This window comes from Saccharopolyspora sp. NPDC050642 (genome assembly GCF_040654735.1).
Lineage (GTDB): Bacteria > Actinomycetota > Actinomycetes > Mycobacteriales > Pseudonocardiaceae > Saccharopolyspora > Saccharopolyspora elongata.
Map to the genome: position 1 here is coordinate 1 of NZ_JBFAIN010000026.1, position 48,491 is coordinate 48,491.

The 48,491-nt window shown below is 70.5% G+C and carries 41 protein-coding genes, 2 tRNA genes and 1 other RNA gene; 34 read left to right on the top strand and 10 right to left on the bottom strand.

Features of this window, described 5'->3' with window-relative positions; genetic code table 11:
- Positions 1-103 precede the first annotated feature (103 nt).
- Complete coding sequence (locus AB0H93_RS30315) at positions 104-724, bottom strand: TetR/AcrR family transcriptional regulator (protein ID WP_358576947.1); 621 nt, start codon at positions 722-724, stop codon at positions 104-106.
- A 127-nt stretch (positions 725-851) separates the two neighbouring features.
- Here AB0H93_RS30315 and AB0H93_RS30320 point away from each other — a divergent pair, with 127 nt between their 5' ends.
- From AB0H93_RS30320 to AB0H93_RS30340, 5 genes are all read left to right on the top strand, one after another.
- On the top strand, positions 852-1,874 hold the full coding sequence (locus AB0H93_RS30320) for an alpha/beta fold hydrolase (RefSeq protein ID WP_358576949.1): 1,023 nt from the start codon (positions 852-854) through the stop codon (positions 1,872-1,874).
- Positions 1,875-1,971: 97 nt separating this feature from the next.
- Positions 1,972-3,024: a DUF3152 domain-containing protein gene (locus tag AB0H93_RS30325; RefSeq protein WP_358576951.1), complete on the top strand. Its 1,053-nt coding sequence runs from the start codon at positions 1,972-1,974 to the stop codon at positions 3,022-3,024.
- A gap of 181 nt (positions 3,025-3,205) precedes the next feature.
- Positions 3,206-4,378 (top strand): adenylyltransferase/sulfurtransferase MoeZ, encoded by a 1,173-nt coding sequence (moeZ, locus tag AB0H93_RS30330; RefSeq protein ID WP_358576953.1) that lies wholly within the window; start codon positions 3,206-3,208, stop codon positions 4,376-4,378.
- Positions 4,379-4,525: 147 nt separating this feature from the next.
- Positions 4,526-5,323, top strand: coding sequence for a TIGR02569 family protein (locus AB0H93_RS30335; protein ID WP_358576956.1), 798 nt, complete (start codon positions 4,526-4,528; stop codon positions 5,321-5,323).
- Between the two features lie 43 nt (positions 5,324-5,366).
- The gene (locus tag AB0H93_RS30340; protein ID WP_358576959.1) at positions 5,367-6,188 is read left to right on the top strand and encodes a uroporphyrinogen-III synthase; all 822 of its coding nucleotides are present in this window, start codon (positions 5,367-5,369) and stop codon (positions 6,186-6,188) included.
- Positions 6,189-6,258: 70 nt separating this feature from the next.
- Here the strand turns inward: AB0H93_RS30340 and AB0H93_RS30345 are convergent, their stop codons facing one another.
- The gene (locus tag AB0H93_RS30345) at positions 6,259-6,546 is read right to left on the bottom strand and encodes an MGMT family protein (RefSeq protein ID WP_132483254.1); all 288 of its coding nucleotides are present in this window, start codon (positions 6,544-6,546) and stop codon (positions 6,259-6,261) included.
- 162 nt (positions 6,547-6,708) lie between these two features.
- Entirely contained in the window at positions 6,709-7,695 is a 987-nt protein-coding gene (locus AB0H93_RS30350) for a chitinase (RefSeq protein WP_358576962.1), read from the bottom strand.
- Positions 7,696-7,894: 199 nt separating this feature from the next.
- On the opposite strand from AB0H93_RS30350, the gene AB0H93_RS30355 reads away from it, so the two are divergent.
- From AB0H93_RS30355 to AB0H93_RS30365, 3 genes are all read left to right on the top strand, one after another.
- On the top strand, positions 7,895-11,065 hold the full coding sequence (locus AB0H93_RS30355) for an ATP-dependent DNA helicase (RefSeq protein ID WP_358576964.1): 3,171 nt from the start codon (positions 7,895-7,897) through the stop codon (positions 11,063-11,065).
- A gap of 49 nt (positions 11,066-11,114) precedes the next feature.
- Positions 11,115-14,396: an ATP-dependent DNA helicase gene (locus AB0H93_RS30360; RefSeq protein WP_358576966.1), complete on the top strand. Its 3,282-nt coding sequence runs from the start codon at positions 11,115-11,117 to the stop codon at positions 14,394-14,396.
- A gap of 178 nt (positions 14,397-14,574) precedes the next feature.
- Positions 14,575-15,183: a hypothetical protein gene (locus tag AB0H93_RS30365; RefSeq protein ID WP_358576968.1), complete on the top strand. Its 609-nt coding sequence runs from the start codon at positions 14,575-14,577 to the stop codon at positions 15,181-15,183.
- Positions 15,184-15,273: 90 nt separating this feature from the next.
- Here the strand turns inward: AB0H93_RS30365 and AB0H93_RS30370 are convergent, their stop codons facing one another.
- Complete coding sequence (locus tag AB0H93_RS30370) at positions 15,274-15,801, bottom strand: hypothetical protein (RefSeq protein WP_358576971.1); 528 nt, start codon at positions 15,799-15,801, stop codon at positions 15,274-15,276.
- A gap of 290 nt (positions 15,802-16,091) precedes the next feature.
- Between AB0H93_RS30370 and AB0H93_RS30375 the strand changes: the two genes are divergently transcribed.
- Together AB0H93_RS30375 and AB0H93_RS30380 are read left to right on the top strand one after the other, a co-directional pair.
- Positions 16,092-17,084, top strand: a complete 993-nt coding sequence (locus tag AB0H93_RS30375; protein WP_358577155.1) for a potassium channel family protein — start codon at positions 16,092-16,094, stop codon at positions 17,082-17,084.
- A gap of 126 nt (positions 17,085-17,210) precedes the next feature.
- On the top strand, positions 17,211-17,630 hold the full coding sequence (locus AB0H93_RS30380; protein WP_358576973.1) for a hypothetical protein: 420 nt from the start codon (positions 17,211-17,213) through the stop codon (positions 17,628-17,630).
- A 7-nt stretch (positions 17,631-17,637) separates the two neighbouring features.
- Here the strand turns inward: AB0H93_RS30380 and AB0H93_RS30385 are convergent, their stop codons facing one another.
- Positions 17,638-18,642, bottom strand: coding sequence for a neutral zinc metallopeptidase (locus AB0H93_RS30385; RefSeq protein ID WP_358576975.1), 1,005 nt, complete (start codon positions 18,640-18,642; stop codon positions 17,638-17,640).
- Between the two features lie 491 nt (positions 18,643-19,133).
- Here AB0H93_RS30385 and AB0H93_RS30390 point away from each other — a divergent pair, with 491 nt between their 5' ends.
- The 12 genes from AB0H93_RS30390 (at position 19,134) to AB0H93_RS30445 (ending at position 32,606) form a co-directional block, all read left to right on the top strand.
- Complete coding sequence (locus tag AB0H93_RS30390; RefSeq protein ID WP_358576977.1) at positions 19,134-20,756, top strand: DUF2207 domain-containing protein; 1,623 nt, start codon at positions 19,134-19,136, stop codon at positions 20,754-20,756.
- Positions 20,757-21,124: 368 nt separating this feature from the next.
- Complete coding sequence (locus AB0H93_RS30395) at positions 21,125-21,538, top strand: hypothetical protein (protein ID WP_358576979.1); 414 nt, start codon at positions 21,125-21,127, stop codon at positions 21,536-21,538.
- Positions 21,535-22,083: a DUF3558 family protein gene (locus AB0H93_RS30400; RefSeq protein ID WP_358576982.1), complete on the top strand. Its 549-nt coding sequence runs from the start codon at positions 21,535-21,537 to the stop codon at positions 22,081-22,083. The genes AB0H93_RS30395 and AB0H93_RS30400 overlap by 4 nt, the downstream gene beginning before the upstream one ends.
- Positions 22,084-22,097: 14 nt before the next feature.
- Entirely contained in the window at positions 22,098-23,453 is a 1,356-nt protein-coding gene (locus tag AB0H93_RS30405; protein WP_358576984.1) for a hypothetical protein, read from the top strand.
- 117 nt (positions 23,454-23,570) lie between these two features.
- On the top strand, positions 23,571-24,356 hold the full coding sequence (locus tag AB0H93_RS30410) for an ESX secretion-associated protein EspG (RefSeq protein ID WP_358576986.1): 786 nt from the start codon (positions 23,571-23,573) through the stop codon (positions 24,354-24,356).
- Positions 24,357-24,501: 145 nt separating this feature from the next.
- Positions 24,502-25,830, top strand: a complete 1,329-nt coding sequence (locus AB0H93_RS30415; protein ID WP_358576988.1) for a pitrilysin family protein — start codon at positions 24,502-24,504, stop codon at positions 25,828-25,830.
- On the top strand, positions 25,827-27,194 hold the full coding sequence (locus AB0H93_RS30420; protein ID WP_358576991.1) for a pitrilysin family protein: 1,368 nt from the start codon (positions 25,827-25,829) through the stop codon (positions 27,192-27,194). The genes AB0H93_RS30415 and AB0H93_RS30420 overlap by 4 nt, the downstream gene beginning before the upstream one ends.
- A 25-nt stretch (positions 27,195-27,219) precedes the next feature.
- Complete coding sequence (gene nudC, locus AB0H93_RS30425; protein ID WP_358576994.1) at positions 27,220-28,146, top strand: NAD(+) diphosphatase; 927 nt, start codon at positions 27,220-27,222, stop codon at positions 28,144-28,146.
- Between the two features lie 177 nt (positions 28,147-28,323).
- Entirely contained in the window at positions 28,324-30,411 is a 2,088-nt protein-coding gene (locus AB0H93_RS30430; RefSeq protein ID WP_358576997.1) for an ATP-dependent DNA helicase UvrD2, read from the top strand.
- A gap of 479 nt (positions 30,412-30,890) precedes the next feature.
- Positions 30,891-31,274 carry a WhiB family transcriptional regulator gene (locus AB0H93_RS30435; RefSeq protein ID WP_132483284.1) on the top strand — a complete coding sequence of 128 codons (384 nt, stop codon included), beginning with the start codon at positions 30,891-30,893 and terminating at the stop codon, positions 31,272-31,274.
- On the top strand, positions 31,271-31,489 hold the full coding sequence (locus AB0H93_RS30440) for a hypothetical protein (protein WP_093262267.1): 219 nt from the start codon (positions 31,271-31,273) through the stop codon (positions 31,487-31,489). Before AB0H93_RS30435 ends, AB0H93_RS30440 begins: the two co-directional genes overlap by 4 nt.
- A gap of 232 nt (positions 31,490-31,721) precedes the next feature.
- On the top strand, positions 31,722-32,606 hold the full coding sequence (locus AB0H93_RS30445) for a methyltransferase (protein WP_358576999.1): 885 nt from the start codon (positions 31,722-31,724) through the stop codon (positions 32,604-32,606).
- A 33-nt stretch (positions 32,607-32,639) separates the two neighbouring features.
- Here the strand turns inward: AB0H93_RS30445 and AB0H93_RS30450 are convergent, their stop codons facing one another.
- The gene (locus AB0H93_RS30450; protein WP_358577002.1) at positions 32,640-33,950 is read right to left on the bottom strand and encodes an AarF/ABC1/UbiB kinase family protein; all 1,311 of its coding nucleotides are present in this window, start codon (positions 33,948-33,950) and stop codon (positions 32,640-32,642) included.
- Positions 33,951-34,273: 323 nt separating this feature from the next.
- Positions 34,274-34,423 (bottom strand): DUF5679 domain-containing protein, encoded by a 150-nt coding sequence (locus tag AB0H93_RS30455; protein WP_010693945.1) that lies wholly within the window; start codon positions 34,421-34,423, stop codon positions 34,274-34,276.
- Positions 34,424-34,647: 224 nt separating this feature from the next.
- Between AB0H93_RS30455 and AB0H93_RS30460 the strand changes: the two genes are divergently transcribed.
- Complete coding sequence (locus AB0H93_RS30460; protein ID WP_358577004.1) at positions 34,648-35,205, top strand: M48 family metallopeptidase; 558 nt, start codon at positions 34,648-34,650, stop codon at positions 35,203-35,205.
- Between the two features lie 46 nt (positions 35,206-35,251).
- On the opposite strand, the gene AB0H93_RS30465 is transcribed toward AB0H93_RS30460, so the two are convergent.
- Positions 35,252-36,661 carry a zinc-dependent metalloprotease gene (locus tag AB0H93_RS30465; RefSeq protein WP_358577007.1) on the bottom strand — a complete coding sequence of 470 codons (1,410 nt, stop codon included), beginning with the start codon at positions 36,659-36,661 and terminating at the stop codon, positions 35,252-35,254.
- 80 nt (positions 36,662-36,741) lie between these two features.
- On the opposite strand from AB0H93_RS30465, the gene AB0H93_RS30470 reads away from it, so the two are divergent.
- Complete coding sequence (locus AB0H93_RS30470) at positions 36,742-37,767, top strand: PDZ domain-containing protein (RefSeq protein WP_358577009.1); 1,026 nt, start codon at positions 36,742-36,744, stop codon at positions 37,765-37,767.
- Positions 37,768-37,821: 54 nt separating this feature from the next.
- Here AB0H93_RS30470 and AB0H93_RS30475 read toward each other — a convergent pair whose 3' ends face one another.
- Positions 37,822-38,352: a PPA1309 family protein gene (locus tag AB0H93_RS30475; protein ID WP_358577011.1), complete on the bottom strand. Its 531-nt coding sequence runs from the start codon at positions 38,350-38,352 to the stop codon at positions 37,822-37,824.
- Positions 38,353-38,552: 200 nt separating this feature from the next.
- Here AB0H93_RS30475 and AB0H93_RS30480 point away from each other — a divergent pair, with 200 nt between their 5' ends.
- The 3 genes from AB0H93_RS30480 to AB0H93_RS30490 all read left to right on the top strand — a co-directional run bounded on the left by AB0H93_RS30480 (position 38,553) and on the right by AB0H93_RS30490 (position 42,137).
- Positions 38,553-41,447 (top strand): UPF0182 family protein, encoded by a 2,895-nt coding sequence (locus AB0H93_RS30480; protein ID WP_358577013.1) that lies wholly within the window; start codon positions 38,553-38,555, stop codon positions 41,445-41,447.
- Positions 41,448-41,599: 152 nt separating this feature from the next.
- A tRNA-Met gene (locus tag AB0H93_RS30485) sits at positions 41,600-41,676 on the top strand.
- Between the two features lie 387 nt (positions 41,677-42,063).
- Positions 42,064-42,137, top strand: a tRNA-Met gene (locus tag AB0H93_RS30490).
- A gap of 61 nt (positions 42,138-42,198) precedes the next feature.
- On the opposite strand, the gene AB0H93_RS30495 is transcribed toward AB0H93_RS30490, so the two are convergent.
- Positions 42,199-42,498 (bottom strand): hypothetical protein, encoded by a 300-nt coding sequence (locus tag AB0H93_RS30495; protein WP_358577015.1) that lies wholly within the window; start codon positions 42,496-42,498, stop codon positions 42,199-42,201.
- A gap of 276 nt (positions 42,499-42,774) precedes the next feature.
- Between AB0H93_RS30495 and AB0H93_RS30500 the strand changes: the two genes are divergently transcribed.
- The 7 genes from AB0H93_RS30500 (at position 42,775) to ssrA (ending at position 48,170) form a co-directional block, all read left to right on the top strand.
- Positions 42,775-43,272 carry a PadR family transcriptional regulator gene (locus AB0H93_RS30500; protein ID WP_165968011.1) on the top strand — a complete coding sequence of 166 codons (498 nt, stop codon included), beginning with the start codon at positions 42,775-42,777 and terminating at the stop codon, positions 43,270-43,272.
- A gap of 119 nt (positions 43,273-43,391) precedes the next feature.
- Positions 43,392-44,498 carry a peptide chain release factor 2 gene (gene prfB, locus AB0H93_RS30505; RefSeq protein ID WP_358577017.1) on the top strand — a complete coding sequence of 369 codons (1,107 nt, stop codon included), beginning with the start codon at positions 43,392-43,394 and terminating at the stop codon, positions 44,496-44,498.
- Between the two features lie 114 nt (positions 44,499-44,612).
- A complete protein-coding gene (gene ftsE, locus AB0H93_RS30510; protein ID WP_093262250.1) occupies positions 44,613-45,302 on the top strand; it encodes a cell division ATP-binding protein FtsE in 690 nt (229 codons plus the stop codon).
- Positions 45,303-45,359: 57 nt separating this feature from the next.
- Positions 45,360-46,262: a permease-like cell division protein FtsX gene (gene ftsX, locus AB0H93_RS30515; protein ID WP_358577019.1), complete on the top strand. Its 903-nt coding sequence runs from the start codon at positions 45,360-45,362 to the stop codon at positions 46,260-46,262.
- A gap of 78 nt (positions 46,263-46,340) precedes the next feature.
- A complete protein-coding gene (gene smpB, locus AB0H93_RS30520) occupies positions 46,341-46,817 on the top strand; it encodes an SsrA-binding protein SmpB (RefSeq protein ID WP_132482298.1) in 477 nt (158 codons plus the stop codon).
- Positions 46,817-47,716: an amidohydrolase family protein gene (locus AB0H93_RS30525; protein WP_358577021.1), complete on the top strand. Its 900-nt coding sequence runs from the start codon at positions 46,817-46,819 to the stop codon at positions 47,714-47,716. Before smpB ends, AB0H93_RS30525 begins: the two co-directional genes overlap by 1 nt.
- 83 nt (positions 47,717-47,799) lie before the next feature.
- Positions 47,800-48,170, top strand: a transfer-messenger RNA (tmRNA) gene (gene ssrA, locus AB0H93_RS30530).
- The last annotated feature ends 321 nt before the right edge of the window (positions 48,171-48,491 follow it).

A 48,491-nucleotide genomic window follows, 5' to 3' on the forward strand; every position in this document is an offset into this window, starting at 1 on the left:
TCAGGAGGGGCACCCACAGTCCAGGGAGCCTCTGAGGTTCCGCTACCCGCACCGCCACGCAAATCGAGGTTGGAAAAACCTCATTGAAATTGCGGGTTGACGGTCAGGGGTTCTGGAGGGGGAAGCCCGCGAGGCCCTTCCAGGCCAGGGTGGACATCAGGCTCACCGCTTCGTCGCGGGAGATCGTCTCCCGGGAGTCCAGCCAGTAGCGCGCCGTCACCTGGCTCAGGCCGACCAGTCCCACCGCCAGCAGCCGCGCGCGCTCCGCGTCCAGCCCGGCGTCCGCCGTCACCGCCTCGGTGATCGCGTCGATGCACCCGGACAGGGCGCCCTCCACGGCCTTCTCCACGGCCGGCTCGCCGCGCAGGTCCGATTCGAAGACCAGCCGGAACGCCTGTCCCTCGCCGGCCACGAACTCGTACAGCGCGCCGATCGCGGCCCGCACCCGCTGCTTGTTGTCCGACGTGGACGCGATGGCCTCGCGCACCCGGCGCACCAGCTCGTTGCCGTGCGTCTCCAGCAGCGCCAGGTAGAGCTCCAGCTTGCCCGGGAAGTGCTGGTAGAGGACCGGCTTGCTGACTCCCGCTCGCTCCGCGATGTCGTCCATCGCCGCCGCGTGGTAGCCGTTGTGCACGAAAACGTGCTGAGCCGCCTCGAGCAGCTGTGCCCGGCGTGCGTCGCGGGGCAACCGGACACCTCGGCTCGGCTGCGCGGTCTCGGTCATCCTCGCCTCCACCCGATTCCTTCCACTCGCGCTCGGCGGCCCTCCGGCCCCCAGTGGGGCATGACTCTACTCGCCGGTAGAGGCAGGTAGCGAAATCCGGGCTCAGGCGGGCAGCCATGCTGTGGGTGTGACCACGACTACGTCCGCCGCTCCGCCGCACCGGCGTTCCCGGCTAGGCCGATCCGACCTGACGTGGGTACCGCTGGTGGCCGATGGCGTCCCGCCGATCGACCTCTCGGCGAAGCCGCCGCCGGGGCGGCACTCCGAACTGACCACCCGCTCGGGCCCGCTGCGGCTGCACCTGCGGGAGACGCCGGGGCCGTCGTCGCTGGCGCCGACGGCGGTGCACCTGCACGGGCTGGCCGGCTCGTCGACGAACTGGACCGATCTGGCCGGCCTGCTCGCCGGGCGGATGCGCAGCATCGCGCTGGACCTGCCCGGTTTCGGGCATTCCGAGCCGCCGCCGGGGTTCGCCTTCACCCGCCAGGCGAACGCGGACGTGGTGATCCGGTTCCTGGAGCAGCTCGACGCCGGGCCGGTGCACCTGTCCGGGAACTCCTTCGGCGCCGCGGTGGCCATCGAGGTGGCGGCGCTGCGGCCGGACCTGGTCGCGTCGCTGGTGCTGATCTCGCCGGCCATGCCCGACCTGCGGCTGGATCCGCGGCGGCTCTCCGATCCGCGGATCGCGGTGGCGATGGTGCCGGTCCTCGGCAACCGCACGCGTCGCGAGCTGGCGATGGTGCCGCCGAGGGCCCGGGCCGAGCAGCTGCTGCGGCTGTGCTTCGCCGAGCCGGACGCGGTGCCGCCGCACCGGCTCGCCGAGGCGGCCGCGGAGTTCGAGGAACGCAGCCGGCTGTCGTGGTCCGGCCCGGCGCTGGGCCGGACCACCGTGGAGCTGCTGCGTTCCTGGCTCGTCCCGCCCGCGCGGTCGCTGTGGCGACGGCTGCCCGAGGTCGTCGCTCCGTCGCTGGTCGTGTGGGGTAGCGCCGACCGGGTCGTGACCGTCCGCAAGGCGCCGCGCACCGCGATGCTGCTGCCGCGCGGCCGGCTCCTCGTGCTGCCACGAACGGGCCATGTTGCCCAGATGGAGCGGCCACGCGTGGTCGCCCGCGCGTTCCTCGGGTTGGTGCAGGCCGGCTCCCGGTGGTGACCGGTTCGCGTTGCTCCGAGTGGCCCCAGATGTTGCGGTCACTCGGAGTGGCCGGTGGTTGCTCAAGGTGCCGGAGGGCCTGTGGCACGCTTAGAGCGTGAATCGTCCGCCGCAGCGATCTCGTGCCTCCGCGTCCGACCGCCGACCGGCGGGGCGGACGACTCGCACGGGTTCTGGGGAACGTCGCCGCGGCGAGCCGCTGGCCGCCTCCTGGAATCCCGTCTCCGAGCCGGAGCCCGAGCACTTCGACGACGCGGACGAGCACGACGATGACGTGCGGCCCCGCCGGCGCCGCCGGGGAGTCCACGCGCGCTACGGCTGGCGGATCTACGCGCTGCCGCTGCTGATCGTGGTCAGCGCGCTCGTCGTGTTCCAGACCGTCCGGCCCTCCGGGGACGGTTCGGCCACCGAACTGCTCGACCCGATCGCCTCGGACGCACCGGCCGAGCCGATCGTCACCGAGGCGCCACCGGGGCAGACCTTCAACCCCGCGCTGTTCTCCGCCGACCTGCCGCCCGGCGGACCGATCCCGGAGACCGGCGCGCGCACCTTCCAGGTGCTGCCCGGGAGGTCCGAGGTGATCGGGGCGGGCCAGCTCTACCGGTACAGCGTCGAGATCGAGGTCGGCGTCCAGATCGGCAACCCGAACGTCGAGTTCGGCAACCTGGTGCAGGCCACGCTGTCCGATCCGCGCAGCTGGACCAACCCCCAGGGCGGCGGGATCTCGCTGCAGCGCGTGGACGCCGGCGGCCCGCGGCCGGACTTCCGGGTCATCCTGGTCAGCCAGCAGACCGCGCGCGAGGCCTGCGACTACAGCAACGGCGTGCCGTACGACAGCTCCTGCCGCAAGGGCGACATGGTCTACCTCAACGCCGCCCGCTGGGTGCGCGGCGCGGTGTCGTTCGAGGGCGACATCGGCAACTACCAGCGCTACGCGATCAACCACGAGGTCGGGCACGTCTTCGGCAACAAGCACGTCGGCTGCCCGGTGCAGGGCGGGCTGGCGCCGGTGATGATGCAGCAGTCGTTCAGCGTGTCCAACAACGAGCTGCACGAGCTGAACAAGATCGCCGACCAGGGCACCGACATCCCCGCCGACGGCTTCGTCTGCAAGTACAACGCCTGGCCGTTCCCGACCGCCGGCGCCTGAGCCGATCTTCGCGGGTCTTTTCGTCCCGGATCGTGGGAGTAGTTTGGGTTGCGGAAGCCCATCGGGGAGTCTTGCGTTGCAGATTCCGTGAGGCCCTGTTCGGGTGCCCTTCGGGGACGCTTGAGGTGCCGCTGCCAAGCTCCGAGAGCAGCAGGTACCGACCATTGAGGAGGAGCTGGGAATGTCCGGCGCATCGTCGCTGCCGCCGCTGGTCGAACCGGCGTCGGAGCTGACCAAGGAAGAGGTCGCGCGCTACAGCCGCCACCTGATCATCCCGGACGTCGGGATGGACGGGCAGAAGCGGCTGAAGAACGCCAAGGTGCTGGTGGTCGGCGCCGGCGGACTCGGCAGCCCGGCGCTGCTGTACCTGGCCGCGGCCGGGGTCGGCACGCTCGGCATCGTGGAGTTCGACGAGGTCGACGAGTCGAACCTGCACCGCCAGGTCATCCACGGGCAGTCCGACCTCGGGCGGCCCAAGGCGGAATCGGCCCGCGACTCGATCGCCGAGATCAACCCGTTCGTCAAGGTGAACCTGCACCAGACGCACCTGACGTCGGAGAACGCGCTCGACATCTTCCGCGACTACGACCTGATCCTGGACGGCACGGACAACTTCGCCACCCGCTACCTGGTGAACGACGCCGCGGTGCTGCTGGGCAAGCCGTACGTGTGGGGGTCGATCTTCCGCTTCGAGGGCCAGGCCAGTGTCTTCTGGGCGGAGCACGGCCCGAACTACCGCGACCTGTACCCCGAGCCGCCGCCGCCCGGCATGGTGCCGTCCTGCTCCGAGGGCGGCGTGCTGGGCGTGCTGTGCGCGTCGATCGGCTCGATCATGGTCAACGAGGCCATCAAGCTGATCACCGGCATCGGCGAGACCCTGCTGGGCCGCCTGATGATCTACGACGCGCTGGAGATGAGCTACCGCACGGTCAAGATCCGCAAGGACCCGAACGCCACGCCGATCACCGAGCTGATCGACTACGAGGCGTTCTGCGGCGTGCTCTCCGGCGACGCCCAGCAGGCGGCGGTGAACAGCACGATCACCCCGCGCGAGCTCAAGGACATGTTCGACCGGGGCGAGAAGTTCGAGCTGATCGACGTCCGCGAGCCGCACGAGTACGAGATCGTCAAGATCGAGGGCTCGAAGCTGATCCCGAAGGACCGCATCCTCTCCGGTGAGGCGCTGGCCGAGCTGCCGCAGGACCGCAAGATCGTCCTGCACTGCAAGTCCGGCGGGCGTTCGGCGGAGGCGCTGGCGGCGCTGCACAAGGCGGGATTCTCCGACGCGGTGCACGTCGGCGGCGGTGTGCTCGGCTGGGCCAACCAGGTCGACCCGAGCCTGCCGACGTACTAGATCGGACCCCGAACCCGCTCCGCACCGAGGTGCGGGGCGGGTTCGTCGTCCGAAAAGACACCACGGTAGTCGCGAAATCGCGGGATCGGCTGCGGCGCGCGGAGTGCCTGCTACGGAAATCGCGATCATTTAGGTAGCGTCTCGCCCGTGACCCATACGCCGGAGCCGCCACCGCCGCACGTGCGCGCGGCATTCGGCGCGCGCGTCGAAGAACCCGAGCCGCTGGACGGCGCGGTCGCCTGGCGGTGCGGCGAGATCGTGCTCAAGCCGGCCGCCAACACCGCCGAGGCCGCTTGGGTGGCGCAGACGCTGGACCTGCTGGAACCCGACGACGTGCGGGTGTCCCGCCCGGTGCGCTCCACCGACGGTCGCTGGGTGGTGTCCGGCTGGTCGGCCAGCCGGAACCTCGACGGCCAGGCCGAGCCGCGGCACGACGACGTGGTGGCCATGTCGCTGCGGCTGCACTCGGCGAGCCGGTTCCTGGCCCGGCCGCGGTTCTTGCAGGCGCGGCAGGACATCTACGCGCTGGCCGACCGGATGGCCTGGGGCGAAGAGGAGTACGTGCTGCCGCAGGAGAAGGGCGGTCGGCTCTACGACGTGCTCGCCGGGTCGCGGCGGGAGGTCGACCTCCGCCCGCAGGTGGTGCACGGGGACCTGTTCGGCAACGTGCTGTTCGCCGAGGACGTGGCGCCCGGCATCATCGACTTCAACCCGTACTGGCGGCCCGCCGAGTGGGCCGCGGCGGTGGCGGTGATCGACGCCCTGGCGTGGGGCGGGGCCGATCCGGCCATCGTGGAGCGCTGGTCGCACCTTTCGGAATGGCCGCAAGCCCTGCTGCGGGCTCTGCTGTTCCGGCTCTCGGTGCACGCGCTGCACCCGCGCTCGTCGTCGCAGACCCTGACGGGCCTGGAACGCGCTTCCCAGATGGTCCTCGAAGTCCTCTGACCGGTTGCCCTGTCCGGCGCCGGGGTTGTGTGACGATTGGACGGTGCAGGGAGTGTTGAGCGGCTTCACCGTCGGTGTGACGGCGGAGCGCAAGGCCGCCGAGATCGGGTCGTTGTTCAGCCGTCGCGGTGCTCGCGTGCTCTTCGGGGCGGCGATGCACACGGTGCCGCTGCCCGAGGACGGCGAGCTGGCCGCGGCGACCGAGGAAGTCCTCGCGGCGCCGGTCGACTACGCGGTGGCGGTCACCGGTGTCGGGTTCCGGGGCTGGATCGAGGCGGCGCAGCACACCGGCGTCGGTGACCGGCTGCTTGCGCACCTGCGTTCGGCCGAGGTCCTGGCGCGGGGTGCGAAGGCTCGCGGCGCTGTGCGCGGTGCCGGGTTGGTCGAGTCCTGGACCTCGCCGTCGGAGGAGTCCGCGGAGGTCTTGGAGCACCTGTTGGCGCGCGATCTCGCCGGGAAGCGGGTTGTGCTCCAGGTGCACGGCGATCCGATGCTGCGGTTCCGCGAGGCGTTGCGGGCGGCGGGGGCCGAGGTGGTGCCGGTGACCGTCTACCGGTGGACGGATCCGGTGGACCTGCCCGCATTGGATCGGTTGATCGACGCGGTGCTACGGGGCGAGGTGGATGCGCTGCCGTTCACCAGCGCGCCGGCCGCGACCAACCTGCTTGCCCGCGCGGACCGCACCGGGCGCGGCGAGGAGTTCCGGGAAGCGTTGCGCGACAAGGTGTTCATCGCCTGCGTCGGGCCGGTCACGGCGGTGCCGATCGACGCGGCGGGCCTGCCGTACGCGATGCCGGACCGCGCCCGCACCGCATCGCTGGTGCGCCTCGTCGCGGACGAACTCCCGAAGCGCACCGCGCGCTGACCGTCCACAGTGGCCGGTTCGGTGGCGGTCGGTTGCCGGCCCCGGAATCGCGAGAGGTCGGCTGGATTAGTCAGGCGCCCCAGCGGTATCGGCGCATGTCGATGCGGGCTCCGTCGGCGAGGACGCCTTCTGCCCGCAGGAGTTCCAGCTGCCGGCGGCGCAGGTGGTCGGCGACCGTGCCGTTGGAGCGCAGGACCCGGTGCCACGGCAGGTCGCCGCCGTCCTCGGCGAGGATGCGGCCCACCAGGCGCGCCGAGCGGAGGCCGGCGAGTTCGGCGACGTCTCCGTAGGACAGCACCGATCCGGGCGGGATCGACGCCACCACGGCTCGCACCTGCTCCACGGTCTCCTCGTCCACGAGCCCGAAGGTACTCCAAGCGCACTGCCGCGGAGCACCCGCACGCCGAATGCGCTGAGGCACCGTTTCCGCTGGTAGATGCTCGTGAGTGTGTTGGAGCGCTAGAGCACTCCAACACGCTCACGAGACCTGATCAGCGGGAACGGTGCCTCGGCTTCGGTATCAGCCCTGGAAGCCGGCGACGATCTTGGTGAAGTCCCACGGCTGCTGGTCGATGCCGCCGCAGGAGTCCGAGGGCCCGCCGCCGTTGCACGGGCGGTCCCGGTTGAGCGCCCAGAAGGTGAAGCGGCCGAGGCCCTTCTCCTTGGCGTAGTCGGCCATCTTCTGGAACGCGGCTTGGTCGACGGTCTCGCCGACGTCGGTCTTGCCGTTCATCGACGAGATGCCCGTGTGCGCGTAGGCCTCCGCGTCGCTGTAGCCGAAGGTGCTCTTGAGCACCTCCTTCAGGCCCTCGGTGGACTGGATCGTGTCGGCCGCCATGTCCGAACCGCCGAAGTTGAACGGCATCTGCGTCCACACGTCGACGTTCGCGCCGATCTCGTTGGCCTTGCCGATCATCCGCTTGCCCACGTCGTTCGGGCCGCTGGCCAGCGTCGGGAAGGTGACCACCGTCTGCACGCCGGGGTTGGCCTCCTTGACGATCTTCAGCGCCTCCAGCACCCGGTCCTGCACGGCCGGGGTCTCGAACTCGCTGGCCTCGATGTCGACGTCGATGGCCTTGAGCCCGAAGGCGTCGATCACCTTCTGGTAGGCGCCGGCCAGCGACTGGGCGTCCTGGCAGAACTCGCCGAGCTTGTTCCCGGCCCAGCCGCCGATGGACGGGACGACGTCGCCGCCGGCGGCGCGGATCTCGTCGATGACGGCCTTGTCGGCGTCGAGCGGGCGGTTGCCGTCCCAGGCCGGGTTGCAGCCGCCGTCGGAGAGGATGAAGGCCAGCGTGAAGTCCTTGATCCCGGTAGCGCTCATCACCTCGCTGGGCTTGGGCGGGTTGCCCCAGCCCATGTAGAGATAGGGCGATGCGGCGACCGGTGCCGCTGCGCTGGTCGAGGCCGGGGCCGAGGTCTCCGCGCTGAGTGCGGGCGCCGCGCCGATGGTCAGAGCACCGGCGACCGCGGCGCAGCCGAGCAGGGCTTTGCGGACTTTGCTCACGGTTCCTCCTTCGGGGGAGTTGATCGCGCTCGGGGCGCGCTTTCGCAGGTCACAGCCGGGGAGGCGCTGTGACGACCAGCACACTGCCAGAGAGTGAAATTGGTTCATACCACCAAAAGGTTCTGTTAATTCCTCGTTGAGCTGCGCCTACCAGCGAGCCCTGCGCGACCTTGTCGTTGGCGCGTGATTCCATCGATGCGTGCCATCCCCGACCGCGCCCGTGCTCGTGCGCCGAGCCGAACCCGCTCGGCGGCGGACGGTCTGGGACACCGCCGGGCAGCGGGCACTGGCGCACCGCGACGGCCTCCTGCGGATCCTGGGCGGGCCCGGGACCGGCAAGAGCACGCTGATCGCGCAGCTGGCCGCCGAGCGCATCCGCGACCGCGGGGTATCGCCGGAGAACGTCCTGGTGCTGACCGGCAGCCGGCGCGCGGCGGCCTGGATGCGCACCGAGATCACCCGGCTGCTGACCGGTTCCACCGACGACCTGCGGACCGCGCCCGAACCGCTGGTGCGGACCGTCCACTCGTACGCCTTCGCGGTGCTGCGGCTGCAGGCCGTGCGCGAGCAGCTACCGCCCCCGCAGCTGCTCAACGGCCCGGACCAGGACGCGCTGGTGCGCGACCTGCTGGCCGGGGATGTCGAGGGCGGCGCCCGGGACTGGCCCGAGACGCTGCGCCCGGCGCTGACCGTGCCCGGCTTCGCCGAGGAACTGCGCGATCTGCTGCTGCGGGCCGCCGAGCGCGGCGTGGGACCCGAGCGACTGGTGAACCTCGGCCGGCAGCACAACCGTCCCGAGTGGATCGCCGCCGGCCGGTTCGCCCGGCAGTACGAGCAGGTCACGCTGCTGCGCGGAGCCGGCGGCGCGCAGGCCCCCGCGCTGGACGCGGCGGAGCTGGTCGGCTCGGCGCTGCTGGCGTTCGACACCGATCCCGGGCTGCTGGCGGCCGAGCAGGACCGCGTGCGCTACGTCCTCGTCGACGACGCGCAGCACCTCGACCCGCAGCAGTACTGGCTGACCCGGCGGCTCGGCGACACGGCCGTCGAGTTCGTGCTGGCCGGCGACCCGGACCAAGCTGTGTACTCCTTCCGCGGCGCCGATCCGCGCTGCCTGCTGGACGCCGACCCGGACGGCACGAACACCGAGGTGCTCACCGTCGACCACCGGATGTCCAAGGCCGTCCGGGAGGCCGTGCAGCGGCTGGCCGCGCGGCTGCCCGGCGCGGGCCCGCAGCGCGAACTCGTGGAGCCCGAGAACGGGCGCAGCGGTTCGGTCCAGGTGCGGTTGCTGGCCACGGAGGCCCAGGAGGCCGCGTGGGTGGCCGACCAGCTCCGCCGGGCGCACCTGCTCGACGAGATCGCCTGGTCGGACATGGCCGTCGTGGTCCGCTCGACCGGCCTGTCGCTCCCGGTGCTGCGCCGCGCCTTGCTGGCGGCCGGCGTGCCGATCGCGCTGCCCATCGACGACCTGCCGCTGGCGCAGCGCACCGCGGTCCGCCCGCTGCTGACGCTGCTGCGCTGCGCTGCGCGCCCGCAGGCGCTCGACCCGGACGCTGCCGCTGAGCTGCTCGCCTCGCCGCTCGGCGGCGCCGACCCGCTCGCGCTGCGGCGGCTGCGTCGCGGGCTCCGCCGCCTGGAGCTCGCCGCCGGAGGTAGCCGGGCCAGCGGTGAGCTGCTGGTGGAGGTGCTGCAGGACGGCGACCGGCTCGCCGCGCTCGAAGACTCCGCCGCCGCACCGGCCCGCCGCCTCGCAGGGCTGCTGCGCACCGCGGCCGACTCCGTCGCCGCCGGGCACACCGTCGAGGACACGTTGTGGCGGGTGTGGAAGGCCAGCGGCCTGGAGAAGCGGTGGGTGGCGCAGGCCGAGCGGCACGGCGCGGCCGGTGCGCAGGCCGATCGCGACCTCGATGCCGTGGTGTCGTTGTTCGACGCTGCTGCCCAGTTCGTCGACCGGCTGCCGGGCGCGGACGTCGCCGGTTTCGCGGATTACCTGACCAGCCAGCAGATCGCGGGCAGTTCGCTGGCGCCGACCGCGCCCCGGGACAACGCGGTGTCGGTGCTGACCGCGCACGCCGCGAGCGGCCGGGAATGGGAGGTCGTGGCGATTCCTGGTGTGCAGGAAGGGATTTGGCCCGACCTGCGGCTGCGGGGCTCGCTGCTCGGCGTGGAGCGGCTGGTCGACGTGCTGTCCGGAGTGGACGCCGAGCGGGTGTCGGCGACCGCCCCGCTGCTGGCCGAGGAACGGCGGCTGCTGCTGGTGGCGGCGAGCCGGGCGCGGCGGAACCTGCTGGTCAGCGCCGTGCGCGGGGAGGACGAACAGCCGTCGCGGTTCCTCGACGAGCTGGAGGGCGTGGTCAGCGACCCGGACGCGGTGGAGCGGCCGATCGCCCGCCCGGAGCGCGGCTTGGCGCTCGGCGACCTCGTCGGCGAGCTGCGCCGGGTGGTGTGCGACGCGGAGGCGGAGCCGGGGCGGCGGCAGCGGGCGGCGGCGCAGCTCGCGCGGCTGGCCAACGCCGGGGTGCCGGGCGCCAGCCCTGAGGCCTGGTACGGGCTGCCGGAGAGCTCCACCGCGGCGCCGCTGGTGACCGGCGACGATCCGGTCAAGGTGTCACCGTCCACTGTGGAAATCCTGGCCAAGTGCCCGCTGCGCTGGCTGGTCGAGCGGCACGGCGGCCAGGACACCGCAGAGCTCGCCGCCGTCACCGGAACCCTCGTGCACGCGCTCGTGCAGGCCGCGGCGGACGGTGCGGACACCGCTCAGCTGCACAAAGCCCTGGACGACGCCTGGGAATCCGTGGACGCCGGCGCACCGTGGTTCTCGCGCAAGGAGCGCACGCGCGTGGAGAAGATGCTCGACGCGTTCGTGACGTGGCTGGTGGAATCGCGGGCCGAGCTCACCCAGATCGGCGTGGAGAAGGACCTGGACGTCACGGTCCCGGGCCGGGAGGGCGGGCCGTGGCTGCGGCTGCGCGGCCGCGTGGACCGGCTGGAGGTCGATGCCGGCGGCCGACCCGTGGTGGTCGACGTCAAGACCGGGAAGACGCCGGTCAGCAAGGGCGACGCCGAGGAACACCCGCAGCTGGCGGTGTACCAGCTGGCCGCCGCGCTGGGCGCGTTCGGCGACAACGACGGGCCCGGCGGGGCGCGGCTGCTGTACGTCGCGAAGGCCGACCGGAAGGGCGCGGCCACCGAACGCGCCCAGCCGGCCCTGGACGCCGAGCGGATCGAGGTGTGGCTCGACGTGGTGCACACCGCCGCCGCATCCAGCCTGGGCCCGGCCTACGTGGCCAGCGAGAACTCCGACTGCGCGCGGTGCCCGGCGCGCACCTGCTGCCCCGTCCACCCGGCGGGAAGACAGGTCGCGCAGTGATCGGGTACTGCTTCGACGCCCGCCGCGGAGCTCGGCCCGGGGGCCGCGCATGAACGGCCGGCCACCCGAGAACCAGCCGGGGCCCGCGGCCATCAGTCCACATCGGATCGCGCAGGCGCTCGGGCTGCACCCGCCGACCCCGGAGCAGGCCGCGGTGATCGCCGCGCCCGCCGAACCGGCGCTGGTCGTGGCGGGTGCGGGCGCGGGGAAGACCGAGACGATGGCCGCCCGCGTGGTGTGGCTGGTCGCCAACCGGCTGGTGACGCCGGAACGCGTCCTCGGCCTGACGTTCACCCGCAAGGCCGCGCGGCAGCTCGCCGACCGGGTGCGTGCCCGGCTGCGCCGGCTCGCCGGATCGGGCCTGCTCGACGAGGTCGATCCGAGCGGGCAGCTGCGCTCCGCGGTGCTCACCGAAGAGCCCACGGTGCTGACCTACCACGCCTACGCGGGGCGGCTCGTCGGCGAGCACGGCCTGCGGGTGCCGGTCGAGCCGGGCGCGCGGCTGCTGACCGAGACCGCGTCCTGGCAGCTCGCGCACAGCGTGGTCGCGACCTGGACCGAGGACATCGACACCGACAAGGTCCCGTCCACGGTCACCGGCTACCTGCTTTCGCTGGCCGGTGAGCTCGCCGAGCACCTGGTGCGCCCGGACAACCTGCGGGCGCACGCCGAGAAGGTCTGCCACGCGGTCGAGAACGCGCCGCGCGCCAAGGGCCAGCGCGCGAACCTGCCGCAGGACCTGGTGAAAGTCGTTGCCGCGCAACGCTTGCGGGTGGCGATGCTGCCGCTGGTCGAGGAGTACGCGCAGCGCAAGCGGCGCGAAGGCGCGATGGACTTCGCCGACCAGATGTCGCTGGCCGCACTGCTCGCCGCCGAGCATCCCGCGGTCGTCGACGGGGAACGCGCCCGCTACGGCGCCGTCCTGCTGGACGAGTACCAGGACACCGGCCACGCGCAACGGGTGCTGCTGCGGTCGCTGTTCGGCCGTGACCGCCCGCTGCCGGTCACGGCCGTCGGAGACCCGGCACAGGCCATCTACGGATGGCGCGGCGCGAGCGCGGCGAACCTCCCGCGCTTCACCACCGACTTCCCGCGCATCGACGACGGCCGCAAGGCCCCGGCGCACCGGTACGGGCTGCTGACGAGCTTCCGCAACCCGGCGGAGGTCCTGCACGTCGCCAACGCGGTCTCGGAACCGCTGCGCAAGACCGGGCTGGAAGTCGACGAACTGCGCGCCAGGGACGGCGCCGAACCCGGCGACATCCGGTTGGCGCTGAGCGAACACGTGCGGGCCGAACGCGACTGGGTCGCCGACCAGGTCACCGCGCAATGGCAGGCTGCGCTGGACGCAACGGGCCGGCCGCCGACCGCGGCGGTGCTGGTGCGACGCCGCGCCGACATGTCCGACATCGCGGCGGCGCTGCGGGAACGCGGCCTGCCGGTGGAGGTCGTCGGGCTCGGCGGGCTGCTCGACGAGCCCGAGGTCCGCGACCTCGTGAGCGCGCTGCGGCTGCTGGTCGACCCGCTCGCCGGAACGGCCGCGATGCGGCTGCTCACCGGCTCGCGCTGGCGCCTGGGAGCGGCCGACATCGCCGCGCTGTGGGACCGCGCGAGGGAGCTCGGGACGCAGGCGTTCGGAGAGCCCGAATCCTCCGATCCGTCCGCAGTGGTCACCGCGGCGTTGCCGGGTGAGAACGCCGAGCAGGCCGGCCTCGTCGACGCGCTCGACGATCCCGGTGACGCGAAGCGCTACTCCGACGACGGCTACCGGCGCATCCGGCGCCTGGGTGGCGAACTCGCCTCGTTGCGGCGCCGCCTGGACCAGCCGTTGCCGGAGCTCGTCGCCGACGTCGAGCGGACGTTGCTGCTGGACATCGAGAGCATGGCGCGACCGGTGGGTGCGGGCCGCATCCACCTCGACGCGTTCGCCGACGCCGTCACCGATTTCGCGACAGCGAGCCCGTCGGCCACGCTGCACGCGCTGCTGGACTACCTGGAAGCGGCCGAACGAGCTGAGGACGGCCTGGAACCCGGCGAGGTCGAAGTCGCCGAGGACCGGGTCCAGGTGCTCACCGTGCACGCCGCCAAGGGCCTGGAGTGGCAGGTCGTCGCCGTGCCGCACCTGGTCAACGACGTCTTCCCCGGCAAGCGGAAGTCCTCGTCGTGGCTGCGGTCGGCCACCGAACTGCCCGCCGAACTCCGCGGCGACGCCCAGGACCTGCCCCGGCTGGACGTCGAGCGGCTGTTCGGGCTGGACCGCAAGGAGGTCACCGAGGCGCTGGGCATCCACGACGAGGAGTTCGAGGAGCGCCGGCTCGCCGAGGAGCGGCGGCTGCTCTACGTCGCGGTGACGCGTTCCGAGCGGACGTTGCTGCTGTCCGGGCACTGGTGGGGCGAGAACGGCGACCGGCCGAAGGGGCCGTCGGACTTCCTGCGGCAGCTGGCCGAGGTGCTGGGCGAGGCCGGGGCCGGGGTCGTCGACCTGTGGACGCCGGAACCCGATGAGGACGTGACGAACCCGCTCGCCGACGCCGTGCGCTGCGCGGAGTGGCCGGTCGATCCGCTGGGGTCGCGCCGCGCCGCGGTGGCCGAAGGCGCGGAGCTCGTGCGGGCCGCGATGTCCACTGTGGATGATTCGGAGCCGGAGGACGACGAGGACGGCTGGGCGCGGGACGTCGACGTGCTGCTGGCCGAGCGCGCCGCGGCCGCGCAGCGGCGGGAGCAGGTGCGGCTGCCGGACCACCTGTCGGTGAGCCAACTCGTCGAACTCGCCAAGGATTCCGACACCCTCGCCCGGCGGCTGCGCCGCCCGCTGCCGTTCCCGCCGAACCCGATGACCCGCCGGGGCACCGCGTTCCACGCCTGGCTGGAGCACCGGTTCACCTCGACCGCGCTGCTGGACTTCGACGAACTGCCCGGCGCCGCCGACGAATCCGCGCCGGTGCACGAGGAGCTCGCCGATCTGCAGCAGGCGTTCCTGGCAGGTTCCTGGGCCGACCGCACGCCGCACCGCGTCGAGGTGCCGTTCGAGACCCAGGTCGAGGGCGTGGTGCTGCGCGGCCGGATGGACGCGGTGTTCGCCGACGCCGACGGCGGCTGGACGGTGCTGGACTGGAAGACCGGCGCGGTGCCGGGCGGCGACCAGATCCCGGCGCTGTCGGTGCAGCTCGCGGCGTACCGGCTGGCCTGGGCGGAGCTCTCCGGCACGCCGCTGTCGAAGGTCCGCGCGGCGTTCCACTACGTCCGCCACGACTACACGCTCCGCCCCGCCGACCTCCTCGACGCCGACGGCCTCCGGAACCTCATCACCTCGGTGCCCTCGGCGCAGTGACCGTTCGGCCTGGTCAGGCCTCGTGAGCACTTTTTGCCGCTATAGCGGTCCACCGTGCTCACGACCAATGACCTGCGGAGATGTCGGCGTCAGCGGGATCACGCCCGGCGCCCGGATCAGTACACGTTCGGGTGGCGGAGCTTGAGATCGCGGTTCGCGGCGGATGACTATGCCCGCGATGAACACGGACTGGAAGCTCAACACGCCACCGGAATCCGAAGTGAACGTCGACGCCGACGTCCTGGCGATGCGCGCCCCGCTGGTGCGGGTGCACCGGAACGACGAAGGCACCTGGTCCTTCGACGGCCCGGGCCGCAACCCGCGACCGTCGAAGAAGACGGCGCTCAGCGCCGTCGTCGGGGCCTGGCCGCACGTCGCCGCACTGTCCGATTTGGACACCGGCGGTGCCGCGGTGTGGTCGTGGAAGCAGCACGGCTGGGCCAGCGAGTTCAAGTGCGAGTGCGGCAGCTGCGACCAGCCCGTCGCCGCCGACATCGACCGCAACAGCTGGCCGAGCGAACTGCAGCCGCACAGCATCCTCAGCGTCGAGCAGGCCGCCCTGTCCGGCCAGGCGCCGCTGACCGACATCATCTCCACGCCCGGCGGTATCGCGCTGCTGGGCCCGGGCGACCACCGGCGCTCGGCCGACCTGATGACGCCGGTCGCGCTGGCGAACGTGATCCGCCGCTGGCCGCACACGATGCAGGCCCTGCGCGCCCTGAAGGAAGGCCGCGGCATGCGCTGGAACCCGCAGCAGCTCAACTGGCACGAATACGTCCTTGCGTAGGTCAGGACGGGTTCGCGGCGGCCTCCAGCGGAGTCTCGGACGCCTTCTCGCTGTGGATTCGTCCTCGCGAGAAGACGTCTGAGAACCCGCTCAGGCGTTCTCGGTGAGCTGGGGGAGTTCGAGGAGCCGCGAGTAGAGGACCTCAAGCAGCCAGCGGCCGAACATCGACGAACCGAACTCCGCGGTCCGGTCCTCCGGCGTGACCACCAGCTCGGCCGGGCCCTCGAAACCGGCATTGACCACGCCCACGCCGTAGTAGTCCAGCTCCAGCATCCGCAACGGCTTGTACTTGGAGCCCTGGGGCAGCACGACCGCGCACGGCGCCAACGTCAGCAACGTCCCGCACGCCCGCAGCGCGTGGCGGGCGCGGGACACCGGCACCAGCAGCCCGAGCAGATCGACCGCGGCCACCGGCACCTGGTCGTGCGTGCAGGGCTCGGACCAGGACCGGAACCAGGCCGGGTTGAGCTCCGGCTCCCAGCCGTGAAGACTGCGCCACTCGTGGACGTCGCGCCTGATCCGCGCCACGGCGGCGAACCGCGCACCGAGGACCTCGACGTCCGTGATCAGCTGGCCGTCCCATCCCAGGGCGCGCGCCGCGTGCTGAAGCTGCTGCACCGCTGCATGGTAAGCCGCTGCACCGCCATGTCCAGACCAGGTCTTCCGGCCTGCAGGAGAACTCGTCGCCGAACTGCCGGTGCCGCATCGCACCCGGCGCGCGGTCAGGGGTTACTGTTCTGCGCCGTGAGTGGTGAGAACGCGCTTCCGAGTCGCGCGGCAGGAGCCGGAGGGCACGGGTCATGATGCGGCGCAGTCCCAAGCGGCTGGCGCACCCCTTCATCGGTGGCCGCACCGACGAGGAGGAGCTGACCAGCCGGCCCGACCACGCGCTGGTGGGTGTGATCCGGATGCCGGGCAGCACGATCAGCCCGGTGCGCTCCATCATCCGCCGGATCATCGGCGCGATGCTCGCGCTGGCCGCCACGGTGCTCATCGTGTACTTCGGCCGGGACGGCTACCGGGACTCCGCGGGCGGCGAGCTGGACCTGCTGGACGCCGTCTATTACGCGACGGTGTCGCTGTCCACCACCGGCTACGGCGACATCACCCCGGTCACCCCGCAGGCCCGGCTGGTGAACGTGCTGGTTATCACGCCGCTGCGGGTGCTGTTCCTGATCGTGCTGGTCGGTACCACACTGGAAGTGCTCACCGAGCGCTCTCGACAGGCTTTCAAGATCCAACGCTGGAGGTCCAGGGTGCGCGACCACGTGGTCGTCATCGGATACGGAACCAAGGGCCGTTCGGCGGTCACCGCACTGCTCGGCGACGGCGCGGAGCCCGGGCGCATCGTGGTCGTCGACACCGACCAGCGATCGCTGGAAACCGCGTCCGCGCAAGGCCTGGTCACCGTCAACGGCTCGGGCACCCGCTCGGACGTGCTGCGCGTGGCGGGCGTGCCGCGGGCGCGGGCCATCGTGGTCGCCCCGGCCCGCGACGACACGGCCGTGCTGGTCACCCTGACCGCGCGGGAGCTCGCGCCGAAGGCGCAGATAGTCGCGGCGGTGCGGGAGGCCGAGAACGTGCACCTGCTGCGCCAGTCCGGCGCGGACTCGGTGGTGGTGTCCAGCGAGACGGCGGGCCGCCTGCTGGGCATGGCGACCTCGACGCCGTCGGTGGTGGAGATGTTCGAGGACCTGCTGACGCCGGACGTGGGCCTGGCGATCGCCGAGCGGGAGGTCGAACCGCAGGAGGTCGGCGGCTCGCCGCGGCACCTCTCGGACATCGTGCTCGGCGTGGTGCGCAACGGACAGCTCTACCGGGTGGACGCCCCGGAAGCCGACGCGATCGAGGCCGGTGACCGGCTGCTCTACGTCAAGAAGGTGACACCCGCGGACGCCTAGCCGGCAGGCGATTTCGCGCGAAATCGCCTGCCCTGACGCGGCACCGGCCCCGGCGCACCGGGCGTGATCCCGCAATTGCCCCGAGTGACGGTCGGCACCGTTCGGCTTTCTGCCAATATCGGTGTCGTGGGAAGGCAACGAGGTTCGGCGTCGGTGGCGCCGATCCTGCTTGTCCTCGGAACGCTCGGGGTCGCGGTGGCGGCGGTGACGCTGTGGCCGCTGGTGACGGAGGCCGGGCAGGCGATGCGGCCGGCGACGGCGACGGTCATCGAGTCGCGCCCGTGCGGCGCCGCCTCGGCGCGGGACCTCGTCGAGGTCCGGATCGACGGCGTGGTGCGGCGAGCGCCGTTCGACGGCTGCGGCCACGCCCCCGGCCAGCAGCTGCCGGTGCAGGTGCCCGCCGACCCGGGCGAGGACTTCGTGGTCAGCCCGGCGCGATCGACCGACTCCGAGCTGAAAGGCCAGGTGCAGCGCGCCAACTGGGTCCTGCTGACCCTCGCCGCGGTCGCCGGCGGTGGCTACGGGCTGATGCTCCGCCGGTCCTGAGCCTCCGTCAGTCGACGTCGGAGGCCGCCGCCAGCCAGGTGTTGCACTCCGTGATCCGGTTCTTCCGGAACCCCTGCTCCACCCAAGCGGCGTTGGTCGACGTGCTGCCGTGGTCGCGCACGTTGGTGTGCTCGTCGCCGCGATCGGAGGAGTCCTCCAGCGCGGGGAAGATGAAGTCGTTGCTGACGCCGCCGTTCTGCAACGCGGCTAGCGTCATGCCCTCGAAGCACGTCGCCTGCAGCTCGGAGCGCCGGGTCAGCTCCAGCCCCGCCGACGTGGAGCTGCCGCCCGCGTCGTAGGACGCATCGCCGTAGGCGCTGTTGATCCCGGTCATGCCCTGCAGCGCGTGGCCGAACTCGTGCGCGAACTGGCCGAGGTACACGCCGGCCTCGGTGCGCTGCTCGACCTGGGCGTAGTAGCGCGCGGTCATGTAGATCGTGTGGTTGCCGGGGCAGTACATCGCGGTCTGGTTCCACCGCCGCGTCCCGCAGGGCGTTTCGATGTTGTCCCCGGTGGTGATCACGGTGGGCGTCCGGACCGGCAGGTCGGCGTTCTCCAGCGCCGGGGCCCACGCCTCCATCAGGCAAGGCAGCGCGGCCTGGTAGAAGCGGTCCTGCGAGGTGACGTCGGTGTTGAAGCGGGGCAGGTTGCACGAGGTGTTCATCGCGCCGTTGCCCGGGACGTTGAACGGGTGGTCGCCCAGCGCCGAAACCGGTCTGACCTCGTCGTCGTTGCCGTTGGTCGACGTGGACGTCTCGGATTCCTCGCTGCTGCTGGTCGTCGTGTCGGTGGAAGTCTCGGTCTCGCTGGAATTCGTCGACGTCGAGCGGCTGCTGGTGCTGCTGTAGTCCGAAGCCCGGCTCGAGGTGATCGACGCGGCCATCGCGCCGACGGTGCCGACGCCGAGCAGCGCCATGCCGACCAGCACCAACGCGACGATGACGCCGGTGTTGCTCTTGCGCTGCGGCGGCCGCATGTGCGGCATCGGCTGCGGCGGGCGTTGCGGTGCCAATCGCACGGTCGTCTGCAGCGGCAGCGGGCGCGCGGCCGGCGGTGGTGCGATCCGGCGGGTCGGCTGGTCGAAGATCGGCGCTCCCTGCTGCGGGCGCAGGGGTTGCGTGCCGGGCGGAGGTAACGGAGGACGGCGGTGCGGCGGCTGTGGCCGGGGGACCGGACCTTGTGGCGGACGGGGAGCCTGACCTTGCGGCGGCCGGGGGACCGGACCTTGCGGCGGCTGGGGACCCGGACCTTGCGGCGGCTGGGGACCCGGACGCTGTTGCCCGCCGCGCTGGCCCTGCGGTGGCCAGGGCTGGCGGGGTGGCTGCGGGCCGCGCGGTGGCGGGGGCGGCTGCGTCATGCGGTCTTCCTCGCGGAGTGTCGAATGTGGACTGTTGGTCCAGGTTCGGCTGGCCGCGACCGAGCAGTCATTTCCCCCCGACTTCCTCACCATCAATCCCACCGTTGCGGACCAGAGCTTAGCCACGGGCGGCTATCGTTCGGGCCGTGTTGACCAAACGGGGGCTGGTGGTCGCCCTGACCGGACTGCTGTTGGGCGCACCGAGCACGGCCGCGGCGCAGGAGCAACCGGTCGATGCGCTGCCCGGCACGGTTTCCAGCAGCGTGAACCTCAAGCTGCAGCGCGACGGCCTGGTCTCGGTCACCGAGCGGATCAACGTTCCCGCAGGTCAACAAGTCGAACGCACGATGCCGCTGCGGCAGTCCGCGGGGCCTGGGGCGGACCGGGTCTTCACGGTCTCCGACGCCGTGCTCGACGGTGGCGGCGCGATCCAGGCCGAGGCCGACAAGCTGCATCTGACGCTGCAGCCCGGGGTTTCGACGCTGACGTACTCGGTTCGCGGTGCCGTGGCGGACGCCGGTGATCGGCAGGACGTCCGCTGGCAGGTGTCCGGTGGCTGGAACGTGCCGGTGGACCGCGTCGAGGTGTCGCTGCTGTCGCCGAAGGTGCCGCAGGAGATCATGTGCCTGGCGGGCCCGCTGGGCAGCGCGAACCGCTGCGCCCAGTTCGAGATCACCCACACCCAGTCGATGCACGCGGTGACCTACGGCCTGCAGCCCGGTGACCGGATGGACCTCACGTTCAAGGTCCCGGCGGGCACGGTGCCGGCGAACGCCGTGACCGAGCAGTACTTCAGCCTGGCGCGGGCGTTCTCGCTGACGCCGGCGACGGCGGCCGGCCTGGCCGCGATCGGCCTGCTGCTGATCGGCGGCCTCGGCCTCGTCTGGTACGCCCGCGGCCGGGACGTGCGCGCGTTCGCGGAGGACGTGGGCCAGGTCGAGGTCCTGATGACCGATTCCCAGGGCGCGGTCGCGTTCGCGTCCCCGGACGGCGTGCTGCCCGGCCAGATCGGCACGGTCATCGACGAGCGGGTGGACCCGGTCGACGTGACGGCGACGATCATCGACCTGGCGGTCCGCAACTACCTGTGGATCGAGGAACTCCCCGGCCAGGACTGGCGAATCGTCCGGCTGAACCCGGCCGACGACTCGCTGCGGCCGTTCGAGCGAGCGGTCTACGACCTGCTCGTGGGGCAGGCGCAAGAGGTGCGGCTGTCCCAACTGCGAGACCTCGACGCGAGCCAGGTCCGCGCGGCGCTGTACGCGGAGGTCGTGGAGAAGGAGTGGTTCGCGCGACGCCCGGACGTCGACCGAAACCGCTTCTGGTGGACGGGTCTCGGCGTGATCATCGGCGGAGCGGCGCTGACGGCGGTACTGGCGCTGACGACGTCAGCGGCACTGCTGGGGATCGCCGTGCTGATCGGCGGCATCGCGATGATGTTCAGCGCACGCCTGATGCCGGCGCGAACGCGGCGAGGCAGCGCGCTCGTGGTGCAGGTGAGAGGTCTGCGCGGCTACCTGCACGAGGCCGCGGCGGAGTCGCTGCCGGCGCAGGACCGCGAGACGGTGTTCTCCCGATCGCTGCCGTACGCGGTGGTCCTGGAAGAAACGGACCGCTGGCTAGCGGAGTTCGCGGAACTGAACCCGGGAGTGGACGGAACGTCGGGCCTCTACTGGTACGGAACCCCGAACGAAACCCCGAACCTCCAGAACTTCCACCAAACCTTCCCAACCCTCGTAGAAACCCTGAACAAAAAAATCAACCGCTGACACCGGCCGGCTTCTGCCGACATGTCCGGGACGGATGCGCCGGGTTGACGCTGGCAGGGGGAGCAGATGTCGCTCACCTTCCAGAAGAACGTGGACGAGACCGTCGCGTCCTGCGAAACGGCTTCGCGGCTGCCGGAATGATCAACAGGTCGAGCAGTCGCGTCAGGTTTCCGGACTCGGCCTGAACGTCTCGCGCGATCGCTGTCCGCAATCGATCAGTGTCGGACCGTGACAACGCCGTGACCTGCGGTTGAACGGGTGATGCCAGAGCTGCGTCAGGTTTGTCGGGAACCGTTACGGACGCCCCTGCGTCAGGTTAAAGTGTTCACCGTTACCTGGGGAGATCGCAGAGTCCAGAGGGGTCTGGGATGACAAGCGCAGACGCAAGTGGGTTCGCCGCAGCCAAAGAAGGGCTGAAGGCGATCAGCGGCCGCACGCAGTGGATCAACCAGCAGGTCGGCGCGGGCAAGCTGTCGCTTGACCCAGACGCAGCGGACAAGGCTGCCAAGCGCTGCGACGAGGAGGTCGAGGCGCTTGGCACGCTCCTCCGGAATGCCAACGCCCTGGGGACTGTCAAGGGGCTTGGCGACTATCCCGACGGCCAGCAGTTGGCGCAGCGATTCCAGGAAAAGGCGACAGACGGTCAAGCCGGTGCTCTCCAGCTGATCCGCGACATGCAGGAAGAGCTGAGGAAGCAGGCGGAGGCGTTCCGCGGTGCAGCTAAGGACTACCGTGCCACCGACGAGCAGAACGCCGACGACCTGAGGCGAGGTATTCAGTGAGTACGTTTTCCCGGTCCCTGATCGCAACGGCCGCTGGCCTGGCCCTGTTCGGGCTTGCCGCATGCACAGGTGGCGGTAAGAGTCCTGGAGGCAGTGAGGAGACGTCGTCCGCACCGACCTCGGCATCTTCGGGGGCCGGACTGGCGAACTTCGATCCGTGCACGTTCTTCAAACCTGACGAGTTGACCTCGTTCGGTGTTTCGACGAAGGCCGAGGAGTTCACGCAGGTTAGCTTCCAGCCTGGCTGTGAGTGGCGGGGCGAGAAGTTGACTGTCGGCCTTCAGAAGAACGCGGACGAGACCGTGCAGAGCCTCGGCAAGGGTGGCGGCTTCGACAAGTACGCACCCACAACGGTTGCCGGTCGTGACGCGGCAGAGATGCTCGTCGCTGGGGCGACAGGGCAGGGCGTCTGCAACTACGTCGTTTCCGCAGGTGGAGGAATCGCTATTTACCAGCTCACCGGCGCGATGCGCGATTCTGTGGCCGATCCGTGCGGCGAACTGAAGAAGATCGTCGATCAAACGGCTTCGCGGTTGCCGGAATGAATTGAGGGGGAGTGATGGGACTTCTCAGTACCCTCGACAACGCGGGTTCTCGGGTCTTCGGCTGGGAGAGCGCTGCGGAAGAGGAGCGCAAGAAGCACGGCGAAGAGGCGAACCGCGTTGCCCAGCAGCAGCAGAGCCAGCTGGCGCAGCAGAACTCCGGCCTCAACGTCAGCAGCTACGACTCGCCGGCGATCACGCAGTGCCTCAACTGGTCGGGCTTCAGCCACGGGCAGATCTACAAGACCAACCAGGAGTCGATCGACCAGGGCAAGGTCGGTGAGGTCGCCGAGGCGTGGAAGAAGCTCGCCACGGGCCTGCGCGAGCGCGGGAACAACTACGCCACGGACCTCGCCAAGATCGTCGACGGGGGCTGGGAAGGTGAGGCCGCGAACAACGCTCGTGAGGTCGGCAAGCCTGCTTCCGACTGGATGAAGGCCAGCGCCGATGCCTTCGAGATGACCGGGAACAACCTGCACGCCGCGGGTGAGGCCGCCGGTCAGGCCAGCAAGATGGTCGAGAAGCCCCAGGGCTTCAGCTGGGGTGAGGCCGCTTCCGCTTCGATCCCGTTCGGGGTCGCCGGCGGTGGCATCAACGCGCTCAGCCAAATGGAGGAGCAGGAGCAGGCGGAGAAGGCCGCGCAGGAGACGATGGCGCGCGTCTACAGCCCCACGCTCACCCAGGTCGACGCCAAGATGCCGCAATACAAGGGACCGGACGGCAACACCAAGGAGCCGCCGCCGGTGCCGCCGCCGCCCCCCACGGAGTGGGGCGGTGGAGGTCCCGGCAATCCCGGTGGTGGACCCGGCGGCGGAATGCCGGGTGGCGGGACCGGAAAGCTTCCCGGCGGTGGCATCGGCACCGGTATCCCCGGTGGTGGCATTCCCGGCGACGGGCGCCCCGTCGGTGCATACGACCCCAATAATCTCGGTAGCGGCATCCCCGGTGGCGGCTACACCACGCCTTCCGGAACCGGCAGCCAGTGGGCTGATCAGCCCGGGCTTCCCGGCGGTGGCGGAACCGGGCTGCCCGGCGGTGGCGCCGGTGGTGGTCTCCCGGGCGGCGGCGCGGGCGGTGTCGGCATGGTCGGTGGCATGGGTGCCGGTGGTGCAGGCGCCGGTGGCATGGCCGCCGGTGGCCGGGCCGGGGTCGGTGGACTCGGCGCCGGGGCTGGTGCCGGCGCGGGTGCCGGCGGAGCAGGTGCTCGAGGTGCCGGTGCCGGACGAGGCGCGATGGGCGGCATGGGTGGTGCCGGTCAGCGCGGCCAGGGCACCGAGGACCAGGAGCACGAGCGCCCGTCCTGGCTCGAGGAGCAGGACGACATCTGGATGAACGACATGCCGAAGACCGCCCCGCCGGTGCTCGGCGAATGATCCGGTGCTGACCGGTGGTGCCGGCTTCGGCACCACCGGTCGGTCACGCTTGCAGCGGGCGAATTCACAAGGGGAGAAACGACAGTGGGCGTGTTGGGGCGGTGGCAGCTTCAGCCGGTGCACTTGGACATCGTGCTCAAGTACCTGAAGATCGACGGTTTGACCCTGCCGTTGAGCAGCCGTTCTTTCGGGTACACCGCCGATCAGTTCAGCCAGATCGCGATCGGTGAGCTGGACCGGATGGCCGCCGCGGGCGTCGTGATCAACGACGAGGTCGCGCCGCCGCTGGTCACCGCGCTCAAGACGCTGGCCAACCCGTTCTTGTGGGTCGACTCGCTGTGGTTCCCGCAGGTCGGCTCCGATCACTGCTGGCGGGCGCTGGCGGTGTTCACCGAAGGCAACCGGGTCGTGCTCGGCGTGCAGACGCCGAGCGAAGATCCGCAGCGCGGCGGCATGTTGACCGTCGAGGTCCACGAGAAGGCCCCGCTGCCGCAGGTCCTGCTGGCCACGTTGCCGCCCACCAAGCCGGGCGGCCAGGGGCCGGTGCGCGTCCCGCAGAGCTCGCTGGTGCAGCAGCCGCAGTCCGACGACTACGACCAGATGAGCATGATGCAGTCGGCCACCCCGAACCGCGGCAGCAGCGGCGACCAGCAGGTCTCGCTCTACGAGGCGATCGGGAAGGCGCCGCACGCGCGCATCGGTCAGATCTCGGCGAGCACGCGCGACCAGTACGGCCGTCGGAAGCGCTCCCAGGTGGTGTCCTGGTTCGACAACGAGCCGGACGGCCGCTACCTGAACCGGGTCGAGCGCGGCAGCTCCGGCGAGCAGGTCTTCGCGATCCTGCCGGCCGACGCGCGCACGATCGGCGCCGAGATCGATTCCCTCATCGCCCAGGTCCGCTGACCGCGCCCGAACAGGCGGGTACCGCTCGACCGCGGCTGGATGCTGCGCGCCCGGATTTCGCCACCTACGCCGGGTGATCACGACACGCCGAAGAGTGGCGAAGGGGGCGCCCACGGCTTGACAGTCCGCACGTAGGCTGCATGGCATGGTCGAACCCCAGCTGCATCGCGTTACTTTGCCCAATGGGCTGCGCGTGGTGTTGGCACCGGACTCGGCGGCGGGCCAAGCGTCGTCGGGCCAGGCCCCTGTGGTCGGTGTCAGCGTGCACTACGACGTGGGCTTCCGCTCGGAACCGGAAGGGCGCACCGGTTTCGCCCACCTCTTCGAGCATTTGATGTTCCAAGGCAGCGAGAGCTTGGAGAAGCTCGCGCACTTCCGGCACGTGCAGGGCTCCGGCGGCACCTTCAACGGTTCGACGCACCAGGACTACACCGACTACTACCAGGTGCTGCCGTCGGCGGCGCTGGAGCGGGCGTTGTTCCTCGAAGCGGACCGGATGCGGGCGCCGAAGATCACCGAGGAGAACCTGCGCAACCAGGTGGACGTGGTCAAGGAGGAGATCCGCCTCAACGTCCTCAACCGCCCCTACGGCGGCTTCCCGTGGATCTTGCTGCCGCCGGTGCTGTACTCGACCTTCGCCAACGCCCACAACGGCTACGGCGACTTCACCGACCTGGAACAGGCGACCGTCGACGACTGCGCCGCGTTCTTCGACACCTACTACGCGCCGGGCAACGCGGTGCTGACCGTCAGCGGTGACCTCGACGTCGAGCGCACCATCGATCTGATCAACAAGCACTTCGGCGACGTGCCGGCGCGCGACGTCGCGCCGCGGCCGTCGTTCGGTGAGCCGTTCCCGTCGGGTGAGCTGCGTGGCAAGCACATCGATCCGCACGCGCCGCTGCCCGCCGTCGCGCTGGGCTACCGCCTGCCCGACCCGGTCGGCGAGCTCGACGCCTACCTGGCGAACGTGGTGCTCGCGGCGATCTTGTCCGACGGCGACGCCGCCCGCCTGCAGCAGCGCCTGGTCTACCAGGACTCGCTGGTGGTGGACGTGCACGCCGGCTGCGGTCTGATGGGCTCCCCGCTGGACGCCCGCGACCCGGACACCTTCACCGTGACCGCGATCCACACGCCGGAGGTCGGCCTCGACCGGGTGATCGGAGCGGTCGACGAGGAGCTGGAGAAGCTGGCCGCCGATGGCCCCACCGAGGACGAGCTGTCCCGCGTCACGGCGCGCTGGGCCGCCAGCCTGTACCGGGGGCACGACCGGGTGGTCACCCGGACCCTCGACCTGGGCAGCGCCGAGTTGCTGCACGGCCGCGCGGAGCTGATCTCCGAGCTGCCGAAGCGGATCGGCGAGGTCCGCGCGGAGGACGTCGCGGCGGCCGCGAAGTCGTTGCGGTCGGACGCGCGAGCGGTGCTGGAGATCGAACCCGCAGGTGACGAGAACGCGACAGGAGGTGCGGCATGACCCGCGCAACGCACCGCAGCGCCGAGGAGATCGGCCGCACCGAGCTCGGCCCGCGCCCGCTGCCGCCGCTCGGCGAGCCCCGCACCGGCCGCGCACCGGCCGCCGTGGACACCGTGCTGGACAACGGCCTGCGGGTGATCGCCGCCCGGCACGGCGTGGTCCCGATGGTCGAACTGCGCCTGCGGATCCCGTTCGCCGGCGAGGACCAGAAGCACCCGGCCCGCGCCGAGCTGCTGGCCGAGACGCTGCTGACCGGCACGGAGCGCCGCAACCGGGTGCAGGTGGACACCGACCTGGCCGCGGTGGGCGCCGACCTGAGCTCGGTCGTCGACCCGGAGCGGCTCAGCATCACCGGTGACGCGCTGGCCACAGGGCTGGACACCCTGCTCGACGTGCTCGCCGACGCGCTGACCGGCGCGGTTTACCGCGAAGAGGAGGTCGAGGGGGAGCGCGCCCGGCTGGTCGAGCGGATCGCCGTCGCGCGATCGCAGCCGCGGGTGATCGCCCGCGAGGAGCTGCAACGACACCGCTACGGCGACCACCCGTTCGTCCGCGAGGTGCCGGCGGCCGAGGACGTCGCCGAGGTCACCGCCGAGGAGGTCCGGACCCTGCACCGCGAGTCGGTGCTGCCGCGCGGCTCGGTGCTGGTGCTGGTCGGCGACATCGACCCGGATCAGGCAGTGGCGGCCGTCGCGCGCAACCTGGCGGACTGGCAGTCCGAGGACAGCGCGCGGGAGCTCCCGTCGCTGCCCGCGGTCCGCGGCGGTGACGTGCGGCTGGTGCACCGGCCCGGCGCGGTGCAGTCGCAGCTGCGCTTCTCCGCGCAGGCGCTGCCGCGCACGGACCCGCAGTACCCGGCGCTGCAGGTCGCGAACCTGGTCTTCGGCGGCTACTTCTCCTCGCGGTTGGTCGAGAACATCCGCGAGGACAAGGGCTACACCTACGGCGCGCACTCGTCGTTCGAGTTCACCCGGGGCAACGGCACGGTCCTCGTCGACGCCGACACCGCCAGCGAGGTCACCGCGGCCGCGCTGCTGGAGACCCGGTACGAGCTGGCGAGGCTGGCGCTGGTGCCGCCGACCGAGTCGGAGGTGGAGTCGGCCCGGCAGTACGCCATCGGCAGCCTGCTCACCTCCACCGCCTCGCAGGCCGGCATGGCGTCCACGCTCGCCGCGCTGGCCACGGCGGGGCTGGCGCAGGACTGGCTGGTCGCGCACCCCGAGCGGTTGCGGGCGGTCACTGTCGAGCAAGTTGCCGAGGCGGCCCGGTTGTTCGCGCCCACGTCCTTCACCGGAGTGGTCGTCGGCGACGCGGACAAGCTCGCCGACCAGCTGCGGCTGCTCGGGGGAGTGGTGCTGCCATGACGCGGTTAGACGGTGAGGCGGGCAGATGACTACCGAGGCGTTGGCCGGGGCGGGTTTCCAGCTGGATTCCGCGCCCCTGCTCTCCAGGTCCACAGTGGACCGCAGGGAGACGCTGCGGGACGCCCCGGACGGCGGCGCCCAGCTGTGGGCGACCGGACGGGTCGTGCTGGTGGACGCCAAGGGGCGCACCCAGATCGGCCAGGATTCACGGCTCGTGGTGCATCCCGCGACGGACTTCGGTGCAGGCCCGGTCCCCAACGCCGTCCTGCTCGGCGTCGAGGACGAGATCGGCTACTGGGCGTTGCGCAGCGAGCACGACGGAGCCCAGGACGACTGGCGGGACCTGCGCACCGGCGGTGGTCTGCTCAACGACACCGACGCCGGCCTGTTCACCACCGCTGTCGGCCTCCTCGGCTGGCACGACAACGCCCGCTACTGCGCGGTGTGCGGCGCTGCGACGACGCGGGTCCGCGCGGGGTGGGCCCGGCGTTGCACGGGCTGCGACCGCGAGGAGTACCCGCGCACCGACCCGGCCGTCATCTGCCTGGTGCACGACGGCGCGGACCGGGTCCTGCTGGCCCGCCAGCCGATCTGGCCGCCGGAGCGGTACTCGGTGCTCGCCGGTTTCGTCGAGGCCGGTGAGTCGCTGGAGGCCTGCGTCTCGCGCGAGATCGCGGAGGAGGTCGGGGTGGAGGTCTCGGACGTCCGCTACCTCGGCAGCCAGCCGTGGCCGTTCCCGCGGTCGCTGATGCTGGGCTTCGCCGCGATCGCGGACCCGTCGGCGCCGCTGACCCCGGCGGACGGGGAGATCGAGGACGCCCGCTGGGTGCACCGCGACACGGTCCGGGCGGCCCTGGAGTCCGAGGGCGGAGCGGTCGACGGCCTGCGCCTGCCGCCGGGCGTGTCCATCGCCTACCGCATGATCAAGGGCTGGGCCACCTGGCAGGACTGACGCGAGGAGCCGGCCGGGACCTTCCCGGCCGGCTCCGCACGTCCGCGTGAGCCGCCTTCCGCCGCAGTTCAGCGCGGCTGCGCGCCCGGTTTTCGGCGGCGGATCACGCCCGACACGCGGTTGCGGGTGCCGGGGTGTGGCCCCGAACGGGGGAGCAGGTCTGCGAAGATGCCGGGCATGACCGAGCAGCCGCGACTCCTGGAAGGTTTGGATCCGGAGCAGCGGCAGGCGGTCGTCGCACCACGCGGCCCCGTGTGCGTCCTGGCGGGCGCGGGCACCGGGAAGACGCGCACGATCACCCATCGCATCGCCTACCTCGTGCAGCGCGGCCTCGTCGCGCCGCAGCAGGTGCTCGCGGTGACCTTCACCGCCCGAGCGGCGGGGGAGATGCGCACGCGGCTGCGCGCGCTCGGCGCGGCCGGCGTGCAGGCGCAGACCTTCCACGCCGCGGCCTTCCGGCAGCTGCGCTACTTCTGGCCGCGGGTGCACGAGACGCAGATGTGGCAGCTGGCGGACAACAAGTTCCGGCTGGTCATGCAGGCGGCGAACAAGCTCGGGCTGTCCACCGAGCGGGAGGACGTCCGGGACCTGGCCGGCGAGATCGAGTGGGCCAAGTCGTCGCTGATCGGGCCCGAGCAGTACCCGGCCGCTGCGGCCGCCGCCGGGCGGGAGGTGCCGATCCTGCCGGAGCAGCTCAGCAAGGCCTTCGCGACCTACGAGCAGGTCAAGAACAGGGCGCAGGTGCTGGACTTCGACGACCTGTTGCTGCACATCGCGGCGATCCTGGAGGACCAGCCGGAGATCGCCGAGGAGTTCCGCGGCCGGTACCGGTCGTTCGTCGTGGACGAGTACCAGGACGTCAACCCGCTGCAGCAGCGGGTGCTCGACTCGTGGGTGGGCAACCGCGACGACCTCACGGTGGTGGGCGACGCGAACCAGACGATCTACTCGTTCGCAGGCGCGTCGCCGAAGTGGCTGATCGGCTTCCCGCGCAAGTACCCGGAGGCGACGGTGGTGCGCCTGGAGCGGGACTACCGGTCGACACCGCAGGTGGTGGGCCTGGCCAACCAGGTCATCGGCGCGGCGCGGGAACGGCCGGCCGGCACCCGGCTGAAGCTGGTCGGACAACGCCCGGACGGGCCCCGGCCGGATTTCGCCGAGTACGACGACGAGACCGACGAGGCCGAGGCGATCGCGCGCAAGATCGCTCAGCTGGCCAAGCGAGGCATCGCGCTGTCGGAGATCGCGGTGCTGTTCCGGGTCAACGCGCAGTCGGAGGTCTACGAGAAGGCGCTGTCCGACGCCGAGATCCCCTACCAGGTGCGCGGTGGCGAACGGTTCTTCGCGCGGGCGGAGGTGCGGCAGGCGATGGCCACGCTGCGCACCGCGATCGCGCACGGCGCCGATGAGGAGGACTTGCCCGCGACCGTCCGTTCGGTGCTCCGCGAAGTCGGCCTGACCGACGAGCCTCCTGCCGGCGGCGCCGCGCGTGAGCGGTGGGAGTCGCTGATCGCGCTGGTGGAGCTCGCGGAGGAGCTGACCGCCGCGGAGCCCGACGCGGGGCTGGCGCGCTACGTCGCGGAACTCGACGCGCGTGCCGAGTCCCAGCATCCGCCGACCGTCGAGGGCGTCACCCTGGCCTCGCTGCACGCGGCGAAGGGCCTCGAATGGGACGCGGTGTTCCTGGTGGGTCTGGTCGAGGGAACCCTGCCGATCATGCACGCCGACACCGACGCGGCCGTCGAGGAGGAACGCCGCCTGCTCTACGTCGGGGTCACCCGCGCCCGCGAGCACCTCTCCCTGTCGTGGGCGCTGGCGCGCGCCGGTGGCCGTCGTTACCGCCGGCGCAGCCGATTCCTGTACAGCCTGGTGCCGGACGAACATCCGGCGGCGCTGCCCAACAAGGTCAAGCAGCGCGAGCTGCTGTCACGACCCGCGAAGGCCGCGAAGCCGCATTGCCGCATCTGCAACGCCGTCCTGGCGGGCACGATGGACATCAAGCTCGGTCGCTGCGCGGACTGCCCGTCTGATGTGGACGAAGATCTGCTGTCGCAGTTGAAGGCGTGGCGCAGCGAGCGGGCCCGGCAGCTGAAGGTGCCCTCGTACGTGGTGTTCACCGACGCGACGCTGACCGCGATCGCCGAGCAGCGGCCGCTGGACGAGACCGCATTGGTCGGCATCTCCGGGATCGGGGCCTCGAAGCTGCAGAAGTTCGGCTCCGACGTGCTCGCGCTGATCCAGGGTGACCGCCGCGACATGCGCTGAAACGCCTGGTCGTACGGGTTTTTCAGGCGATCGAGCGGATTCTTCGAAAAATACGTTGCGACCGGCACGGTGGTGCCAATAACCTGCAAGAGCGCGAGCCGTGGTTGGGAGAAACCGCGGCCCTGATCCCCGAAGGGAGGTGGCCTTGGTGTCCACGATTCTGATGTCGAGCACCCCGCGCCACCTCATGGCCGGGGCCATCGCGCTGTCCCGCGGCACTTTCGCGCCAATCCCAGCTGCTGCCGAGTACGAAGCTGGCAATGGTCGTGAGTTCAAGCCGCGTTGGTTCCGCGCGGTTCCGCAGACCGTTGTCGACCCATGCCGGTCCGTTCGTAGGCGATTCCTCGATCCCCTGATCTAGGAACGTCTCTCAGGCTTCTCGAAGGCCGCGGACCCGCAAACGGGTCCGCGGCCTTCTTGTCGTTCCCGTTTTTCCTTCATCCACAACCTGCCGCCGATCGACTACTGGAGGAAGTTTCATGTTGACCGCGAGTGTGCCGATATCCAGCTCGGGCGAGGGCTTGCTGGCAGACGAGGACACCGTGGCCGGCCTGTTCGGCAGCCCCACGACGCTCGAAAGCCGACTGCCCTGCCGCCAGGACCCCGACCTGTGGTTCGCCGAGAACCCGCGGGAGCTGGACCAGGCCAAGTCGCTGTGCGCCGACTGCCCGATCAAGGCCGAGTGCCTGGCCGGCGCGCTGTCCCGCGGCGAGCCGTGGGGCGTCTGGGGTGGCGAGATCTTCGAGCGCGGCGCGGTGGTCGCCCGCAAGCGTCCGCGCGGCCGTCCGCGCAAGCACCCGCTGCCCGCCGACACCCCGGCCGCGGGCCGGCCCGCGCGGCGAGGTCAGGAGCGAGCGGCATGACGTACCACCGAACCATCGACCCCATCACCGGAAACCGGATCAAGAGCGAGGTAAGGATGTTCATGCCCGAGGACCTGTCCCGGATACGAAGTAACGAGCTGATCGACGAAGCGCACCGACATCGGTTGGCCCGGGAGATCTCGGCCGGCCGCTGGTGGCGCTGGCTCGCCGACTACGCCGGTCGCCGCGCGCAGCAGGCGTCCCGATGTCCGTGAGCCGCCCGGGATCGGCTCGGTAGGACTCGATGGCGGTGCTGAATCACCTTGCACCGCAACGGGTTCCAGGAGCCATCCCATGCGGGCTTCCCGACCGCGTCCGCCGGTCGGGAAGTCCGCGGCCCCGGCGACCGGAATCCCTTGCGCAGGACGAGACTCGATGCGCTCGAGCGCTCGCGCACTTTGACAACACAGAGCACCGGCCGGGGCATTGCCCGTATCGTGATGCCTCGTGACCGGACACTCGCACGACAACATCGACTGGGACGAGCACCTGCAGCGGCTCCGGGACGGCGATGAGCTGAACGCCCCGGAGATCGCCGAACTCGTCGCGAAGCTGCTGCGCCCGACCGATCGCACCGTGATCGAGGTCGGTGCCGGAGCGGGCGGAACGGCGGCGGCGTTCGCGGCGGAGCTGGCGGATTCCGGCGGAGCGCTGACCATCGTGGACACGGCGCCGCAACTGCTCGCGGCGGCGGAAGCCCGCGTCAAGGAGGTCTCCGACCGGGTCGAGGTCCACGCCGTCCAGGCGGATGCCGCCGACGACTCGCTCGCGGAGGCCATCGAGAAGGCGGGGGCTCCCGGGCAGGCCGACGTGGTCTTCGCGGCGTTTGTCGTGCACCACCTGCCCGACCAGCTGGCCGGCGTGCGCCGATTGGCGAACCTGGTGCGCCCGGGCGGGCGGCTGGCGATCGTCGAGTTCGGGCTCGAAACGAAGGTGCTGCCGCCGGACGTCGGCCTCGCCGAGCCGGGGCTGGAAGCCCGGTTGACCGCCGCCCGCCAGGACTGGTTCCGGCAGATGCGGGCGGAGATGACCGGCACGGTCCGGATGCCGGTGGGGTGGGGCAAGGCGCTGTCCGAGGCCGGCCTGGCCGACGTGCGGTCGTGGAGCTACCTCGTGGACCGCCCGGCTCCGGTGTCCGGCGTCGCCCTGCAGGCGGTGCTCCGCCGGTTGCAGTTCCTCCGCAGGGACGCGGAGAACCGCATCGGGCCGGAGGACCTGGGGGCGTTGGACGAGCTGCTGGACGAATCCGGCGAGCACTACGCCGGAAACCGCGACGACGTGTACTACCTGACTGCGAACACGGTCCACCTCGGTACCCGGCCGGCGAGCTGAGGCCCGTTCGGGCCGCGGTCCGCCGGTGGGCGATCAGTCGGAGAAGCCCGGCTGCCACCGGGCGATGATGTCGCGGGCGCCGACCTCGGCGTCGAGCTGGCAGAGGATCCCGGTGGCACCCAGCGTGACCCGGTGGATCAGCAGGTAGTCCGGCGGGAGGTTCAGCGACCGCCCCGTCCGGAAGTCCGGGCTGCGCAGGTCGCCGACCCGCTCGGCCTGGTGCTGCAACCAGCGCCGGGTGAAGTGGAACGTCGGCGTGCGGATCGGGTCCACGAACGGCGCCAGGTAGGCCAGCACGTCCTCGGCCTGGATCTCCCGGTCGCCCTGCACGAACCGCTCCGCGCGCAGCAATTCCAGCAGCTCGGCGGACTTGTCCTCCAGCGCGAGCCGGACCATGCGGCCGAACGTCGCGGGCACGCCGTTGGGCAGCCGGGAGACCGCGCCGAAGTCGATCACGCAGAGCCTGCCGTCCGGCATCAGCATGAAGTTGCCGGGATGCGGGTCGGCGTGCAGCAGGCCGGCCCGGGCGGGCGCGGAGTAGTGGAACTCGGCGAGCAGCCGCCCCGCCGCGTCGCGCTCCTCGCGTTCCCCGTCGGCGATGATCTGGGCGTACGCCTTGCCCGTCACCCACTCCGTGACGACCACCTTCGGGGCGCTGGCGATCACGGCCGGAACCAGGACGGCTTCGTCGTCCCGGAAGGCCTTGGCGAACGCCCGCTGGTTGTCGGCCTCGGTGCGGTAGTCGAGCTCCTCGACCATCCGGTCCTGGAGTTCCGCGAGCAGCGGCTTGACCTCGGCGCCGGGAGCCAGCGACTGGAAGAGGCGGGAGAAGCGGATCAGCTGGCGCAGGTCGGAGCGCAGCGCCTCGTCCGCGCCCGGGTACTGGACCTTGACCGCGACCTCGCGGCCGTCGTGCCAGGTCGCCCGGTGCACCTGCCCGATGCTCGCCGCCGCGGCGGGGGCGTCGTCGAACTCGGCGAACCGCTTCCGCCAGGCGGAGCCCAGCTGCTCGGTGAGCACCCGGTGCACGCTGCTCGCGGGCATCGGCGGCGCGGCGGATTGCAGCTTCGTCAGCGCCTCGCGGTACGGGCCGGCCATCTCGTCCGGCACGGCGGCCTCGAACACGCTCAGCGCCTGGCCGAACTTCATCGCGCCGCCCTTGAGCTGGCCGAGGACCGCGAACACCTGCTCCGCGGTCTTGGCCGACACCTCGGCGCTGATCTCTGCCGGATTCTGCCCGGTGAGCCGCTTCCCCCACCCGGCGGCCAGGCGGCCGGCGACACCGAGCGGCAGGCTGGCGAGCTTCGCGGTGCGGTGTGCCGCCCGGCGGGGAATGTCGGCCACGAATTCTCCTTGGTGCGCGCAGGAAAACCCTCTCGATGTCCGAAGACGTTTTCGAAATCGAGAAACCCACTCACATGCTAGAGGTTCCCTGCGGCGCCTTGGGGCGTGATCGACGTGTTGGCCGTCAGGTTTGCGCCACCGGTCGCATTCGCGATTCCGCCGGACAAGGGCGAACAAGCCGCCTCGTCAGCCCTCCGGGCCGAGCTGAGCACGGATGTATCCCCCTGGCGCTCCGGCGCGGCGGGTGCGATGTCGAACGCCGGAGCGATGCGTCGGAGATGCGGGCGGGTGGGCGGCCCGAGCGGCGGCCCACCCGTGCCCGGTCACGCCTTGCCGAGGATGCGGGTCATCTTGGTGCCGCAGACCGGGCAGGTGCCCTTCGCCATTCGGCGACCGTTGGTCTCCGAGACCTCACCGGAAAAGTCGCGCTTCTCCCGGCACTTAACGCAGTAGCCGTTGTACGTCTCGGCCACGGCTCCCCTCCTTCATGTCGTGATCCAGCGTCGTTGCTGGCTCTTCTGCCCACCTCCGGGCGGCTGGGGGAACGGTACATGTGGGCCATTCGACATGCATGCATTACGAGCATCGCATGTTCGACTTAATGGAGTAATCCCTCGGGGGATCACGATGCGTAGGCGCTGAGGTCCGGCTCACAGCGCGGGCCGTTTGTCAGGCGCACTCGCTAAGGTCCACTCCCGTGGCTGAACCCCAGGTCGAGGTGCGCCGCAGCAAGCGCCGCCGACAGACGGTGAGCGCCTATCGCGACGGTGACAAGATCGTGGTGCTTCTCCCGGCGCGGATGACCCGCGCGGAGGAAAAGCGCTGGGTGGCGGACATGCTGAGCCGCCTGCAACGCAGCGAGACGCGTCGGCGCTCGCCCGCGCGGGAATCCGACGAAGCACTGCTCCAGCGGTGCCGCGAGCTGTCCGCGAAGTACCTCGACGGCAGGGCGCAACCGCAGGGCGTTCGGTGGGTGCCACCGATGCGCACGAGGTGGGCTTCCTGCACGCCCAGCGATGCCACCATTCGGGTGAGTCAGCGCCTCCGAGATGTACCCGGATGGGTGCTCGATTACGTGCTCGTGCACGAGCTCGCGCACCTTCTGGTGCCCGGCCACGGGGCCGACTTCTGGAAGTGGGTGCGCCGCTACCCGAAGACCGAGCGGGCCGTCGGCTACCTGGAGGGGGTGTCCGCGGCCGCCCAGCTCGGCATCGGGCTGGACGACGACGCGGAAGAGGCCGAAGCCCGCGCATGACGAGGGGCACCTCCGGGAGTCCGGAAGTGCCCCGTCCGCGCTCGGTTCAGTTCTCGTCGCGCTTCGGCGAGTCGTCGCCCTCGGCGTCGGACTTTGCCGCCTCGTCGGCCTCGGCGCGGCGGATCGCGGCGATCGGGTCGTCCAGGTCCGCGGAGCCCGAGCCCCAGCGGTCGGCGAAGTCCAGCGGCTCGTCCAGGTCCGAGCTGTCCGGCAGCAGATCGGGGTGGTCCCAGATCCGGTCCCGGCTCTCGACGCCGTGCCGCTCGGTCATCAGCCGCCACAGGTTCGCGGCGTCCCGCATCCGGCGGGGCCGCAGCTCAAGGCCGATGAGCGTGGCGAAGGTCTGCTCCGCCGGCCCGCCGGTCGCGCGCCGCCGCCGGACGGTTTCGCCCAGCGCGCCGGCGCCCGGCAGCCGGTCGCCGACGGCGTCGGCGACGACCACGTCGACCCAGCCCTCGACCAGCGCGAGCAGCGTCTCCAGCCGGTTCAGCGCGACCTGCTGCTCGGGAGTGGTCTTGGGCTCGAGCATCCCGGAGCCCATCAGCTCCTGCATCGAGCTCGGGTTGGTCGGATCGACCTTGCCGGCCAGGTCCTCCAGCGCCGAGGTGTCGATGTGGATGCCGCGGGCGTACTCCTCCACGGTCGCCAGCAGCCGCTGGCCGAGCCACGGGACGTGGCTGAACAGCCGGTGGTGCGCGGCCTCGCGGGCGGCGAGGAACACGGTCGCCTCGCTGATGGGCCGGTCCAGGCCCTCGATGAAGCGCTCGATGTTCGCGGGCAGCAGCGCCGCAGTACCGGCCGGGGCGAGCGGCAGGCCGACGTCGGTGGAGGTCAGCACCTCGCCGCCGAGCTGGGCGAGCCCGTTGCCGAGCTGCGAGCCGAAGGTCATCCCGCCCATCTGGCCGAGCATCGACAGCAGCGGGCCCGCGGCCTGCTTCGCCTCCTCCGGCAGCGCCTCCAGCCAGGCGCTGGACATCCGCTGCGCGACCGGGTCGCACAGCCGCTGCCAGGTGGGCAGGGTCTTCTCCACCCAGTCCACCGACGACCAGGTCTGCACCGACCGGACGCCGGCGGGCAGCGAGGTGGTGGCGTCCAGCCACAGCTCGGCCAGCCGGACCGCGTCCTCGATCGCCTTGACCTGGTCCTGGCTCGGGCGCTCGGTGCGCTGGTTGTTGTGCAGCTGCTGCACCGCGAGTTGCTTGGCGAGCTCGTAGTTCACCGGCCCGGAGCCGCCGCTGCCGGAGTGGCTGAGCGCCTGGCCGAGTTGGGTCAACATCTGGCCGAGCTGGCCGATGTCGAAGTTCGGCATGCCGCCCGGTCCGGGCATGCCGCCGAAGCCGAAACCGGGAAGGTCCCCGGGGCCACCGGCGCCGCCCTCAGAGCGGCCTTGCGACGAGTCGCCCTTGTCGGGATCGTCGGGGTCCTGCGAGCTGAACCCGAACGGCAAGTTGGTCATAGTTCCACGGTACGCGGCCTTCGCCACCTCACAGAAGGTGTCCGGAGCTCGCTGGACGCGAACACGTACGCTGTCACCTCGTGAACCGCCGTACGTGGACGCTGCTGACAAGTGTCGTACTGGTAGTCGCCTTCGGTCTGCTCGGCGCGTTCGTCCGGGTGCCGTACGTGGCGCTCGGGCCGGGGCCGACCTACGACACCCTCGGGATGGACGGGAACGTCCCCGTGATCGGCATCGACGGGCAGCAGACCTTCCCGACCGGCGGGCACCTGAACATGACGACGGTGTCGGTGACCGATCAGCTGTCCCTGTTCGGCGCGTTGGGGCTGTGGGTGAGCGGCCGGTACGCGCTGGCGCCGCGCGAGCTGTACTTCCCGCCGGACAAGTCCGAGCAGGAGATCGAGCAGGAGAACACCAAGGCCTTCAGCGATTCGCAGACCACCGCCGAGACCGCGGCCCTGCGCTACCTCGGCTACCCGATGAAGGTCCTGGTCGGCGAGATCGTCAAGGGCAGCCCGGCGGACGGCGTCCTGGAGCCCGGCGATCACCTGCTGGCCGCCAACGGCAATCCGGTCACCGATCCCGCCTCGTTGAAGGCGGCGCTGGTCGGCACCAAGCCCGGCGACCGCGTGGAGATCCGGTTCCGCCACACCGATCAGCCCGAGCAGGTCGCGAGCGTGCAGCTGGGCCCGAACCCGGGCACCGACCCGCAGGGCTTCCTGGGCGTGGCCGCGATCGAGCGGCCGGACGTCAACTTCGACATCAAGATCAGCCTGGCCGATGTGGGCGGCCCGTCCGCGGGGCTGATGTTCACCCTGGCGATCATCGACAAGCTGACGCCGGGCGAGCTCAACGGCGGTCAGTTCATCGCGGGCACCGGCGAGATCAGCCCGACCGGCGAGGTGGGCCCGATCGGCGGCATCCCGTTCAAGATGGTCAAGGCCCGCGAAGCGGGCGCGACGACCTTCCTCGTTCCGGCCGGCAACTGCGCCGAGGCCAAGACGCAGGCGCCGGAGGGGCTGCAGCTCGCCAAGGTCGAGAACCTCGACGACGCGACCAAGGCCCTCGACGCCTTGCGCGGCGGCCAGGTCCCCGCCAGCTGCTGATCCGCGACGGCGTTCGCGGTGGAGATCGGCACGCCGACCTCCACCGCGAACCGGTCAGTCCGCGAAGGTGGCGTGGAGCGCGGTGAGCAGGTTCGGCGCCAGCGACGGGTCCTGGATGAGCTCGCCGCCGGTCTCCGGATCGGACACGCGCAGGCGCATCACGCACGCCTCGCCGCCGTCCCGCAGCACCGCCGCGACCAGCCGCGCCTCGTGGCGGTCGGGGTGTTCGGCGGCGACCTGCCGGTCCCGCTCGCTGTCGCCGGGCAGCTCCGCCTCCGCCTCCGGCGGCAGCACCACGATCTCCTGCACCACCGCGCAGCCGGCCACCTGCTCCGGCCACGCGATGCCGCTCAACGCCTCGGCGAGATCTTCGGCGGGCAGCGCTTCCTGCGCGATCGGGGTCAGCGCCGAGGCCGGGTCGAGCTGGTCGGCCAGCCCGGGTTCGGCGGCCAGCAGCTGGTTGGTGGGCACGAGGGCGAACACCTGGGTGGGCTGGTCCCAGCCCGCGGCGTGGACGAACTCCTCGATCTCGCGAGCGGCCAACGGCAGCGCCGCGGCCAGGTCCTCGGGGGTCTCCGGTGGCATGCCGCCATGGTCGCACCGCCGGGCCGGGCGGCCGTCGCCGGCCGATCCGATGACCTGCGAAAGATGTCCGCTTAATCCAGTTCGCGAAGCCGCTTCCAGGAACTTCACGAAGGGGTCGTAGAGTTGAACATCACGAGGGCGGCCGAACCACCGGTACCGTCCAGGCCTGCTGATCGTCACCAGGAGCGTGCGTTGTGGCCATGCGGCCCCCGGTAGGAATGCCGAAACTGTCCCGGAGAAGCCGGATCCTGCTGATCCTCGGCGGCATCGTGCTGGTCGCCCTGATCGCCGGATCGCGAATGCTGGGCACCTACGTGGACTGGCTGTGGTTCGGTGAGGTCAACTACCGGCAGGTCTTCACCACCCAGCTGCTGTCCCGCGCCGGACTGGGGGTGGCCGCGGCGGTCTTCCTCGGCGGTGTGCTGGCCCTGAACCTGTGGCTGGCCTTCCGCAACCGGCCGGTGTTCGTGCCGGTCAGCGGTCCCGACGACCCGCTGGCCCGGTACCGCACCGTGGCCACCGAGCGCTCCCGGCTCTTCGGGCTCGGGCTGCCGATCGTGGTGGGCGTGATCGGCGGGCTCGCCGCGCAGGCCGACTGGCAGACCCTCCAGCTGTTCCTCAACAGCGTGCCGTTCGGGCAGGTCGACCCGGAGTTCGGCAAGGACATCAGCTTCTACACCTTCGAGCTGCCGTTCTGGCGGTTCCTGCTGTCGTGGGCGTTCATCGCGATCACCGTGTCCTTCATCGGCGCGCTGATCACGCACTACATCTTCGGCGGCATCCGGCTGGCCGGCCGCTCCGGGCAGCTGTCCATGCCGGCGCGGGTCCAGCTGGCCGTTCTGGCGGGCCTGTTCGTGCTGTTGAAGGCGGTCGACTACTTCCTGGACCGCTACGACCTGCTGCTGTCGCAGCGCAACCCGCTGTTCACCGGTGCCAGCTACACCGACCTGAACGCGGTGATGCCGGCGAAGCTGATCCTGATGTGCATCGCGGTGTTCTGCGCCATCGCGTTCTTCGCGGTGATCTTCCTGAAGAACCTGCAGATCCCGGCCCTGGCCACGGTGCTGCTGGTGCTCTCCAGCGTGGTGGTCGGCGCGGTGTGGCCGGCGCTGATGGAGCAGTTCTCGGTGCGCCCCAACGCGAACGAGCGGGAGGCGCAGTCGATCGAGCGCAACCTCGAGGCGACGAAGGCGGCCTTCAACATCGGCGAGCCCAACGTCCAGTTCGTCGACTACCCGGGCCGCACCCAGCTGCAGCCGGCCGAGGTCGCCGCGGACAAGGGCACCATCCCGAACATCCGGTTGCTCGACCCGAACGTGCTGGCCCCGACGTTCACCCAGCTGACCCAGCAGTACAACTTCTACGGGTTCACCGACAAGCTGGACGTCGACCGGTACCGGGACGCCAACGGCCAACTGCGCGACTACCTGGTCGCGCTGCGCGAGATCAACACCGACGGCCTGGCCGTGAACCAGCAGAACTGGATCAACCGGCACACCGTCTACACGCACGGCAACGGCTTCGTCGCCGCGCCAGCTGACCGGGTCGACTCCACCTTCAAGGAAGGCGCCACCCAGGGCGGCTACCCGGTGTTCCAGATCAGCGACGTGGCCAACAACGGCCAGGGCGCGATCCCGGTCGAGCAGCCGCGCGTGTACTACGGCGAGCTGGTGGGCCGCAACGACTACGCGATCGTCGGTGGCAACCCGGGCGAGGCGCCCCGCGAGTACGACACCGACCAGCAGCAGTACACCTACACCGGCACGGGCGGTGTCCCGGTCGGCAACCTGTTCCAGCGCCTGGTGTTCGCCGCCTACTACGGCGAGCGGAACTTCCTGTTCAGCGGCGCGATCGGCGATGACTCCAAGATCATCTACGAGCGGAACCCGCGGGAGCGGGTGCAGAAGGTCGCGCCGTGGCTCAAGCTCGACGGCGACCCGTACCCGGCCGTGATCGGCGGCAAGATCAAGTGGATCGTCGACGGCTACACCACGCTGAACAACTACCCGTACGCGGAGCTGACCGAGCTCGGCGAGGCCACCAACGACACCCTCACCGGCGTCGAGCGGCAGCCCAACCAGCAGATCAACTACATCCGCAACTCGGTGAAGGCGACCGTCGACGCCTACGACGGCTCCGTGGACCTCTACTCGGTCGACGAGAAGGACCCGGTGCTCAAGGCGTGGGAAGGCGTCTTCCCCGGCGTGGTCAAGCCGGCCAGCGAGATCACCCCTGAGCTGCGGGACCACTTCCGGTACCCGGAGGACATCTTCAAGGTGCAGCGCTCGCTGCTCACCCAGTACCACGTCGACAACCCGGGCGACTTCTTCTCGAACCAGACCTTCTGGCAGGTGCCGTCCGACCCGACCGGCCGCGGCAGCTCCGCCAACGCCGAGGGGCAGCAGCCCCCGTACTACGTGCTCGCCCAGGTCGGTGAGCAGGGCCAGCCGCAGTTCCAGCTGACCAGCGCCCTCACCGCGCTGCGCCGCGAGAACCTGGCGGCGTGGGTGTCGGCGTCCTCCGAACCGGACAACTACGGCAAGCTCACGGTGCTGCGGCTGCCGACCAACAACTCGACACCGGGCCCGAACCAGGTCCAGAACCAGATGGAGTCGACCCCAGCGGTCACCGAGAACCGGACGCTGTTCAACAACCCGAACGTGACCGCGATCTTCGGCAACCTGCTGACCCTCCCGGTCGCCGGCGGCCTGCTGTACGTCGAACCGATCTACATCCAGCGCAACGAGCAGAACTCCTATCCGCAGCTGGCCCGAGTGCTGGTGTCCTTCGGCGGCAAGGTCGGCTTCTCCGAGACCCTGGCCGGGGCGCTGGAGCAGGTGTTCGGCTCGGGCGCCGGGCAGGCCACCAACCCGGGCCAGAACGGCCAGCAGCCGCCGCCGGCCCAGAACCAGCAGCCCCCGCAGCAGACCCCCGGCAGCCCCCAGCTGTCCCAGGCGGTCACAGACATCCGGGCGGCCCTGGAGCACGTCCGCAAGGCCCAGCAGTCCGGCAACTTCGCCGACCTCGGCTCGGCCTACCAGCAGCTCGACGACGCGATCAAGCGCTTCGAGCAGGCGCAGGGCACCGGCGGCTGACCGGAAACGGCAACCAGGGGCGGGGATCGCGAAGGCGGTCCCCGCCCCGTCGTCTTTCCGGCGTCCGATCGAGTGCAAATGACGTGCGTCACTTCTGTGGCCAGGGGATTTGCACTACGGTTCATCACCCCGTAAAGTTGGTGACACAACGACGCGGGGTGGAGCAGCTCGGTAGCTCGCTGGGCTCATAACCCAGAGGTCGCAGGTTCGAATCCTGTCCCCGCTACCATTTGAATGGTCAAAGCCCCCCGACTGGCGTCGGGGGGCTTTTTCCCGTTTTCCTAATTCCCATACGGGGGCCGAGCCCCCGTAGACCCCCACGGTGCGGTGGTCGCTTCTCGTTGGCTCCTTGCCTTGGGAGCGTTCCCGGCCTGGATTCTGGACCAGCCTTCTGGTTCTGGAGTGGGGCTGGGTGTGGAGACATGGGGTGGGGCGTTGCGTTGGGTGGGGCTCGGTGCTTGGGGGTGTTCGGTGGTTGTTGGCCCTCTGTCGTCCCGCTGCTTGGATTTTTGGGTTTTGGCTGGTGGGGTGGGGGTTTTTGGGTTTGGGGACCCCCCTTGTTCGGGGTGTTTTCGGGGTGTGTAAAGTACTCCGTACAACAGAAAAACGCACACGGCGCGGGGTGGAGCAGCTCGGTAGCTCGCTGGGCTCATAACCCAGAGGTCGCAGGTTCGAATCCTGTCCCCGCTACTATTCGAACGAAAAGCCCCCGACTTCGGTCGGGGGCTTTTCGTTTCGTCAGGTCGTTCTCCTATGAGAGGCCTTTGGCCCATTGGCGGGCGCACGCCGGGGAGCAGACCCGGCCATCTCCTCGGACTGTGTTCGTCGGGCGCATCGCTCGGCCGCAGACGATGCAGGCGTCGGCTTCGCCGTCTCTCTGCATGGGCACCAGTGCCTTGGCTCGCTTCGCTTGCTCGGTGACCTTGTTGGTCACCCTGGTCTTGCTCTCGTTGACCTTGGTACGCAACCAACTGCGATGCACGCTCCGCACCTCCTGAACCGGCCCCTCATCGGCCGCCGACTGGTCGGCCAAGTGCAGGGTGCGTGTCACCCGTCGTAGTTGGGCAGCTCCAGGGCGTGATAGCACCTCATTGCGCCAGGAAGACCCCCCATCCAGGCGAACCCCGGGAATGCTCGTAGCAATGAGTGCAGACACTCGGCAGCCCGCGTGTGCGCCCCGTATCCGAGGCCGCCGCCTCGCCAGTCGTCCGGAGCGCGCGCCAATGGCGCAACCGTTCGTCCACTTGGACCAGTCCACTGCAACCACTGTGGACAGAACTGGGGACCACTGTGGACAGCGAAGCGGTGGCATGGCACCGTGGCAGATGTGACCGAGCTGAATGCGACATCCGCTGCCCTGTTGGGACTACTGCACGAAGGTCCGAAGACCGGTGGCCAGCTGGTTGCGGCCGCCACCGAGCGCTTCGGAGGGTTCTTCAGCGTGACCCGCAGCCAGGTTTACCGCGAGCTGCCCGCGCTGACCGACGCCGGCCTGCTGCGCCTCGGCAAGCAGGGTCCGCGCTCCAGCCAGCAGTACGCGATCACGGCCGCCGGCAAGCGCGCCTTCAAGTCGTGGCTGAACACCGAGCCGGGGCCGGACAACGTCCGCAGCCCGCTGATCCTCCGCCTGGTCTACTCGGGTTCCCTGACCCCGAAGCAGCGCTCCGGGCTGGTCGAGGCGGCCCGTGCCCAGTACGCGGTGAAGATGGACGAGGCGAAGAACGCCGCCAAGGCCGCGACCGACCCGTACGAGAAGGCCGCCGCGGACTTCACCGTGTCCTACAACCGGGCGATCATCAAGCTGCTGGACTCGATCCCGGACTGAACCACCCCGGACAGAACAGTCGTGAGCGGTGGCGGTCGCCACAACGGCCAAAACCGCTCATGACCGGAAACGGGCCGTCCTCGTGGGCGGCCCGTGCCCGGTGAAGTACGCTGAGCACTGTGAATCCCGACGTCGCTGCCTCGCTCAAGGAACTGTCCAACACCCTCGAAGGCATCGAGAGCGTGATGGATTTGGACGCCCTGCGCGCCAATATCGCCGAGCTCGAGGCCGAGGCCGCCAAGCCGGATCTGTGGGACGACGTCGAGCACGCGCAGCGGGTCAGCAGCCAGCTGGTGCACCGGCAGGCCGAACTGCGCAAGATCACCGAGCTGCGGCAGCGCGTCGAAGACCTCGAAGTGCTCTACGAGCTCAGCGAGGACGAAGGCGACCCGGCCGGGCTGTCCGAGGCCGACGACGAGCGGGACCGCCTCCGGAAGGACCTCGAAGCCCTCGAGGTGCGCACCCTGCTCTCCGGCGAGTACGACCCGCGCGAGGCGATGGTGACCATCCGCGCCGAGGCCGGCGGCGTCGACGCGGCCGACTTCGCCGAGATGCTGATGCGCATGTACCTGCGCTGGGCTGAGCGGCACTCCTACCCGGCCGAGGTCTACGACACGTCCTACGCCGAAGAGGCGGGCCTGAAGTCGGCGACGTTCCGGGTCAACGCCCCCTACGCCTACGGCACGCTCTCCGTCGAGCAGGGCACGCACCGGCTGGTGCGCATCTCGCCGTTCGACAACCAGGGGCGGCGGCAGACCTCCTTCGCCGGCGTCGAGGTGCTGCCGGTCGTGGAGGAGACCGACCACGTCGACATCCCGGAGAAGGACATCCGCGTCGACGTCTTCCGCTCCTCCGGGCCCGGCGGGCAGAGCGTGAACACCACAGACTCCGCCGTGCGCATCACGCACATCCCGACCGGCATCGTGGTGTCCTGCCAGAACGAGAAGTCGCAGCTGCAGAACAAGGCCGCCGCGATGCGCGTGCTCCAGTCCAAGCTGCTGGCCCGCAAGAAGGAAGAGGAGCGCGCCGAGCTGGACGCCCTCAAGGACAGCGGGTCGAGCTGGGGCAACCAGATGCGGTCCTACGTGCTGCACCCGTACCAGATGGTCAAGGACCTGCGCACCGAGCACGAGGTCGGCAACCCCGACGCGGTGCTCGACGGCGACATCGACGGGTTCCTGGAGGCCGGCATCCGCTGGCGCCGCCAGCAGCAGAGCGTGGCCTGACCTGCACTGCGCGCCAAGGCCCTGACCGGCGACGAAGTCGCAGGTGATCGACGGTTCCGCCGCCGGTCCGGGTGAGTGATGTCCCCCTAACGGTCGCAGGTAAACTCACGCCCCGTGATCCGCCTTGAGCACGTGTCCAAGACGTACAAGACGTCGACCAGGCCCGCTCTCGACGATGTCTCGGTGGGCATCGAAAAGGGCGAGTTCGTGTTCCTCATCGGGCCCTCCGGGTCCGGCAAGTCGACGTTCATGCGACTGCTGCTGCGCGAGGACGTGCCCACCCGCGGTCAGGTCTTCGTCGCCGACTGGAACGTCGCCAAGCTGCCGCGGCGCCGCGTCCCGCGGCTGCGCCAGCGCATCGGCTGCGTGTTCCAGGACTTCCGGCTGCTGAACAACAAGACCGTCGCGGAGAACGTCGCCTTCGCGCTGGAAGTGATCGGCAAGCCCCGCAACGACATCCGCCGCGTGGTGCCGCAGGTGCTGCAGCTGGTGGGGCTCGAGGGCAAGGCCGACCGGATGCCCCACGAACTCTCCGGTGGTGAGCAGCAGCGCGTGGCGATCGCGCGGGCGTTCGTCAACCGGCCGCTGGTGCTGCTCTGCGACGAGCCAACCGGGAACCTCGACCCCGATACCAGCCAGGACATCATGCTGCTGCTGGAGCGGATCAACCGCACCGGCACCACGGTCGTCATGGCCACCCACGACCACTCCATCGTCGACTCGATGCGGCGCCGCGTCGTCGAGCTCAGCCTCGGCCGGGTCATCCGCGACGATGCCCGCGGCGTTTACGGCGTCGGCCGCTAGCTCCCCCCGAGAGCACCTGAGGACAACACCCCCGACCGGCAGGAAAGCTGACACAAGATGCGCGCGAGCTTCGTATTCAGCGAGGTCGTCAACGGCCTTCGGCGCAACGTGACGATGACCATCGCGATGATCCTGACGACCGCCATCTCGGTCGGCCTGCTCGGCGGTGGTCTCCTCGTGGTCCGGATGATCGACAAGATGCAGGAGACCTACCAGGACCGCGTCGAGGTCGTGGTGTTCATGACCGATGACGTCAGCGCCAACGACAAGGACTGCACCCAGCAGCCGTGCGCGAACATCATGGCCGACCTCAAGCGCGTCCCGGGCGTCGAGTCGGTGAAGTACGAGGACCGGCAGAAGGCGTTCGAGAACTTCAACAAGGTCTTCGAGTCGCAGCCCGAACTGCGCGACGTGGCCCGCGCCGAGGCGATGCCCGCCTCGCTGCGCGTCAAGCTGTCCGACCAGGAGCGCTTCCCGGCGCTGCAGCAGCAGTTCAGCGGGCGGCCCGGCGTGGACAGCGTCGTCGACCAGGCCGAGTACCTGAACCGGCTGTTCGACGTGCTCAACGGGATCCGCAACGCGACGTTCTCGATCGCGCTGGTGCAGGCGCTCGCCGCATTGCTGCTGATCTCCAACACCATCCAGCTGTCGGCGTTCACCCGGCGCACCGAGACCGGCATCATGCGCCTCGTCGGCGCCACCCGCTGGTACACGCAGCTGCCGTTCCTCCTGGAGGCCGTGGTCTCCGGCCTCATCGGCGCGTTCCTGGCGATCATCGGCCTGCTGATCTCCAAGGCCGCCTTCATCGACCGGGTCATGTCGCCGGTGTTCGGCACGGGCATCATCCCCAACGTCGAGTGGGGCGACATCGCGCTGATCTCGCCGATCCTGCTCCTCGTCGCGGCGGCCGTCTCGGCCATCACCGGCTACGTAACGCTCCGCCTGTACGTCCGGCTGTAGCGGGATTACCGGTGCCGCGGCCTGCGTTGCAGGCTGCGGCACCGAAAGTCACGTGACACGAAAGCTAGAGTTGTTCGTATGGTGAAGGAACGCGGCCGCAAGGTCATCGCGCAGAACCGCAAGGCGCGGCACGACTGGGCGGTGCTGGACACCTACGAAACCGGCATCGTGCTGACCGGTACCGAGGTCAAGAGCCTGCGGCAGGGCAAGGCGCAGCTCGTCGACGGCTTCGCCACCGTCGACGACGGCGAGGTCTGGCTGCGCAACGTGCACATCCCGGAGTACACCGAGGGCACGTGGACCAACCACGAGCCGCGCCGGTCCCGCAAGCTGCTGCTGCACAAGCACGAGATCCTCCGGCTGATCGGCAAGATCAAGGAGAGCGGGCTGAGCCTGATCCCGATGACGCTGTACTTCAGCGACGGGAAGGCGAAGGTCGAACTCGCCCTCGCGCGAGGCAAGAAGGCCCACGACAAGCGGCAGGACCTGGCCAAGCGCGACGCGGACCGCGAGATGCAGAAGGCGATCGGGCGAGCTCGCAAGGGCATGCGGTAGTGCCGCCGCGCAGCGACGCGGATGTGCCCGCCTGGGTGGCCGAGCTGGGGCTGCCCGGGCTGGTCGACATCCACACGCACTTCCTGCCGGAACGGGTCCTGAGCAAGGTCTGGGCCTACTTCGACGCGGCGCGCACGAACTACGGCTTCGAGTGGCCGATCCACTACCGGTACGCCGAGGAGGCCCGGATCCAGGCGCTCCGCGATCTCGGGGTGACGACTTTCGCGCCGCTGGTCTACGCGCACCGGCCCGACATGGCGGCCTGGCTGACCGACTGGGCGATCGACTTCGCCGGGCGCACGCCCGATGCGGTGCCGACGGCGACGATCTTCCCGGAACCCGACGTCGCGGACTACCTGGCCAAAGCGCTCGACGCGGGGGCGCGGTGCGTGAAGGTGCACGTCCAGGTCGGCGCCTTCGACCCGCGCGACGAGTTGCTCGATCCGGCGTGGGGACTGCTCGCCGAGGCAGGCGTGCCGGCCGTGGTGCACTGCGGCGACGGCCCGCGGAAGGGCGAGCACACCGGGCTCGACGTGTTCGAAGGCGTGCTTCGGCGCCACCCGCGGCTGCTCGCGGTGCTGGCGCACGCGGGCATGCCCGACTACGGGGTGGCGCTGGACCTCGTGGACCGCTATCCGGGCGTGCACCTCGACACCACGATGATCGGCGTCGCCTTCACCGAACGGATCGCGCCGTTGCCCGCGGACTGGCCGGCCAGGCTGGCCGCCCACCCCGACCGGATCGTGCTGGGCACCGACTTCCCGAACATCCCGTACCCGTACGCCGAACAGCTCGCGGCCATCGCGAGCTGGGCCGAAGCCGACGATCGCCTCGGCGCGGACTTCCTGCGCGCCGTGCTGCACGGCACGTCGTCCCGGCTGCTCGGGCTCGGGACTTGATCGTTTAAGGGATATGGGAATGATCGCCGGGACGCGAGGCGTTATGCTGGTGTACACCGGTTCGAAAGCCGAGCCGGCTGCAAGGGGGTGAACGGTTTCGACTCCGTACGTTGATCCAAGGGAAGCGTGCCGGTGTAGGCGGGAGGCCACCGTGAGCGTCGCCGCAATCGAATAAGCGCCGACAAGAGTCAGCGCGAGTTCGCCCTCGCCGCCTGAGCGAGGAGCGACTCTGTCGGACCGGGATTGCCTCCGACCCGGGATCCGGCATCAGCTAGGAGGCTCTAACCGCCAGGTCCGGTCGCGGGACCTGGTGGGACATCGAACAGCGACTGGGCTTGTCACACCGGCTAGTTCGCGGGACCGGTGAAGCCGAGCAGAGACACAGCGGACTGCGCACGGAGAAGTCTTGGTGAGGCGACGGAGGACCCGGGTTCGATTCCCGGCACCTCCACGCGATGGAAGCGCCCTGCTCGCGCAGGGCGCTTCGCTTTTTCGCGTTCCGCATCATTTTGGGGGGCCGAGCCCCCCAAACCCCCCACGGTGCGAGGGGCGCCCTTCGAGGGCTCCTTGCGGGCGGAGCGTTCCCGGCCTGGTCATCGACCAGCGCCTTGTTTTGGCTGTTCAAGGGGTCGCGCCTGCGGCTCTCCGTTGTTCTCTGTCTGGTCGGGGGTCAGTGCCCTGTTTTGGCTGTTCAAGGGGTCGCGCCTGCGGCTCTCCGTTGTTCTCTGTCTGGTCGGGGGTCAGTGCCCTGTTTTGGCTGTTCAAGGGGTCGCGC

Bases quoted from the DNA above. Each gene is read 5' to 3' on its own strand.
- AB0H93_RS30465 (WP_358577007.1), bottom strand. From the start codon at position 36,661: ATGACCAACTTGCCGTTCGGGTTCAGCTCGCAGGACCCCGACGATCCC.
- moeZ (WP_358576953.1), top strand. From the start codon at position 3,206: ATGTCCGGCGCATCGTCGCTGCCGCCGCTGGTCGAACCGGCGTCGGAG.
- nudC (WP_358576994.1), top strand. From the start codon at position 27,220: ATGACTACCGAGGCGTTGGCCGGGGCGGGTTTCCAGCTGGATTCCGCG.
- AB0H93_RS30475 (WP_358577011.1), bottom strand. From the start codon at position 38,352: ATGCCACCGGAGACCCCCGAGGACCTGGCCGCGGCGCTGCCGTTGGCC.
- AB0H93_RS30435 (WP_132483284.1), top strand. From the start codon at position 30,891: ATGTTGACCGCGAGTGTGCCGATATCCAGCTCGGGCGAGGGCTTGCTG.
- AB0H93_RS30375 (WP_358577155.1), top strand. From the start codon at position 16,092: ATGCCGGGCAGCACGATCAGCCCGGTGCGCTCCATCATCCGCCGGATC.
- AB0H93_RS30480 (WP_358577013.1), top strand. From the start codon at position 38,553: ATGCGGCCCCCGGTAGGAATGCCGAAACTGTCCCGGAGAAGCCGGATC.
- AB0H93_RS30440 (WP_093262267.1), top strand. From the start codon at position 31,271: ATGACGTACCACCGAACCATCGACCCCATCACCGGAAACCGGATCAAG.
- AB0H93_RS30315 (WP_358576947.1), bottom strand. From the start codon at position 724: ATGACCGAGACCGCGCAGCCGAGCCGAGGTGTCCGGTTGCCCCGCGAC.
- AB0H93_RS30415 (WP_358576988.1), top strand. From the start codon at position 24,502: ATGGTCGAACCCCAGCTGCATCGCGTTACTTTGCCCAATGGGCTGCGC.
- smpB (WP_132482298.1), top strand. From the start codon at position 46,341: ATGGTGAAGGAACGCGGCCGCAAGGTCATCGCGCAGAACCGCAAGGCG.
- AB0H93_RS30395 (WP_358576979.1), top strand. From the start codon at position 21,125: ATGACAAGCGCAGACGCAAGTGGGTTCGCCGCAGCCAAAGAAGGGCTG.
- ftsX (WP_358577019.1), top strand. From the start codon at position 45,360: ATGCGCGCGAGCTTCGTATTCAGCGAGGTCGTCAACGGCCTTCGGCGC.
- AB0H93_RS30430 (WP_358576997.1), top strand. From the start codon at position 28,324: ATGACCGAGCAGCCGCGACTCCTGGAAGGTTTGGATCCGGAGCAGCGG.
- AB0H93_RS30360 (WP_358576966.1), top strand. From the start codon at position 11,115: ATGAACGGCCGGCCACCCGAGAACCAGCCGGGGCCCGCGGCCATCAGT.
- AB0H93_RS30365 (WP_358576968.1), top strand. From the start codon at position 14,575: ATGAACACGGACTGGAAGCTCAACACGCCACCGGAATCCGAAGTGAAC.
- AB0H93_RS30405 (WP_358576984.1), top strand. From the start codon at position 22,098: ATGGGACTTCTCAGTACCCTCGACAACGCGGGTTCTCGGGTCTTCGGC.
- AB0H93_RS30420 (WP_358576991.1), top strand. From the start codon at position 25,827: ATGACCCGCGCAACGCACCGCAGCGCCGAGGAGATCGGCCGCACCGAG.